Genomic DNA, 54803 nt, shown 5'->3' with positions numbered 1-54803 from the left:
CGACCCCCTCGGTGCGGGCGTCGCGGTAGTGCACCGGGTTGCCGAGCAGGGCCCCGTCGGCGTCCAGCAGGCCGTAGTCGACGGCCCAGCTGTCGATGCCCACGGAGGCGAGCCGTCCACCGCAGTGGGCGCCGGCCGCCCGGAGCCCGTCGAGGACACCGCCGTAGAGCGCCAGGATGTCCCAGCGCAGCCCCTCCGGTACGCGCACCGGCCGGTTGGGGAACCGGTGCACCTCGCTCAGCTCCACCGAGTCCGGACTCACCCGCCCCACCATCACCCGCCCGCTGGAAGCGCCGAGATCGACGGCGGCGTACGACTTCACGCCCGCGCTCATCGCAGGAACGCGGCCGCCACACCCGCGTCGACCGGGATGTGCAGCCCGGTGGTGTGGGTGAGCTCCCCGCCCGTGAGCGCGAACACGGCGTTCGCCACGTGCTCGGGCAGCACCTCCCGCTTCAGGATCGTCCGCTGCGCGTAGAATTCACCCAGCTTCTCCTGCGGCACCCCGTACACCGCGGCCCGCTGCGCCCCCCATCCCCCGGCGAAGATCCCGGACCCGCGCACCACACCGTCCGGGTTGACCCCGTTCACCCGGATCCCGTGCTCACCCAGCTCGGCGGCCAGCAAGCGCACCTGGTGGGCCTGGTCGGCCTTGGTGGCGGAATATGCGATGTTGTTGGGCCCGGCGAACACGGCGTTCTTGGAGGCGATGTAGACGATGTCGCCGCCCAGCCCCTGCACGGTCATCACCCGTGCCGCCTCCCGCGACACGAGGAAGGAGCCGCGGGCCATGATGTCGTGCTGGAGGTCCCAGTCCCTGACCGACGTCTCCAGCAGCGGCTTGGAGATGGAGATCCCGGCGTTGTTGACGACGAGGTCCACCCCGCCGAAGGCGAGGGAGGCCGCCTTGAACGCGGCGGCGATCTGCTCCTCGTCGGTGACGTCCACGGTGACGGCGACGGCCTTGTCCGGCCCGCCCAGTTCCTCGGCGACGGCCACGGCGTTCTCGCCGTTCAGATCGGCGACGACGACACACGCCCCCTCCGCCGCCAGCCGGTGCGCGATGGCCTTCCCGATCCCGCTGCCGGCCCCCGTCACGAGCGCGACGCGCGTGGCGAGCGGCTTGGGCTTCGGCATCCGCTGGAGCTTGGCCTCCTCCAGCGCCCAGTACTCGATCCGGAACTTCTCGGCTTCCTCGATCGGCGCGTACGACGACACGGCCTCGGCCCCGCGCATGACGTTGACGGCGTTGACGTAGAACTCGCCCGCCACCCGGGCGGTCTGCTTGTCCTTGCCGAAGCTGAACATGCCGACACCCGGGACGAGCACGATGGCCGGGTCGGCGCCGCGCATGGCGGGGGAGTCGGGCAGGGCGTGCCGCCGGTAGTAGGCGGCGTACTCCTCGCGGTAGGCGGCGTGCAGCTCCCGCAGCCGGGCGACGGCGTCCTCCAGCGGCGCGGCCGGCGGCAGGTCCAGCACCAGCGGCCGGACCTTGGTGCGCAGGAAGTGGTCGGGGCAGGAGGTGCCGAGGGCGGCCAGCCGGGGGTGCTCGGCGCGGGCGAGGAAGTCGAGGACGGCCTCGGAGTCGGTGAAGTGCCCGACCTGCGGCCGGTCCTGGGACGCCAGGCCCCGGACGTACGGCGCGAGCGCGGCGGCCCGCTCCCTGCGCTCGGCCTCGGGCAGGGCCTCGTACCCCTCGACGACCGGCCCGAAGGGCTCCGCCTTCCCCTTCTCGGCGAGGAACGCCTCGGCGGTCCGGATGATGTGCAGCGAGTTGCGCTCGCACTCCTCGGACGTCGATCCCCACGCGGTGATCCCGTGCCCGCCGAGAACGCACCCGATGGCCTGCGGGTTGGCCTCCTTGATCGCGGCGATGTCCAGTCCGAGCTGGAACCCGGGCCGCCGCCACGGCACCCACACCACGCTGTCCCCGAAGCACTCGGCGGTCAGCTTCTCCCCGTCGGCCGCGCACGCGAGCGCGATCCCCGAGTCGGGATGCAGGTGGTCCACGTGCGGGGCGTCCACCAGGCCGTGCATGGCGGTGTCGATGGAGGGCGCGGCCCCGCCCTTGCCGTGCAGACAGTAGTCGAACGCGCCGACCATCTCGTCCTCGCGCTCGACACCGCGGTACACGTCCACGAGGGCCCGCAGCCGGTCCAGGCGCAGCACGGCCAGCCCGGACGCGGTGAGCGTGCCGAGGTCGCCCCCGGAGCCCTTCACCCACATCAGCTCCACATCACCCCCGGTGACGGGATCGGTGGCGCTGCCCTTGGCCGACGCGTTCCCGCCGGCGTAGTTGGTGTTACGGGGATCGGAGCCGAGCCGGTGGGAGCGGTCGAGGAGGGCGTCGACTTCGGGACGGGTGGTCATGACTACCGGTTCCTTCCAGGAGGGGGGACGTGGTGAAGGGGCGCGGGGCCGTGTCGGTACGCGGCTCCGCCGGGTGGGCGCGACGAGCCACGACGGACCCGCGCCCCGCAACGGCGCTTCGGAGGCGGACGCGTCACGCCCCCCAGCCGGCCTGCTCGCCCCCGACCCGCTCGGCGACGATCCGCTCGGCCCACCCGGACCGGGCGTACGCGCCCATCGGATCGGGGTCCAGCCCCAGTTCCTCCCGGACCTCCCCGAGGAGCCCCCGCACATCCGTGTTGTACGCGTCCATCAGCACGGCGTTGGCCCCCAGCACGTCCCCGGAAGCCTGCGCCCCGGCCAGCGCCGCCCGATCGACCAGCAGCGCCTTCGCGGTGGCCTCCTGCACGTTCATGACCGACCGGATGATCGCCGGGATCTTCGCCTCGATGTTGTGGCACTGGTCGAGCATGAACGCGACGTCGGAGGTGAACCCCCCGCCCCGGATCACCTCGTACATGATCCGGAAGAGCTGGAAGGGGTCGGCCGCCCCCACCATCAGGTCGTCGTCGGCGTAGAAGCGCGAGTTGAAGTCGAACCCGCCGAGCTTCCCCTCCCGCAGCAGCAGCGCCACGATGAACTCGATGTTGGTCCCCGGTGCGTGGTGCCCGGTGTCGACGACCACCTGGGCCTTGTCGCCGAGCTTCAGGCAGTGCGCGTAGGCGGTTCCCCAGTCCGGCACGTCGGTCGTGTAGAACGCCGGCTCGAAGAACTTGTACTCCAGCAGCATCCGCTGGCCGTCCCCCAGCCGCGCGTACACCTCGGCCAGCCCCTCGGCCAGCCGGTCCTGCCGGGCGCGGATGTCGTCCTGCCCGGGGTAGTTCGTCCCGTCGGCGAACCACAGCTTCAGGTCCCGTGACCCGGTGGCGTCCATGATGTCGACGCACCGCAGCAGGTGGTCGACGGCCTTGCGCCGCACCGCCGCGTCCGGATGGCAGACGCTGCCCAGCTTGTAGTCGTCGTCCTGGAAGGTGTTGGAGTTGATCGCGCCCAGCCGCACCCCGCGCTCCTCGGCGTACTTCGCGAGCGCCGCGTAGTCCTCCACCGTGTCCCACGGGATGTGCAGGGCGACCGTGGGCGCGACCCCGGTGAAGGCGTGCACCTGGGCCGCGTCCTCCAGCTTCTCCCAGGGCGAGCGCGGCACACCGGCCTGGGCGAACACCTTGAACCGGGTGCCCGAGTTCCCGTACGCCCACGACGGCGTCTCGACGGCCTGGGTCTTGAGCGCGGCCTTCACCGCGGCGAGGTCGGTCACTTGGGGGCTCCTGTGGTGTCGGGGGAGGCGACTGAGCGGATGTCGGACGGAACGACCGAGCATGCGAAACGCGGAATGTGAAACGATTCAGAACGGCAAGCTAGGTGCCGACCGCAGGGGTGTCAAGGACTCCGGCGGACCCCGTCTTCCGTGATCCGGCCGTGACCTTTGGCTATCGAAAGTTTTTCGACACGGACCCATTGACGTGACATGACTGTGGTGCCTACGGTCCCCGCAATCCACTTGAAACCTTTCACGACACCGTGGCGGCCTCGCGGCCCCTTCGCCGGTGTCGTCGAGGAGCCCCCATGACCCACCCGCCTGACACGGGACCGGCCCCGGTGCTGGCACTCAAGGGCGTCTCGAAGTCCTTCGGCGCCGTACGCGCCCTGAGGGACGTCTCCCTGGAGCTGCTGCCCGGCGAGGTGCACGCCCTCGCCGGAGAGAACGGCGCGGGCAAGTCGACGCTGATCAAGACCCTCGCCGGAGTGCACCGGCCGGACACCGGTCAGGTGCTGCTCGACGGCGAGCCCGTCGTCTTCCACGGCCCCGGCGACGCCCGCGACGCCGGCATCGCCGTGATCTACCAGGAACCCACGCTCTTCCCTGACCTGTCGATCGCCGAGAACATCTTCATGGGCCGCCGGCCCCGGCGCGCCCTCGGCCGGATCGACCACAAGGCCACCCACGCGGCCACGGCCGCCCTGATGCGGCGGCTCGGCGTCGATCTCGACCCCGACCGGCCCGCCCGTGGCCTGTCCATCGCCGACCAGCAGATCGTGGAGATCGCCAAGGCGCTGTCCTTCGACGCCCGGGTCCTGATCATGGACGAGCCGACCGCCGCGCTCACCGGCAGCGAGGTGGCCCGCCTCTTCGGCGTGGTCCGCACCCTGCGCGAGCAGGGCGCGGCCGTGCTGTTCATCTCCCACCGGCTGGAGGAGATCTTCGCGATCTGCCAGAAGGTCACCACGCTGCGGGACGGCGCCTGGATCGCCAGCGAGCCGCTCGCCGGGATGACCGAGGACGACCTGGTCCGCCGCATGGTCGGCCGCGACCTGGCCGAGCTGTACCCGAAGCAGCAGGTCCAGGCCGGCGACGTCGCGCTCAGCGTGCGGCGGCTGACCCGCGAGGGCGTCTTCACCGACGTCTCCTTCGAGGTCCGGCGCGGAGAGATCGTCGGCCTCGCCGGGCTGGTCGGGGCCGGGCGCACCGAGGTCGCCCGGGCCGTGTTCGGCGTCGACCGCTGGGACGCGGGCGAGGTCGAGGTCGGCGGGCGCCGGCTCACCAACGGCGCCCCGTCCGCCGCGATGGCGGCCGGACTCGCCCTCGTACCGGAGGACCGGCGGGCCCAGGGACTGGTGATGGACATGTCCATCGAACGGAACATCGGCCTGACCGGACTCCGTACGACCGCCCGGGCCGGGCTGGTGCACCGGACCGCCGAACGCAGCCGGTCCCTGGACTGGGCCGTGAAGCTCCAGGTGAAGTACGCCCGGATCGCGGACGCCGTCTCCACCCTGTCCGGCGGCAACCAGCAGAAGGTCGTCCTCGCCAAGTGGCTCGCCACCGGCCCCCAGGTGCTCATCGTGGACGAACCCACCCGGGGCATCGACGTCGGCACCAAGGCCGAGGTGCACCGGCTGCTCGGCGAGCTGGCCGCCGACGGGGTCGCCGTCCTGATGATCTCCTCCGACCTGCCCGAGATCCTCGGCATGGCCGACCGCGTCCTGGTGATGCACGAGGGCCGGATCACCGCCGAGATACCCCGCGCCGACGCCACCGAGGAGACCGTGATGGCCGCAGCCACCGGGAGGGCCGCCGCATGACGGTCACCACCGACGAGACCCCCGTCACCGGGGCACCCCGCTCCGGCGGCACCCGGCTGGTCGACCGGGTCTTCAAGATGCGCGAACTCGCCATCCTGGCCGTCTTCCTGGTGATGATCGCCGTCACCCAGGCGGGCAACAGCGAGTTCCTGTCCGAGCAGGGCGTCAAGGACCTGCTCCTCAACGCGACGATCCTGGTGCTGGTCGCCACCGGCCAGTCACTGGTCGTCCTCAGCCGCAACGTCGACCTGTCCGTCGGCTCCACGCTCGGCATCAGCGCCTTCGCCGCCGGAACCTACCTCCAGGGCGGCGGGAACGCGGTCGTCGCGATCCTCCTCGCCGTCCTGCTGGGCATCGGCCTCGGGCTGCTCAACGGCCTCCTCGTGAGCCTCGGCCAGGTCCCCGCCCTCGTCGTCACCCTCGGCACCCTGTACGTCATCCGGGGCGTCGACTCCATCTGGGTCGGCTCCCGCCAGATCACCGCGGCCGATCTGCCCGGCGGCTTCGTCGACTTCGGCTCCGGCGGCATCTCCGCCATCCCCTGGCTCGCCGTGATCGCGCTGGTGGTGCTCGTGGCGACGGGCTACTACCTCAAGCACTACGGCAGCGGGCGGGAGCTGTACGCCCTCGGCTCCAACCCGGAGGCGGCCCGGCTGGCCGGCATCCCGGTCCGCAAGCGCATCCTGGCCGCGTACACCTTCTGCGGAGCGCTCGCCGGACTCGCCGGCGCGATGTACCTGGCCCGGTTCGGCAACGTCGACTCCGGCACCGGCAACGGCTACGAACTCACCGTCGTCAGCGCCGTCGTGGTCGGCGGCATCGCCTTCACCGGAGGCTCCGGCAGCGTCTACGGCGCCGCCCTCGGCGCCCTGCTGCTCACCTCGATCAACAGCGTGCTGCCCGCGCTCGGCGTCAGCTCCGTGTGGGTGCTCGCCATCAACGGCGTCCTGTTGCTGCTCGCCATCGCCGTCGACCGGATCGTGGCGCTGCGCGTGGCCGCCGCCCTGAAGAAGAAGTCGGCCCCCAGGAGGTCCGCCATGGCGAAGGAGAAGGCCGGTGCCTGAGTCGCTCACCCGCGCGGTCCGCTGGGACACGGTCGTCGGCGCGCTGCTCATCGTCCTGTTGCTGCTGTCGTTCGGCTTCGTCGACGGCTTCGGCAACGCGCTCAACCTGTCGTTCCTCATCGGCAACACGCTCCCGATCGCGCTGATCGCCCTGCCGATGACCCTGCTGGTCGTCGCCGGCGAGATCGACCTGTCCGTCGCGTCCACGGCCGGGCTGTCCGGCGCGGTGATGGGCAAGCTGTGGAACGAGGGCATGGCCATCGAGCAGATCATCCCGCTGTGCCTGCTGCTCGGGGTGGCGTGCGGGCTGCTCAACGGCCTGCTGGTGACCCGGCTCGGGCTGCCGTCGCTGGCGGTCACCATCGGCACGCTGGCCGCCTACCGGGGTGTCGCGCAGATCGTGCTCGGCTCCGACGCGGTGACCGATTTCCCCTCGCAGTACCTGGACTTCGCCGCCGGCCGCCTCGGTGACTCCTTCCTGCCGCAGGCCTTCCTGCCCTTCCTGGTGCTGCTCGCCGTCGCCGTGGTGCTGTTGCACGCCACTCCGTTCGGCCGGTCGCTGTTCGCGATCGGAGCGGGGGAGGAGGCGGCGCGCTTCGCGGGCATCCGGGTGAAGCGGACCAAGCTCCTGCTGTTCGTCGCCACGGGCGCCATGTCGGCGCTGACCGGTGTCTTCTGGGCGCTGCACTACGCCAGTGCCCGGTACGACAACGCCACCGGACTCGAACTGTCCGTCGTCGCCGCCGTGTTGCTGGGCGGGATCGACTTCGACGGGGGCAGGGGCACGATCGGCGGGGCCGTCGCCGGTGTCTTCCTGCTCGGCGCGTTGCAGAACGTGATGAGTCTGCTGAACGTCTCGGCCCAGTCGCAGATCGTCGTCACCGGTGTGCTGCTCGTGGTGTCCGTGCTGGGCCCCCGGGTCGCGCGGCAGATCTCTCTCGCGCGGGCGGCCGGTTCCACCGGATAGCCCGTCCGCGGCCGGCCGCGCCCACGCGGCCAAGCCGCCACACGCATACAACCCCGCGCCCCCGAGGCGCGCACCACCCACTCCTTACGACAAGGGGCCCTTCCATGCTCAAGCCGACCCTCCGCCGCACCTGCGCCGCCCTCGCCGCCGGCACCTCCCTCGCCCTCGCGCTCACCGCCTGCGGCGGCACCACCAAGAAGGACGTCAAGGACGACAACGCCGCCGCCGCCTCCGCCGGCAAGGCCGACCCGAACGCGGCCACCAAGAAGGGGCTGACCGTCGGCTTCCTGCCCAAGCAGGTCAACAACCCCTACTTCACCACCGCCGACAAGGGCGGCGAGAAGGCGGTCGCCGAGCTCGGGTCGACGTACAAGGAGGTGGGGCCCAGCAGCGCCACCGACACCGCCGGGCAGGTGAGCTACGTCAACACGCTCACCCAGCAGCGGGTGAACGCCATCGCGGTGTCCGCGCAGGACCCGGGGGCGCTGTGCACGGCGCTGAAGCAGGCCATGAGCAACGGCATCAAGGTCGTCACCTACGACTCCGACACCAGCCCGGGCTGCCGCAACGCCTTCGTCTCGCAGGCCGGCGCCGAGGACCTGGGCCGTACCGAGGTGCAGCTCCTCGCCCGGCAGATCGGGTACAAGGGCGAGATCGCGGTCCTGTCCGCCGCGCAGACCGCGACCAACCAGAACACCTGGATCGGCTACATGAAGGACGAGCTGAAGGACCCCAAGTACAAGGACATCAAGCTCGTCAAGATCGCCTACGGCAACGACGACGCCCAGCAGTCCTTCCAGCAGACCCAGGGCCTGCTCCAGGAGCACCCGAACCTGAAGGGGATCATCTCCCCGACCACCGTCGGCATCAAGGCGGCGGCCCAGTACCTGTCGGGCTCCAAGTACAAGGGCAAGGTCAAGCTGACCGGCCTCGGCACCCCCAATGACATGCGCAAGTACGTGAAGAACGGCACCGTCGACGCCTTCGAGCTGTGGGACCCGGCCAAGCTCGGCGACCTGGCCGCCCGGACCGCGGTCGCGCTGGCCTCGGGGCAGATCACCGGCAAGGAGGGCGAGACCTTCAAGGCCGGCGCCACGACGTACACCATCGGCAAGGACGGCGTGATCAACCTGGGCAAGCCGACCGTGTTCGACGCCAAGAACATCGACCAGTTCAACTTCTGACGGACGGGGGCTGCCGATGCAGCGCGTGTGCTTCCTGCTGAAGGTCAGGGCGGACCGGCTCGACGAGTACCGTGAGCGGCACGCGGCCGTCTGGCCGGAGATGCTCGACGCCCTGAAGGCGACCGGCTGGCACGACTACTCGCTGTTCCTGCGCGAGGACGGCCTGCTCGTCGGCTACCTGGAGACCGAGGACTTCGCCGCCGCCCAGGCCGGTATGGCGGCCACCGACGTCAACGCGCGCTGGCAGAAGGAGATGGCACCGTTCTTCGAGTCCCTGGACGGTGCCCGGCCCGACGAGGCCATGCGACCGCTCACCGAAGTGTTCCACCTCGACTGACGCGGGAGCCGCACCGATGAGACCCTCCGTCACCCGGCAGGGCGTCACACGACGGGACGCCCGCGCCGTCTCCCACGACGGCCTGGTCAACACCGACTCGTTCCAGAAGAACGGCCTGTTGACCCACCGGGTCCACCAGCACGCCGCCCGGTACCCGGCGGGCAGCGACGGGTCGTGGCCCGCCGGGCCCTTGATGCCGGCGACCGGCCGGCGCTCACGCTGCCGCACCGGCTCAAGGCCGACGACGGCCGCAACGCCCTGGCGGACTACGAAACCCGTGGCCCCGGCGGCCTCACCGACCACGGCACCGGCCATGTGCCGTGGACCCGCTGGACCCGGACCGCTCGCCGATGACCCAGGAGAGCCGGTTCACCGCCTCGGCGGTCCGCCCCCACGCCGTCATCGACTGTGTCCCGGCACCGAACCCCGGACCGCGCCGCCGACCGGATCGCCCACGGACGCGCCTTCCACCTGTGCGAGACTGCCTCCCTCCCGTTCGGCCGGACCGCCGCGGCCTCGCGGGCCTCCGGGGACACCGACCGGAGGCTCCCGTTCGACGACGGCGGGCTGCACGCGTTCGGCGAGGTGGTGGCCGACGAGACCCGGATCAGGGCGGACACCGTCCTGTCGTTCCCGTACCAGGAGAAGTCCGCCGGCCCGGCGCCCTCGGCGCCGCACGCGGCCGGCTTCGCCCTGCCGGCGTGACGGTAACGTGAAGGCCGTCCCGCCGCATCCCGTTCCCTGGAGGTCCGAAGCCCGATGGCCCAGTCGGTGGGTATCAAGGATGTCGCCCGCGCCGCCGGAGTGTCGGTGGGCACGGTGTCCAACGTCATCAACCGCCCGGACACCGTCGCCGGCGAGACCCGTGCGCGCGTGCTGTCCGCGATCGACCGGCTCGGCTACGTCCGCAGCGAGTCGGCGCGCCAGCTGCGGGCGGGCCGCAGCCGGATCATGGGGCTGCTCGTGCTCGACATGGGCAACCCCTTCTTCGTGGACGTGGCGCGCGGCGCCGAGCGCGCGGCCCGGGAGGCCGGGCTCGGCGTGATGGTGTGCAACAGCGCGCAGGACGCCGCCGAGGAGGCCGAGTACCTGTCGCTCTTCGCCGAACAGCGGGTGCGGGGCGTGCTGCTCACCCCGGCCGACGCCACCGGCCGCAACATCGCGGCCTTCCGCCGGCACGGCATCCCGTTCGTGCTGGTCGACCGGGTCGCCGAGGGCACCACCGAGTGCTCGGTCTCCGTGGACGACATCGCGGGCGGCGCGCTGGCGGTGCGGCACCTGGTGGACGCCGGGCACCGCTCGATCGCCTACGTCAGCGGGCCGCCCGGGCTCACCCAGGTCCGCGACCGGCGCACCGGCGCGCTGAACGCCCTCGCCGAGGCCGGGCTCGGCCCCGAGGCGCTGCGCGAACTGCCCACCGAGCGGCTCGACGTGGCCGCCGGCCGGGACGCGGGTGCCCGGCTGCTCGGCCTCGCCGACCGGCCCACCGCCGTGTTCTGCGCCAACGACCTGCTCGCCCTCGGCGTGCTCCAGGCGATGTACGCGGCGGGCGTGACCGTCCCGGACGACCTGGCGATCGTCGGCTACGACGACATCGAGTTCGCCGCCGCCGCTGCCGTACCCCTCACCTCGGTGCGCCAGCCCGCCGTCACGATGGGCGCCCTCGCCGCCGAACTGCTGCTGGAGGAGACCGAGCGGGGCGAGGGGGACGGCAAGGGGAAGCGGACGCACGAGCACCGGCGGGTGGTGCTCCAGCCGGAGCTGGTGGTGCGCCGGTCCAGCCTCGCCGCACGCTGAACCTCGCGGTGCGCCCGCCGCGCCGAGCCCCGCACCGGGCGGACGTGCTGACCGGAAGTTCAGTAACAATCCATGATCCCGGTGCTCGGCCCGCGCCGGCCCATGTGCTCAACTGGGAGACGTCCAGCCCGTCCGTCCCAGGAGACCCGTTGAGCCTCAGCTACCGCCAGCCCGGCGTCGTGCTCACCGACCGCCACTTCACCGTGCCCCTCGACCACGCCGACCCGGGCGGCGAGACCATCGAGCTGTACGCCCGCGAGGCGGTGGCGAGCGACAAGGCCGGGCAGGACCTGCCCTGGCTGGTGTACCTGCAAGGCGGCCCCGGCTTCGGGGCGAATCGTTTCGTCGGACGGCAGGCCTGGCTCGACCGGGCCTTGAAGGAGTACCGCGTCCTGCTCCTCGACCAGCGCGGCACCGGACGCTCCACGCCCGCCACCCGGCAGACGCTGCCGCTGCGCGGCGGTCCCGCCGCCCAGGCCGACTACCTCACCCACTTCCGCGCCGACTCCATCGTCCGCGACTGCGAGGCCATCCGCCCCCAGGTCACCGGCGGTGCCCCGTGGACCGTGCTCGGCCAGAGCTTCGGCGGCTTCTGCACGGTGTCGTACCTCTCCCTCGCCCCCGAGGGCCTCGCCACCGCGATCATCACCGGCGGCCTGCCGTCCCTGCACGCCCACGCCGACGACGTCTACCGGGCCGCCTACCCGCGCGTCGAGCGCAAGGTCGCCGCGCACTACGCCCGTTACCCGCAGGACGTGGAGCGGGCCCGCCGGATCGCCGACCACCTCCTCACCCACGACGTGGTGCTGCCGAACGGCTACCGCTTCACCGTGGAGGCCTTCCAGTCCCTGGGCATCATGCTGGGCACGAGCGACGGCAGCCACCGGCTGCACCACCTCCTGGAGGACGCCTTCGTGGTGACCCCGGCCGGCCTGGAGCTGTCCGACGCCTTCCAGGAGCAGGCCCAGTCCCTCCTGTCGTACGCCTCCCACCCCCTCTACGCCCTCGTCCACGAGTCGATCTACGGCCAGGACGCGCGCCCCACCGCCTGGTCGGCCGAGCGCGTCCGCGCCGAGTTCCCGCAGTTCGACGCGGCCAAGACACTCACCGGCGACGGCCCGGTCCTGTTCACCGGCGAGACCGTCCACCCCTGGATGTTCGACGCCGACCCGGCCCTGCGCCCCCTGCGCGAGACGGCCGAACTGCTCGCCGCCCGCACCGACTGGAGCCCCCTGTACGACCCCGCGCGGCTCGCCGCCAACGAGGTCCCGGTCGCCGCGGCCGTCTACCACGACGACATGTACGTCGACACCGGCCACTCCCTTCAGACGGCCGGCGCGATCCGTGGGCTGCGCCCCTGGGTCACCAACGAGTACGAGCACGACGGCCTGCGCACGGGCGCGCCCCGCGTCCTGGATCGGCTGCTGGCGCTGGTACGCGACGAGGTCTGACGTACGCGACAGGACGGCCGGGCGCGCCGTACACGACGTCGCGCACGGGTCGGGGCGGCCCAGTGCGCCGCCCATGACCGGGCCGAAGGTCACCCAGCTCAGCCCCTGCCCGACGACTGGCAGCGCGCCCTCGCCGTGGTGGCCTCGAAGCACGGGTGTTCTGCGGCGATCGCCGCCTGGACCGACGCCGGCCGCGAGGTCGCCTGTGCCGGCGTCGGCCGCGCCGCCCCGGACGCCGCCGACGCGGGCAACCGCTGGATCTTCCCCGATCTCGCCGAGTGGCGCCTCCAGCGCCCTGGAACGGCGTCCGCCGGGTGGCCGTCGCCGGTTGCGGGGCGTCGAGCCGTTCGCCCGCGGTCGGGGGTGCGCGCGGGTGCGGGGGCAGGCTCGCCGGTCAGTAGGCTGGACCCCATGCCGGATCAGATAGCCGACCCCTCCGACCTGCGCGCCGACTGCGCCCGGTGCTTCGGGCTGTGCTGTGTCGCCCTGCCCTTCGCCCGCTCCGCCGACTTCGCGCTGGACAAGCCCGCGGGCAAGCCGTGCCCGAACCTCCAGGGCGACCACCGCTGCGGCATCCACGCCGACCTGCGCCCGAAGGGCTTCACCGGCTGCACGGTCTACGACTGCTTCGGCGCCGGCCAGAAGGTCTCGCAGGTCACCTTCGACGGGCAGGACTGGCGTACCGGGTCCACGGAGCACGCGCGCCGGATGTTCGACGTCTTCCCGGTCGTACGGCAGTTGCACGAGCTGCTGTGGTACCTGACCGAGGCGCTGGCCCTGCCCGCCGCCCGGCCCGTCCACCCCGAGCTGCGCCGGGCCCTGGAGGAGACCGAGCGGCTGACCCGGCGGACTCCCGAGGAGCTGGCCGCGCTGGACGTGGCCGCGCACCGCCAGGAGGTCAACGTGCTCCTGCTGCGCACCAGCGAGCTGGCCCGGGCCGGCGTCGGCGGCAAGGGCCGAGGGAAGGGGAAGGGCCGGGGCAGGGACCGCAGGGGCGCGGACCTCATGGGCGCCCGCCTCAGGGGCGCCGATCTGCGCGGGGTGAGCCTGCGCGGTGCGTACCTCATCGCCGCCGACCTCACCGGTGCCGACCTGCGCGGCGCGGATCTGATCGGGGCCGACCTGCGCGATGCCGATCTGACCGACGCGGACCTCACCGGTGCCTTCTTCCTCACCCAGCCGCAGGTGAACGCCGCGCGGGGCAGCGCGGGCACGCGGCTGCCGGCCTCAGTCAGCCGCCCCGTGCACTGGACAGCGGCTCGCTGACGGGGGCTGGGCCGGTCCGGCCGGGTCGTGCCGCCGGTCGTCCGCGGCCGCGTCTCGGGCTGGTCGCGCCCACGCGGCGTCAACCGCACCGCGCACACTGCCCCGCGCCCCTGCGGGGCGTCCCTCCTCCGCCTTCGTGAGAGCCGGCCGGCGCTCCAGGCGGAGCCGCAGCCCTTCCGGCATCAGGGTCAGGCGTTCGGCCACGCTCAGCCGGTAGCCCGGGTCGGCGTGCAGGTCGTAACGGCGCAGCAGCAGGCCGAGGACCAGGGTCGCCTCGTGGAGGGCGAACTGGCGGCCGATGCAGGCCCGTGCGCCGGTGCCGAAGGGCTTGAAGGTGTGCGGTGGCCGGGCGCGGACGGCCGCCGGGGTGAAGCGGTCGGGGTCGAACCGCTCGGCGTCCTCGCCCCAGACCTCCGGCTCCCGGTGCAGCATCGGGGTCAGCACCAGGGTCCACGCGCCCCGGCGCATCGGATGGTCCCCGGCGAGGACGGTGTCCCGCCGGGCCTCGCGGGCGAAGGCGGGCGCGGTCGGCCACAGCCGCAGCGACTCGTCCAGCACCCGGCGCACGTAGCGCAGCCTGGCGACCTGGTCGTAGCCGGGCCGCGGGGTGTCGCCCCAGACCTGTGCGACCTCGGCGCGGGCCCGGGCGGCGATCTCCGGGTGCCGGGCGAGGTGGTGGAGGGCGAAGGAGAGCGCGCCGGAGGTGGTCTCGTGGCCCGCCACCAGGAACGTGATCACCTGCTTGCGGACGTTCTCCGGCGACAGCTTCTCCCCGGTCCGCGGGTGCGCCGTCGCCAGCATGCGGTCCAGCAGGTCCCCCTCGCCGCCACCGGACCGGCGCCGGGCGGCGACCAGCCCGTCGACCGTGCGGTTGAGGTGGGCGATGTCGGCCGCGTTGCGCCGGGCGGCGGTGCGCAGCAGCAGCGGGGCCAGCGGTCCCGGCACGCTGTTCAGCCGTTGCGCGTAGGCCAGCGTGCCGACCATCGCCGTGACGAAGGGGTGCGGCCGGTCCCGCTCGAAGGAGCCGAAGTCGTGCCCGAAACCGGTCCGGGCGATCGTCTCCAGGGTCAGCCGGGTCATGTCGCCCGGCACGTCCACCGTGCGCCCGGCCGCCAGGTGGCGGTCCCAGTGGTCGGTGAGCCGGTCGGCGACCGACAGCATCATCCCGTGGTAGCCCTCCATGGCCTCCCGGCTGAACCCGGGCGCCAGCACGTCGTGCGCCAACTGCCAGTTGGGCTCGTGGTTGTAGGCGGTGAACAGGCCGTCTCCGGCCACGGGCCGCAGGTTGGCGACGCCGAGCCCGACGTGCTTGGCGAACCGGGACTCGTCGGCGAGATCGGCGACCAGCCGCGCCCCCCACACGAACACGAACTCCTTGCCGAACGCCCGGCGGCGGAAGATCGGGCCGAGCTCGCGCGCGAAGCGCATCGAGTCCTGCAACGGCCGGTGCCGGTCGACGCCGAGCACATCGCCGAGCAGCGGCACCCGGTGCGGCGGACGGGGGATGCGGCGCAGCTCGGGCCAGCCCTGCTCGGCGCTGCGGAAACCCTTCGGCAGCCCGGTCTCCATGGTCTCCGTCGTCGCCGCCATGACGCGATCTCCCTTGGCCCAGCGGGTGGTTGACGCAGTGACGCACGCGTGTTGTACGTGGGTTCAATAACGGGTTCCAGTGTGGTGCCCTTGTTGAACCGACGTCAAGTAAAGTGACGCCATGCCCGCGAACCAGGGGGAGCGCGCCCGGCGCAGACTCAGCACCGGGGAACGCCGTGAGCAACTGCTGTCGGTCGGCGCGAAGCTGTTCTCGGAGAGCCCCTACGACGACGTGTGGATCGAGCAGGTCGCCGAGATCGCCGGGGTCTCGCGGGGGCTGCTGTACCACTACTTCCCGACCAAGCGGGACTTCTTCGCCGCCGTCGTGGAGCGGGAGAGCGCGCGCATGCTGCGCATGACGGCGGCCGAGCCCGGGGTACCGGTGCGCGAGCAGCTCGCCGCCGGCCTCGACACCTACCTCGGCTACGTCCAGGCGCACGCCCACGGCTTCCGCGCCTTCCACCGCGCCGACGCGGCCGGCGACCAGGCCGTGCGCCGGGTCTACCAGCGGGCGCTGGCAGCCCAGGAGGAGCAGATCCTGGCCGCGCTCGCCGCCGACCCCGAGTTCGGGCCCGCCGTCGAGGCCGCCCCGCGGGTGCGCCTGGCGGTGCGCGGCTGGCTCGCCTTCACCACCGCCGTCTGTCTCGAATGGCTGCGCGGCGAAGGTGAGTTGAGCCGGGAAGAGGTGCGCGATCTGTGCGCCCGCGCTCTGCTGGGCGTCCTCGCCTGAGGGCTGTGGCGCCGGCGGCGGGGCCGAACTCGGGGTCGGCGACGGCGCGGGCGTCGGTGCGGGCGCGCTTGCCGACGGGTTCGACGGCCATGCTCCGGACGTGCGGGCCGGGGTCGGAGGCCAGGTGCCGCAGTGCGGGGCGGAGGACCCGGTCCGCGCCCGGTGCGCGGGTGCCGCCCCGCCCTTCCTGCTCGTTCGGGTGCGTACCTCGTGCGCGTTCCGGCCCGGGTGTCCAGGCTTGACCTCGGGATGAGGCTTCTCGTGAGGGTGGAGGAACATGCCGACGTACGTCGCCCTGCTGAGCTGGACCGATCAAGGGGTCCGGAACTACAAGGACACCGCGAAGCGCGCCGAGGCCTTCGGCGCAGCGGTGCAGAAGCTCGGGGCGAAGCTCCTGAGCATCTACTGGACCGTCGGTCCGTACGACCTCGTGGCCGTCATCGAGGGGGCTGACGAGGAAACCGCCACCGCGGCACTCCTGCAACTCGGTGGTGTGGGCAACGTCCGTTCCACGACTCTGCGGGCCTTCGGCCGGGAGGAGATGGAACGCATCATCGCCAAGGCGGCCGGCTGACGAACACCCCGTGGTGCGGGCGGTGGCGTCCGGCGAGTCGGCCCCGCAGCCCGCCGGTGCCGGACTCGTGCGGTCCGGTTCCAGCGGGCACCGGGCTCGGCCGGGCGCTTCCCCGCAGGGGCGGTGTGGTTGGCGCGCGCCCCGATCTCCGATAGGTTAGGCAAGGCTTACCTAAGGAGGTCTCGGATGGGTGACACGCAGGACTGGACGGCCGCCCCCGGCGCGGCGGAACAGGCACGCTCGGTGCTGGCCGCCGCGTGGTCGTGCGCGGTGACCGCGGACGGCGTCCGCGAGGAGTACGTCGGCACGCACACCGTGACCGAGGACGGCGCGGTACGGCTGGCGGTGCCCGACGACAGCGCCCTGTTCGGGGCGGTGCTGTGCGCCCCGCGCCAAGAACCCTCCGCCCTGCTGGAGTTCGCCGACGTGGCGCCCGTACCGGTGCGCCACCGCATCCGCGCCCGGCTCTTCCTGTCCGGCTGGTTCGCCCCGTCCGGGGGAGCCCTCCTGTTCCGGCCCACCCGCGTGGTGCTGCGCCGGCCCGCCGGGGCCGTGGTGGTCGACCTGGGCGAGTTCACCGCCGCCCGGCCCGACCCCCTGGCCGGCGCCGAGGCCCGGTTGCTCACCCACCTCGCCGACGCCCACCCGGACGCCGTCGAGCGGCTCACCCGCCTGGTGCGGCCCGAGAGCCTGCACGCCGCGACCCGGGTGGCACCGCTCGCCGTCGACCGCCACGGACTCACCCTGCGCATCGAACGCACCCGCGCCCACGGCGACGTACGACTGCCCTTCCACACACCCGCCGACGACGTCGCCCAGCTCACCGAGCGCGTGCACGCCCTGCTCGCCCAGGCCAGTGCCGCCGCCTGCCCCCGGGCGCTACAGCGGCAGCGCGCAGACGGCGACGGGTGACGCGAACGGCTCGCCGGCCGGGCGCAGTTCACCGCTGTCCGCGTCGACGCGGAAGACGGTGACCGTCCCCGAGCGCTGGTTCGCCGCGAACAGCAGCCGGCCGTCGGGCGAGAACGCGATCTGCCGGGGGAAGTCCCCGCCCACCGGCACCGTGCCGAGCAGCCGCAGCCGGGCCCCGCCGTCCTCGACGGCGTACCGCGCGAGGCTGTTGTGGCCCCGGTTGGCGAGGAACGCGTACCGGCCGTTCGCCGTCACCAGGATCTGCGCCGGATAGTTCGTGCCGCCGCCGGACCCCGTCGGCTGCGGCTCGCCGATCGTCAGGCGCCCGGTTCCCGGCTCGTACGCGCACACGGCCACGGTGTCGTCCACCTCGTTGGCCAGGTAGGCGTACCGGCCGCCCGGATGGAAGGTCAGATGGCGCGGTCCCGCGCCGGGCCGGGTCCGCGCCCGCGCCGCCTCCGCGAGCGTGCCCTTCGCCCGGTCGAGGCGGTAGGTGTAGACCGTGTCGGTGCCGAGGTCCACGGCGAGGACGTGCCCGCCGTCCGGACTCGTGAGGAACTGGTGGGCGTGCGGCCCCTGTTGGCCGGGGCCGGGCGGCGGAGAGCCGTGCGTGACCAGGGCGGTGCGCTCGCCCAGCGCGCCCGAGGCGTCGATCGGGTGCACGGCGACACTGCCCGAACCGTAGTTGGCGCTGAGCAGCCAGCGCCCGGAGGGATGCACCGACAGATGGCACGGGTCCGCGCCGCCGGTGCTCCGGGTGCCGAGGACCCGCCGGTCCGCGAGGCGTACGGCCGTTACCCCGCCGTCCTCCCGCTCGTCCACCGCGTACAGCGTGCGGCCGTCGGGGTGTACGGCGAGGTACGACGGGTCGGGGACCCCGGTGAGCGTCCCGGACCCGGTGATCCGGCCCGACTCGGGGTCGTACGACGCCAGGCCGATGCCGGTGCCGCCGCCCTCGACGGAGGTGTAGGTGCCCACGTACAGCGGGCGCGGTCCGGAGGGCCTCCGGGGCGGCGGGGCCGCCTGCGGCTTGCGCTGCCCGGCCGGCGTCTCCGTCGGCGGGGCCGCCGGGGACGGCACCACGACGACCGCCGCCGTACCGGCCACGGCGCCGACGAACCGGCGTCTGGTCCAGCCGCCGCGTTCCCGGTCCGGGTCCCGGTCCCGCCGGGGGAGGGGAGACCCTTCTCCCGCCGTCCCTGCCTCCGTGTCCATACCGCTACCCCAGGTCGTCGGTGCCCCGCTCGTGACAGCCACCTTGGCCCGCGCGGGTCGCCGGGGGCAAGCCGGGCAACGGCAGCCGCGCGGAACGCACCGCCGGCGGACCCTGCCAGCCCCCGTCCGCCACCGGCTTGCCCGGCGCGACCTTCAGGGGTGTCACCCGGTCGGCGGACGGCGCCCGCCACGGCTCCAGGCCGTCCCCGAGCCACTCGCCGACCGGCTCGGCCCCCTCCAGGGCGGGCGTGGGGGCGAGGTCCTCGGCGTCCGCGTCGTGGTAGTCGCACCAGGGCAGGGCCGCCCGGGTGTCCGCCCGGTCCACCGGTGGCGGCGGTGCCTCGCCGGTGATCCGGCGCCACCGCGAGGGCGTGACGAGGTGCACGAACACCCGCCCGGCGGGCTGCTCGGACCGGTCGCCCAGCGGCCGGTCGTCCCGGTACACCTCCTGCCGCATCGAGCCGCCGACGCCGAGCCCGAGGGCCGTGGCGCGTCGCGGGGGAGCGGCGGCCGGGGCTGGCGGACCGCCGAAGGCCGCGGCGGGCGCGGACGGCGGTGATCCGGGGCCCACTGGGGGCCGGGGCGGAGAGGGGCAGGGCCGCTCCGCACCTCCTCGCCGGTGACCTGCCCCTCAACGGTCGCGCCGAGCCCCAGCGGTACGGCCACGAACTGGCGGACCGTGCCCCTGCCGGAGTTGATATCGTCCGACCAGGGCCGGCGGTGCGGCGCGGGCGAGAGGGCGTACCGATGACCGGTGACGGAGTCCGGATCGACGGGAACACGCCGACCGGGTGCCCGCGTGGATGCGGGCGCGCGGTCGGCGTGCTGCTGACGGTGCATCTGCGCGAGGCGATGTGGCCGAGCTCCGCCGCGTCGGAGCCGGCGTCGGCGCCGGACCGCCCCGGCGGCTTCCTCACCGAGGACGCTCGCCGAACCCCGCGTGGTTCCGCCACAGCTCCTCCTGGACCCCGAGGCGGTCGCGCAGCAAGGCGAGCCGGGGCCGCTTGGCCCGCTGCCCGCGCGAGACCCGGTCCAGCTCCTCCAGCAGGCGGCGGGTGCGGTGCTCGGTGTTCAGCTCGTCGATGATCCTGGTCGTCTCGGTCAGCACCGCCCCGAGCAACTGCCAGTGCGCCCAGTCCTTGCGGATCTCCTCCTGGAGCAGCTCGGCCAGCCGGTCCCGGGTGCCGGCCGCCGTGTGCAGCTCGGCCGACAGCCGTGCCTCCGCCGATTCCGCGTTCTCGCTCAGATGGGTCGTCACCAGCACCGCGAAGCTGACCACCGCGTCGGCGATCTCCGACAGCAGTTGCTCCACGGTCGCCCCCACCCGGGCCGGGAAGAGCTCCTCCGGCCCACGGGCCTTCGCCAGGTCCGTGAACGAGCGGGCCAGCACCCGCAGCACCACCGTGCAGATCTCCAGCGTGTCCAGACCCGTGCGCAGCACCACCCGGTGCAGCAGTCCCTCCTTCACCCGGGGATTGAGCCGCAGACTGTCCTCCGCCTGCCGCAGTGCCGCGTCCACCTGCACGATGTCGTGGTCCAGCCGGCGCGCCTCGTGCAGCCGCTCGGCCGCTCGCTCCCAGGGGATCCGGCCGCCGGCCTCCTCGCCCATCCGCAGCATCAGCTGGCGCACCCGCCGGGCCAGGTCCTCGATGGACCGCCCGGCCTCGTCCACCCACACTGGGGGTGGCAGCAGCAGGTTGCAGGCGGTGCCGACGACCGCGCCGATCAGCGTCTCGACGATCCGCGCCCAGGCGGTGAACCCGACCGTGGTGACTCCGAGCACCAGCATGGCGCTGATCGCCACCTCGGCGACGTACTCGTCGACGCGGACCAGGTGTCCCACGGCCAGCGCGGCGACGATCAGCAGGGCGAGGCTCCACCAGGTCAGGCCGACCAGCACGCTGAAGGCGATGGCGACCAGGACGCCCGCGACCACCGAGTTCACCCGGCGGATGCCGTTGGTGAGCGTGGCGTAGAAGGTCACCTGGACGACCAGCAGCGCGGTCAGCGGCGCGGTGAGCGGGGCCGGCTCGGGGCTCAGCCGGAGGGCGATGACGTAGGCGATCGTCGCGGCCGTGGCCGACCGCAGTGTCTGGACGACCACCGGCTCCCGGCGGCGCTTCGCCAGTCGCAGTAGTCCCGTGGTCAACTTTCGTTCGCGCATCCCTTGGCCTGTTCCCGCTCATCGGGTGCGTCGAACGTAGCCGTTCGCGGACCGGTTCCGCCTGATTTATGCCAGATACTTACGCGTACAGCTTGTCGACGAAGGCGGTCAGATTGCCCGTCATGCGCGCGATCTGCTCCTCCAGCGTCAAGCTCTCCTCGAACCGGACGCCGGACTCGGGGACCTTCCTGCCGCGCACGTACAGCGAACAGGCCAGGTCGGTGCACATGTACAGCCCGACCGAGTTGCCCTCCCGGCCGGCCGCTCCCGCCTTCCGCGCGGTCATCAGCGAGACCCCGCCGCCGGGATGCGTGGTCAGACACAGCGAACACATGCTCCGGTGCAGGAAGCCGCGCTGCGCGGCCGGGAAGCGCAGGGCCACGCCGACGAGCCGGCCGTCCCGCTCCATGACCAGGTAGCTGCGGTCGGGAGCCCCCGGATCACGCCAGCCGAGGAAGTCCAGATCGTCCCAGGGGCGGTCACCGAGATCGCGCGGGACGGCCAGGCGCTTGGCCTCGCCCTTGGAGCAGTTGATAAACGAGTTGCGGATGTCCTGCTCGGTGAGCGATCTCATGGGGGGCCTTCCGGATTTCCAGTCGCACGAACGAACCTAGAGGCTCTAGGCTCACGACTATCCTATTTAGCCACATGGGGGTGAGCCAATGGATTTCCGGCGGGGGCTGCCCGGGTTGCCACGGCGTGCCCGGCGAGCGCTGGACCATGTCGCCGGCACCGCGTCCGGCCCACCGCTCGACCCCGGTCTGCGCATCACGCTCAACTTCCACCCCGACCGGATCTCCGGCGGACTGCCGATCCTGGAGTCGCTGGCCCGGGACGGCGCGTACCACTCGCAGTTCGTCACCGGCACCAGCAACGGCGGCCTCACCGCCCACCCGGGCGGCGACCGGACGCGCTGGGAGAGCCGGATCTTCGGCGGCGCCTACGACGACGCCGACCCGGCCGAGCGTCCGGTGTACGGCGCGCTGGACTTCCGGCGCCAGTCGGTCGGCGCGGCCCCCCGCTTCGGCTCCTCGCACCTCAGGCTCTCCGGAGCGGCCCTGGCCCGGGCCACCTTCTGCTACCCGGACAGCTCGACCGAGCCCGGCGACTTCGGCGTGGCCGGCGCCATGCCGCTGATCGCCCTCGCCGAGGCCGACGAGCAGGACGCCCTCAACGACTACATCGAGGCCCATGTGCACGGGGGTGTGCTGCTCGACCGGGACGTGGAGGCGCTGGTACTGGACGCGAGCTACCGGGGCACACCGGTGGAGACAGCCGCCCGGCGCCTGCCCTTCCCGCATGTATGGCACCCCGGCTACCGCCTCACCGTCACCGCACTGCGCCGGCACGCCGACTACCGCGGCCCGCGGTACGCCGACCTCGGCGCCCGCATCGCCGAGCGCGGCCTCATCACCCCCCGCGTCATCGGCGACGCGGCCCGCAGCGCCCGGTACGACCTCCAGGACCTCAAGATGGTCTGGCACACCCTGGCCCGCTTCGGATCCCCCGAGGGCGCGGGAACGGCGAGGCTCCGCCCGCCGCCGGCCGTCCCGCCTCGCCAGGACACCGCGGCCGGCCCCGGGGGCCCCGCGGCCCCGGCTTCCCCGGGCGCCGCCACCGTGCGGACCCCGCCGGAGCGCAACGGCTGAGGTTCCCGGAAGGCCGGGCCATGGCCGCCGCGGATGCCGCCACCACCGCTTCGGCGGGCGCCGCCTCCCTGAGCTGCCGCCGCTTGGACAGCCCCCCACCGCAACGCCACCGCCGACTTGGGCCCGCCCCGGCTACGGCAGACGTGCGCCCCGACGTGCCTCGCCCGGCTACGGCAGGCGTGCTCCCCGACGTGCCCCCCCCACGACCTGCCCCACCCGAGCACCCCCGCTCCGGTCACGGCCGGCGTCCCGCCGAGGGTCCGACCGCCCTGCCGGGTAGGGCCTCGGTCACGGTCGGCATCCCCCGACGACCCGACCGCTCCCCGGGTAGGCCCCCTGGCCGCGCCGGCGTGCCCCGGCCCCCCCCGTCCCCGGCCGCGTACCCCCGGCCTACCCACCCGCTACTCACTCCCCGTCTCCGCCCCCCGCCCCGGCTCCGGTGGCCACACCTCCGTGGCCAGTACCCCCATCGCGTACGCCCGGGCGACCAGTTCCGTGCGGTTCGTCGCGCCCCAGCGTGCCGACAGGCGACGCAGGTGATAGGTGACGCCGTCCCTGGTGAGGCCCAGTTCGCGGGCGGCGCGGGCCGTCGTGGCGCCGCCGGCCAGCAGGGCCAGGACCTGTCGCTCCGTGTCCGTGACCCGTACCGGCTCCGGTTCCGGTGCGGGGCGCTCGCCCAGGACGCGCAGCATCACCAGCAGCGCCGGTGTCTCCTCCACGCTGTCGCTCACCGGGTCCGCCGTCAGCTCCCCGTGCCGCTCGGCCCCGCCGGGCGCCCGCCAGCACACCGACACCTGGTAGCGGGAGCGGTGCCGCAGGCGCAGCGCCTCGGCGATCCGCTCCACCTGGCCGGCCTCCTGCGGCCGGAACAGCTCCAGCACATGCCGGCCGCGCAGCCGCCCAGGGGTCGTACCGCACTCCGCCGCCATGGCGGGGTTCGCCAGGACGACCTGGCCGTACACATCGCATACGGCCACCGGTACCGCCACCCGGTCGAACAGCACCAGCGCACGGTTGCGCCACACCACCGCGTCGGCCTGTTCCGCATCCATGGCACCTCATCCAAGGGGAACGACCAGGTCAGCGGCAACTTGGCGGAGGGGACCCGGCCCCTGGCCGCGGCGGCCGGGCGCGCGCAAGTCCCGGCGGGCACTTTCCACTGCACGATCGTGTAGTGGCATGGCCCCGGCGCCCGCCGCCCGTCGACCACCCTGGACGCAGTACATCCGTTACCGCGAAAGGCAGTTGCCGCGCCATGCCCCCCACCGCACTGCGCTCCGAACCGGCCGGAACCCTGACCGGCGTCCCCGTCGTCGACATCACCGCCTCCGGCCCCGGCCGCACGCCCATCCAGCAGACCATGGAGCTGATGCGGGAGCACGGCCCGGTGCTGGTGCGGCGGCTGCACGGGCGGGACGTGATGTTCGTCGCCGACGCGGACCTGGTCGCCGACCTGGCCGACGAGGAGCGGTTCGCCAAGCACGTCGGGCCCGCCCTGAGGAACGTGCGGGAGTTCGCCGCCGACGGCCTGTTCACGGCGTACAACGACGAGCCCAACTGGGCGAAGGCGCACGACATCCTGATGCCCGCCTTCGCGCTGGGCTCGATGCGCACCTACCACCCGGTGATGCTGAAGGTGGCCCGGCGGCTCATCGACGCCTGGGACCGTGCGGCGCGGGCCGGCCGGCCCGTCGACGTGCCCGACGACATGACCCGGATGACCCTCGACACCATCGGGCTCGCCGGGTTCGACTACGACTTCGGGTCGTTCGAGCGCGCCGAGCCGCACCCCTTCGTGGAGTCGATGGTCCGCTGCCTGGAGTGGAGCATGACCCGGCTGGCCCGCACCCCCGGCACCGACCACTCGGCGGCCGACGCGGCCTTCCGGAAGGACGCCGACCACCTCGCCCGGGTCGTGGACGACGTCATCGCCGCCCGCACCGGCACCGACCAGAGCGGCGCCGAGGACCTGCTCGGCCTGATGCTCAGCGCCCCGCACCCCGCCGACGGCACCACCCTGGACGCGGCCAACATCCGCAACCAGGTCATCACCTTCCTGATCGCCGGCCACGAGACCACCTCCGGCGCGATGTCCTTCGCGCTCTACTACCTGGCCAAGCACCCGGCCGTCCTGCGGCTCGTGCAGCGCGAGGCCGACGCGCTGTGGGGCGACACGGCCGACCCCGAGCCGTCGTACGAGGACATCGGCCGGCTCACCTACACCCGCCAGGTCCTGAACGAGGCGCTGCGGCTGTGGCCGACGGCCGCCGCGTTCAGCCGGCACGCCCGCGAGGACACCCTGCTCGGCGGCCGGATCCCGCTGCGCGCCGGCCAGGCCGTCACCGTGCTCGCGCCGATGCTGCACCGCCAGCCCGTGTGGGGCGACAACCCCGAGCTGTTCGACCCCGAGCGGTTCACCCCCGAGGCCGAGGCGGCCCGTCCGGTGCATGCCTTCAAGCCGTTCGGCACCGGTGAACGCGCCTGCATCGGACGGCAGTTCGCACTGCACGAGGCGACCATGCTGCTCGCCCTGCTGGTCCACCGCTACCGGCTGCACGACCACGCCGGCTACCGGCTCACCGTGAAGGAGACCCTCACCCTCAAGCCCGAGGGCTTCACCCTCACGCTCACCCCGCGCACCCCCGCCGACCGCGTCCACGCGCCCCTGCCCGGCACCGCCGCCGCGCCCGCCGCCGGCACCCCCGCCCCCGACGCCCTCCCGGCCCGGGTCCGCCCCGGCACCCGCGCCCTCTTCCTGCACGGCAGCAACTACGGCACCTGCCGGGACTTCGCCGCCCGGCTCGCGGACGAGGCCGCCGCCGTCGGCTGCGCCACCGAGGTCGCCGCCCTGGACGCCTACGCGGACGGTCTGCCCACCGACCGGCCCGTCGTCATCGCCGCCGCCTCCTACAACGGCCGCCCCACCGACGACGCCGTCGCCTTCACTGCCTGGCTCGACGGCACCCCCGACCTGACCGGAGTGACCTACGCCGTCCTCGGCGTCGGCGACCGCAACTGGGCCGCCACCTACCAGCAGGTCCCCACCCGGATCGACGCCCGCCTCGCCGAACTTGGCGCCACCCGGCTCACCGAGCGCGCCGCCGCCGACGCCTCCGGGGACCTCACCGGCGCCGTAGGGGAGTTCACCGCCCGCGTGCGCTCCGCGCTGCTGAGCGCGTACGGCGACCCGGGCGCCGGCCAGGACACCGCGGACGAGCCCGCCCACGCCTACGCGGTCCGCACCCTGTCCGGCGGGCCGCTGGACGCCCTCGCCGAGCGGCACGGGCTGGTCCCGATGACGGTCACCGAGGCCCGTGACCTCACCGCGCCCGGTCATCCGCGCACCAAGCGGTTCCTGCGCGTCGCCCTGCCCGAGGGCGTCACCTACCGCACCGCCGACCACCTGACCGTGCTGCCCGCCAACGCCCCCGAGCTGGTGGACCGTGCCGTCGCCGCCTTCGGCCTCGACGCCGACGCCGTCCTGGACGTCCGGCCGACCCGTTCCCGCCCATGGGGGTCCGCCCGCACGGGCGAAGTCGAGCGCGGGGGAGCCCTCGCCGTGGACCGGCCGGTGACGGTACGCCAACTGCTCACCCATCACGTCGAGTTGCAGGAGCGTCCGACCAGCCGCCAGGCGGCCCTCCTCGCCGAGGCCAACCCCTGCCCGCCCGAGCGCGCCGCCCTCGCCGCCCTGCCCGGCGACGACCCGCGCACCCTGGTGGAACTGGCCGAGGACCACCCCGCCCTGCGCGGTGCCCTGGACTGGCCGCTCCTGCTCGACCTGCTGACCCCGCTGCGCCCGCGCCACTACTCCATCTCCTCCGCACCGGCGGCCGACCCCCGCCACGCCGACCTCATGGTGTCCGTGCTCGACGCCCCCGCGCGCTCCGGCAAGGGCCGCCACCGGGGCACCGGCTCCGGTCACCTCGCCTCCCTGCGGCCCGGTGACACCGTGTACGCCCGGGTCCAGCCCTGCCGCGAGGCGTTCCGGATCGACCACACGGCACCGGTCGTGATGGTCGCCGCCGGCACCGGGCTCGCCCCGTTCCGGGGTGCCGTCGCCGACCGCCTGGCCGCCCGCCGCACCGGCGCCCGGCTCCCCGCGGGACTGCTCTACTTCGGCTGCGACGCCCCGGACGCCGACTACCTGCACGCCGAGGAGTTGCGGGCCGCCGAGCGGGCCGGCGCGGTCTCGCTGCGGCCGGCCTTCAGCGCCGCGCCCGTGAACGGTGCCGCCTTCGTCCAGCACCGCATCGCCGCCGAGGCCGGCGAGGTCTGGGAGCTGCTGGGCGCCGGGGCCCGGGTGTACGTCTGCGGCGACGGCGCACGGATGGCTCCCGGCGTCCGCGCCGCCTTCCGTACCCTGTACCGCGAACGGACCCCCGGCGCCGACGAGGCCGCGGCCGAACGGTGGCTCGACACGCTGGTGGCGGACGGGCGTTACGTGGAGGACGTGTACGCGGCGGGCTGAGCCGCCGGGGGAGGGGTGCGGGGGTGCGGGACACGGAGGAACGGGCCCGGCGGGTCCTGGCCGCGGCGGGCCTGCCGCCCGCCCGGCCGGGCGGGGTGCGCCCGCTCGGCGGCGGCACCTACAACACCGTCGAGGAGCTACGGCTCACCGACGGCCGCCGCTATGTGCTGAAGATCGCGCCGGACGCGCCGGGCCTGCGCTACGAGTCCCGGCTGCTGCGCTCGGAGGAGGAGTTCTGCCGCGCCGCCGCCGAGGCCGGCGTCCCCGCGCCCCGCACCGTGCGCACCGACGGCGGCCCCGCCGCACGGCACACCCTCCAGACCCACTGCCCGGGCATCCCCGGGGACGACTCCCTCACCGTCGTCGAACAGGCCGCCCTGCGCCGGGAGCTGGGCGGCCACGTGGCCCGGCTGCACCGGGTGACCGGCCCCGGCTTCGGCTACCCGTCCGGCGCGCTCGGCCCGCTCGCCCCGGACTGGCGGACGGCGTTCACCGCGATGACCGACGCCGTGCCGGCCGACGCCCGCGACTACGCGGCCGACCTGCCGTGCCCCGTGGACGAGGTGGCCCGTACCCTCCGCACCGGCCACGACGTGCTGGAGGACGTCACCGTCCCGCGCGCCGTCCACTTCGATCTGTGGCCGGGCAACATCCTGGTCCACCGCACCCCCGCCGGACCCCGCGTCGGCGGACTCGTCGACGGCGAGCGCATGTTCTGGGGCGACCCGCTGGCCGACTTCGTCTCCCTCGCCCTGCTGGACGACATCGAGAAGGACCAGGACTTCCTCGCCGGCTACCGGGACGCCGGGGGCCGCGTCCGCTTCGACCGCTTGGAGCGGCTGCGGCTCGCGCTCTACCGCGCCTACCTCTACCTGATCATGCTGGTCGAGACGGTTCCCCGGGCGGCCGGCGCTAAGCGGCGCCGGTGGATCCGGCGGACCGTCGCGCCGGCACTGGTCGCCGCGCTGGACGAGATCACTTGTCTCCGCCTTAGCTCATAGCGTGAACTAAGGGTTGGGAGAATGTCGCGCCCCGGCTGTCCGAAGGGGTATGTTGCAGGTCGGGCAGGGTTCGTGAAGGGAGCCACATGGCGGCGCGCAACGGGCGCACGGTACGCGACCTGAGACGAGGCAACCGGACGGCGGTGCTCCAGCGGCTGTACTTCGACGGCCCGCTCAGCCGGTTCGAGCTGGGCCCGGCCACCGGACTCAGCTCCGGCTCGGTCAGCAACGTGGTCGCGGACCTGATCGCCGACGGACTGGTCGAGGAGGCCGGCAGCGTCGACTCCGACGGCGGTCGGCCGCGCACGCTGCTGCGCGTCGCCCCGCACAGCGGCCAGATGATCGGCGTGGACGTCGGCGAGACCCGCGTCCGGGTCGAGCTGTTCGACCTGGCCCTCACGGAACTGGCCCGCGCCGAACGCCCGCTGACCCCGCAGGGCTATGACGTCGACGTCATCGCCGGCCACATCCGCGACGGCGTCGCCGAGGTCCTCACCGCCGAACAGGCCGCCCCCGACCGGCTGCTCGGCGTCGGCGTCGGCGTCCCCGGCATCGTGGAACGCACCGCGGACCGGGGCGCCGTCGTGCACGGGCAGACCATCGGCTGGGACGCGGTCCCGCTGGAGCAACTGCTCCGCTCGGCCTCCCAGCTCCCCGACACAGTGCCGTACCTCATCGACAACGGCGCCAAGACGCTCGGCCAGGCCGAGATGTGGTTCGGTGCCGGGCGCGGCGCCCGCAACGCCGTCGTCGTGCTCTTCGGCTCCGGCGTCGGCGCCTGCCTGGTCACCCCCGAGGTGGAGCACGGGCGGGCCGTGGAGTGGGGCCATCTGACGGTACGGGTGCGCGGGCGCCGCTGCCGCTGCGGCGCGCCCGGCTGCCTGGAGGCGTACGCGGGCGCCGAGTCGCTGCTCGCCCGCTGGCGCGAGGAGGGCGGCCGGCCGCCCGAGGACACCGACGAGGAGACCGCGCTCACCGCGATGCTCGCCGCCGCGTACCCGTCCGAGGGGGGTACGGCCGACCCGGTCGCGCTGGCCGTCCTGGAGGAGACCGCCGAGTACCTGGGTGCCGGCCTGTCCGATCTGATCAACCTCTTCCAGCCCGAGCGGATCCTCATCGGCGGCTGGGCCGGGCTCCAGCTCGGCACGCGGTTCCTGCCCGCCGTGCGCCGGCACGCGGCGACGTACGCCCTGCGGCACCCGGCCGACAAGGTGACGATCGACCTCGGCCGGCTGGGCCCGGACGCGGTCACCGTCGGCGCCGCGATCCTGCCGCTCGCCGACTTCTTCGCCAGCGGCGGGCGCCGCCCGGAACCGGCCGCCGAGGACCGCCTGCCCGCCTGGCGGGCAGCGCTCCAGGAACGCGCCCCGCACTGAGGGCTGGGGCGGGCGGGCCGGGGGAGCAGGGCGCACGGCCCCGCGCTCCGGCCCACGGCCGGGGCGTCAGGCCGACGGTTCGTCCGGGGTCGGGTGTTCCGTGACCGGCCGCGGGGCGCCCCGGGGGGCGGTGCCGGCCTCGTCCGTGTCGGGCGCGACGTCCTCCTCCGCCTCCTTGCCGGCGGCGTGCCTCGGGGACACGTCCCACGGATCCTCGGCGGGCCGGGCCTGCTGGTCGGGCATGTCCCGGGGTACCGGCCGTTGCTCGGCTCCGGACCCGGAGCCAGGTTTGCGCACCGTCATGGTCTTCTCCGCTCCTCGTCGGCTCGTTCGGTGCTCCGGACGCGCTCAGCCGACCTTCCGTCCGCGCATCGGCTCGGTCTCCAGTCCACCGCCCTTGCGCAGGCCGTCCAGGAACTCCTGGATCACCTCGGTCGCCGTGTGCCGGGGCTCCCAGCCCAGCTCGGCGCGGGCCCGCGCGCAGTCCATCAGCGGCAGCCGCAGCACGGCGTCGAACAGGTGCGGCGAGGCGGGCAGCAGGTGCAGCCCCCAGGCGGTGGCGATGGCCGAGCGGGCCGCCGTACGCGGCAGCCGGACCGGCCGGGAGCCCAGCAGCTCGGCGAGCACCCCGGCGTCCAGCGTGGGATCGGCGGCCAGGTTGAAGGCGCCCCGGGCGCTGTCCGAGCGCACCGCGAGCCGGTAGGCCTCGGCGGCGTCGTCCGTGTGCAGCGCCTGTACCCGCAGGCCGGGGATGTCCGGCAGGAACGGCAGCAGGTCCGGCCGGGCCAGCGGACCGGGCAGGAACCGCCCGCCGAAGATCCGCCGCTGCTCGCTGGCGGACTCCCACTTGAACAGGAACGCCGGCCGCATCCGGACCACCCGCACCTCGGGGTGGTCGCGCTCGAACACGTCCAGCGTGCGCTCCAGGTAGGCCTTCTCCCGGCAGTACGCGGCGTCCGGCCAGCCGTGCGTGGGCCAGGACTCGTCCACCGGGCGGTCCTTCGGCCCCGGCGAGTACGCCCCGACGGAGGAGGCGTGCACCAGCACCGGCACCCGGGCCGCGGCGACCGCCTCGAACACCCGGATGCCTCCGAGCACATTGGTCCGCCAGGTGGTGGCCGGATCATGCGTCGGCTGGAAGGCCCAGGCCAGATGGATCACGGCGTCGGCACCCTCGAACCGCTCGGCGAGGTTCGCCCGGTCCCCGGCGATGTCGACGGCGGACCACTCGGTCTTCGGCGGCGACCACTCGGGCGTCCGCCGGGCCAGCCCGCGCACGGACTTGATGTCCGGGTCCTCGGAGAGCAGGCGCACCACACTCGTCCCGACGTTGCCGGTGGCGCCTGTCACGACGATCCTGCTGCCCGCTGAGCTGCTCACCTTCGGCTCCTTACGTCGGCACGACGGAGGCTGCGACGAGCGGCCGGGTACCCGGGCGCCGCGTCCGCACACGCGGCACGGCGGCGGCATGGGGGCGGCATGGGGAAGCCCCGGCCGTGACGGGGGAATCACGACCGGGGCGGTCAAGTGGTGGGCGCGGATGGCGGTCGCCTCTCGGCGAGACGCTCCACAGGGCTTCAGCCGAACGATCGTCCCTGTGGGCAAAAGGTGAGGCCCGGGGACACTGTCCCATCCGCACCCACGGCTTGTTCAACGGGCAACCACACCCAGGTGTTCCAGCCCCCCGCGTGACGTGCGTCACCACCGGAACCGCTCAGCCCAGCGGGCTCCCGGCCAGCCGTGCCAGCAGGTCCGCAGGGTCCGCGTACACCGCCTCCGCCCCCGCCTCCTCCAGGTCGGCCCGGGGGATCCCGCCGCACAGCACGCCCAGACAGCGCACGCCGGCCTTGCTGCCCGCCCGCATGTCCCACACGGTGTCCCCGACGAACACCGCCCGCGAGGCCGGCACCCCGGCCAGCTCCAGCGCGTGCTGCACGGGCTCCGGGGCCGGCTTGCCCTCCCGCACGTCGTCCGCGCTCGCCGTGGCCGCGATGGCGTCGTCCGCGTCGATCGCCCGGCGCAGCGCACCGAGCTCGGCACCGCTCGCCGAGGTGGCGAGGACCACCGTCCAGCCGTCCCCGTGCAGCCGCCGCAGCAGCTCGCCGGCCCCCGGCAGGGCGGGGAGCCGGTCGAAGTACTGGCCGTACAGCGCCGTGTGCGCGGCGCTCAGCGCGGCGTCCTGGTCCCGGTCGCGGTCGTCGCCGAGCAGATGGGCGACGAGGTCCGCGGAGCCGAGGCCGACGGCCCGGTGCACGGCGTGCATGGGCACCTCGTGGCCCGCCTGCCGGAACGCCTCCCACCAGGTCACGACGTGCAGGTGATTGGTGTCGACGAGGGTCCCGTCGACGTCGAACACGGCGGCACGGTCCATTCCGGGTCCTCTCCGTCAGCCCCGGGTCCGTCCCGCCGGCCCCAGGGTCCTCGCGATCAGCTCCCGGAACGGGTACCACGCCCGGAACCCGCCACGCGTGCCGGCAGCCGCCCCTCCCGCGTCCAGTCCAGCAGCTCGTCGGCCGACCAGGTGGTCACCACGCGCTCGGGCGGGACCCCGCACTCCTCGGCCCGCGCGCAGCCGAGGATCTGCCAGTCCAGCTGGCCGGGCGCGTGGGCGTCGGTGTCGACCGAGAACAGCACCCCGGCCTCGACCGCCCGGCGCAGCAGCCGCCGGGGCGGGTCCAGCCGTTCCGGGCGGCTGTTGATCTCCACGGCGGTCCCCGACTCGGCGCACGCGGCGAACACCTCGTCCGCGTCGAACTGCGACTCGGGCCGCCCCCGGCCCGTGACCAGCCGCCCGGTGCAGTGCCCGAGGACGTCGGCGTGCGGATCGCGTACGGCGGCGACCATCCGCCGGGTCATGGACCGGGCGTCCATCCGCAGCTTGGAGTGGACCGACACCACGACCACGTCCAGCCGCTCCAGCAGCTCCGGTTCCTGGTCCAGCGAGCCGTCGTCCAGGATGTCGCACTCGATGCCGGTGAGCAGCCGGAACGGCGCCCAGCGCGCGTTCAGCTCCGCGACCACCGCCAACTGCTCCCGCAGCCGCGCGGGCGACAGCCCACGGGCCACGGTCAGCCGCGGCGAGTGGTCGGTGAGCACGGTCCACTCGTGTCCCAGCCCGGCCGCCGCCCGCCCCATCTCCTCGATCGGGCTGCCGCCGTCGGACCAGTCCGAGTGCGTGTGGCAGTCCCCGCGGATCAGCGCCCGCAGCCCGGCGCCGGCCGCCTCGGCGCCGGCCGGCGCCCCGGCCTCCTCCTCCAGCCTGCGCAGGTACCCGGGCACTTCACCGCCCAGCGCCTCCCGCACCACCTGCGCGGTCTTCGGTCCGACCCCCTTCAGCGACTCCAGCGTCCCGGCGGCGGCCCGCTCGGCCACCTCGCCCTCGGGCAGCGCGGCCAGCGTCCGGGAGGCGGTGCGGAAGGCCCGTACCCGGTAGGTGGGCGCGAGCGCCCGCTCCAGGAGGAACGCGATCCGGTCGAGGGCGGCGACGGGGTCCATGGGAACCAAGGGTGCACCAGGCGCCCCGGAGGGGCGCGGGGAACCGCGCGGCCGGCCGTGGATCACCCCGCGGCCATCCGCGCCCGCCATGGCGAGTCCGTTTGTCCCCACCGCCCCCGGGTACTGCGTGACCCGTCCCTGTGACCCACCGTGAGGAGGCTCGTCATGTCCGTACCGGATGCGCAGCGAACGGCCGTGGTGACCGGCGCGGACAGCGGCATCGGCCGGGCCACCGCCGTACGGCTGGCCGAGGCGGGCCTGGACGTCGGCATCACCTGGCACACGGACGAGAAGGGCGCCGAGGAGACGGCGGAGGAGGTCCGCGCGCACGGCCGCCGCGCCGCCGTGAGCCGGCTGGACCTGACCCGGCTGCCCGAGGCCGCCGACGCCGTGGACGACCTGTGCGAGGAGCTCGGCCGGATCGACGTCCTCGTCAACAACGCCGGTACCGGCACGATGACCCCCTACCTCGACCTGACGCTCACGGACGTGCGCCGCGTCCTGGACGTCGACCTCGTGGGCCCGTTCCTGCTCGGGCAGCGGGCCGCGCGGCGCATGATCCGGCAGGGCGGCGGCGGCCGGATCGTGAACGTCACCTCCGTGCACGAGCACCAGCCCCGGGTCGGCGCGGCCCCGTACTGCGCGGCCAAGGGCGGGCTCGGCCTGCTCACCCAGGTGATGGCCCTGGAACTGGCCGAGTACGGCATCACCGTGAACGCCGTCGCGCCGGGTGAGATCGCCACCCCGATGACCGGCCAGGAGGACACCGACGTGCGCGGCGAGCGCCGTCCCGGCGTGCCGCTCGGCCGGCCCGGCGACGCCCGCGAGGTCGCCGCCGTGATCGCGTTCCTCGCGAGCCCGGACGCCTCCTACGTCACCGGCGCCTCGTGGAGCGTCGACGGCGGCATGCTGCGCATGGGCCCGCAGGCCGGCTCCCATCTGACCAGCGACGACTGGCGCCGGCCCTGAGGCGGCGGGGACGGTGCGACGAGTCAAGGGGGGAGAGGCGTGGTGAGGCTGCGCACCAGTTCGCCCGACGGTCCCGGCTACACGCGCGTCCGCCGCGGCCGGGGCTTCCGCTACGTCGACGCCGCCGGCGAGCCCCTGACCGACCCCGGGCAGCTCGCCCGCGTCCGCGCCCTGACCATCCCGCCCGCCTGGCGCGACGTGTGGATCTGCCCCTGGCCCAACGGCCACCTCCAGGCCGTCGGCACCGACGACGCCGGACGCCGGCAGTACCTGTACCACGAGCGGTTCCGGGCCGAGCAGGACAAGGCCAAGCACGAGCACGTACGGCAGGTGGCGCGGGCCCTGCCCGAGTTGCGCGCCAAGGTGGCGCTGGACCTCGCCGGGCGGGGGCTGAGCCGGGAGAGGGTCACCGCCTGCGCGGTCCGCCTGCTCGACCTCGGCTTCTTCCGCATCGGCAGCGACCGGCACACCCGCGCCAGCGAGACCTACGGCCTGACGACCATGCTCCGCGAGCACGTCGGCTGCGCACGCGGCGAGATCAGCTTCGGCTACCCGGCCAAGGGCGGCGTCGAGATGGTCCGCGCCCTCGTCGACGAGCAGGTGCACGCGGTCGCCCGGTCCCTGCTGCGCCGCCCGCGCGGCGGCGACCGCTTCCTCGCCTACTGGGACCGCGGTGCCTGGCACGACCTGCGCGGCGACGACCTCAACGAGGCCCTGCGCCGGCTGTCCGGCACCGACGTCACCGCCAAGGACTTCCGCACCTGGCACGCCACCGTGCTGGCCGCCGTGGCGGTCTCCGTGACCGCGCGGGGCGCCCGGGCGACCGAGGCCGCCCGGCGCCGGCAGATCGCCCGGGCCGTCCGCGAGGTCAGCCACTACCTGGGCAACACGCCCGCGGTGTGCCGGACGTCGTACATCGACCCGAAGGTCTTCGAGCTGTTCGAGCAAGGCGTCACCGTCGCCCCCGTGCTCACCCGGCTGGGCGAACACGGGGAGTTCGGGCGTCCGGCCACGCAGGGAGCCGTCGAGGCGGCCGTACTCGATCTCCTCGACGGCTCCGGCGGGTGACCCGTCGGCGCGGGTTGCGTTCTACCCTCGATTGCATGACCGAACAAGCAGCTCCCCACATCTCCCGCCCGCGGATCCTGGTCCTCGGGGTGTGCCCGGGCCGGCACGGCGAGCCGCCCTTCCGGATCATGGAGATCGACGGTCAGGTGGTCGGTGAGGCCAGGACCATCACGGACGTGCTGGAGACGGCCGCCTCCTACGGCATCCCCATCCACGACCTGGACGACCCGGACGCGGTCCGCTGGGTGGGCGGCGACAAGTACACCTGGACGCTGCACTGACCGGTCGGCGGGGCAGGCTCAGCCGACCGTCCACTTCTGGTTGGCGGCGCCCGTGCAGGTCCAGATCTGCAACCGCGTCCCGTTGGCCGAGTTGTTGCCGGTGACGTCGAGGCACTTGTTCGCCTGCGGGTTGACGATGTCGCGGGCCGCCGGGAGGGCCCACTTCTGGGCGGCACTGCCGTTGCAGTCGTAGAGCTGGACGGGCGTGCCGTCGGCGGTGCCGCCGCCGCTGACGTCCAGGCACTTGCCGAGCGCGCGGAGCGTGCCGTCCGAGCCCACCGTCCACGCCTGGGCGGCGCTGCCGTTGCAGTCGTAGAGCTGGACCGGGGTGCCGTTCGCGGGGTTGGCGCCGGCCACGTCCACGCACTTGCCCGCCAGGCCCCGGATCGGCACACCGGCGGCGCTGTCGCTCGTCGTCACCGACACCGAGTCCACCAGCAGCGTCTGCGGGAACTGCGTGGAGCCGTCGGGGTCGCCCGGCCAGTAGCCGCCGACCGCGAGGTTCAGGATCAGGAAGAACGGCTTGTTGAACACCCAGGTCTTCCCGCCCAGGTCGGCCGGGGTGCGCCGCTGGTAGACGTTGCCGTCCACCGACCAGGTGATCGAGTCAGGTGCCCAGTCGACGGCGAAGGTGTGGAAGGCGTCCGCGAAGGCCTGCCCGTTCGGCAGCGAGTAGCCCGCGCCTATGCCGCCCGAGCCGGAGTAGCCGGGGCCGTGGATGGTGCCGTGCACGGTCGAGGGTTCGAAGCCGACGTTCTCCATGACGTCGATCTCACCCGAGTCCGGCCAGTTCACCGGCGTGCCGAGCATCCAGAAGGCGGGCCACATGCCCTGGCCGCGCGGGATCTTCATCCGCGCCTCCACATGGCCGTACTGGGCGTTGAACTTCCCGGCCGTGTTCAGCCGGGCCGAGGTGTACTGGCAGCTGCCGTACCAGCACTGGTAGCCGGCCGGGTTCTCCTTGCGGGCCGTGATCACCAGGTGGCCCTGGCCGTCGAGGGCCGCGTTCTTCGTGCCCGAGGTGTAGTACTGCCGCTCGTGGTTGTTGACGTTGTCGCCGGTCTCCAGGGTCCACTTCGAGGAGTCGACCGCGGCGCCCGCGGGCCCGTCGAAGGTGTCGGAGAAGGTGGTGACGGCCGCCGCCGTGGGGGCGGCGTCGGCCCGCGCCGGGCCTACGGCGGCCGAGCCGATCAGTGCCGCGGACAGGGCGGCCAGGAGACATCTGCGGAGCAGGCGTGGGGAGGCCATGGCTCTCCGTTCATGTGGGGGTGTGAGCGGTGCGCCTCTTGATTTAAGGAGTGAGATAAGGGGCCGTCAATACTCTGGTACGGACCTGTCGCTGACGATCAGTCGGCGGCCGGCTCACGCACGCGCCGGTGCACCCCCCGCCCGAGCCGCCGCCCCAGCAGCAGCCAACCCAGCAGTGCCCCGGCCGTGTTGAGGATGACGTCGTCGATGTCGAAGGCCCGCCCGGTGACCAGCGCCCCCTGGACCAGCTCCACCATCAGCATCACGAGGGCCGTCAGTGCGAGCACCTGGAGCACACCCCGGGCACGCGGCGCGAGGACCGGCACCAGCACCCCGAACGGCACGCCGAGCAGCACGTTGCCGCCGAGCTGCCGGAGCGCGTCCCGCAGCGACGCCTGCTCCAGATAGGCCTGGAGCGAGCGGCCCGGGTGCAGGTTGCTGTGCGTCAGCGGCACCGACGCGGGCGACGGCTGGAGGGTGATGCGGGCCAGGGCGACGGCGAACGCGACCATGCACGCGAAGGCGACGAGGATCGCCAGCAGCCGGACGGGCAGCGGCCACACGTGCCGGGGGCGGCCTTCCTCGGCGGGACGACCGCGGGTGTCCGCGGCCGGGCGCCGCCGGGCGGCGGACCGGGGGCGCAGCTTCTCGACCGGCCACCACGTCCGGGCGGACCGGGGGCGCGCCTCCTCGGCCGGCTGCCGCTCCCGGGCGGGGCGGACCTCCTCGGCCGGCTGCCGTTTCCGGGCGGGTCGCAGGATCTCCGGCAGGCGCGGCACGGTACGGGCCATGTGCTCCTCCACTCGTCAACTTCCGCGGTCCGAACGTCGGTTACCCGCACCGCGGCCCAGGATGCCCGCCGTCCGGCCCGCACCCGTGGTTTCCGTTCACGCCTGGGGGGCACTCCGGATGCGGACCCGCGTGCCGCCGCTCCCGCCCGGGTCCGGCGGTGCTTGGATGCCCCCAGCGGCATTGCGGACACATCGCCGCGTATCCGAGCACAGCGGACCCAGGAGGTGCTGCGTGACCCGTCGTACGGCACCCCGGGCGGCCCTCCTCGCCGCCGGTGAACTCCTCGCCTGGTGGGCGGTGCTGGCACTGCTGTGGCTGGTGCTGATCAGCACCGTCGACACCCTGGAACGCGTCGTCGGCGCGGGCTGTGCCGCCGTGGGCGCGGTCCTCGCCCGGACCGGCCGGCGGGCGGTGAGCTGGCGGTGAACGGCTGGATCCTCGCGGCGACCGTCGAGCTGGGCGGGGGAGGAGCGGCGGCCCTGTGGGGCGTGTCCACCGGCCCGCCGGCCCGCCGGGTCATCGCCCAGAACCTCACCACCTCCGCCGTCTGCCCGGCCCTGCTGCTCCTCGCCCAGGGCTACGGCCGCCCCTCCTACGTCGACCTCGCCCTGCTGCTGGCCCTGCTCGGCCCGGTCGGCACGCTCGTCTTCGCCCGGCTGCTCTCCGACGACCTGGCCGGGGAACGCCCGGGCGCGTGGACCCTGACCTGGACGGCGGCGGCCCTGGGCGCGGCGGTCGTGCTCGCCCTGTGCGTGGCCGGCGACCCGGGCCGGGCGACGGTGAAGCTCCTGGTGATCGGCGCCCTGCTGATCAGCGGCAACGTGATCGCCTCCCGCGCCCTGGCGGGCGGGTACCGGGGGGTGCGGGGTGGCTGACGGGACGCCGGGTGCGGCCGGTCGCCGGTACGCCCCGTGGGGCGGGCGCGTGCCCGCCGGAACGTGGAAGGCGGGTGCCGTGTGTCCGACGCCCTGATCGTCGTCGTGCTGCTGCTCGTGGCCGGAGCCGCCACCGCGGCCGTGGCCCAGCGCGACCCCGCCCGCCAGGCGCTCGTGCTGTCCTTCCTGGGCGTCATGCTGGCCGCGCTGTTCACCGTGCTCCAGGCCCCGGACGTCGGCCTGTCCCAGCTCGCCGTCGGCTCCGCGCTCACCCCCCTGCTGATCATGCTGTCGGTGCGCAAGGTCAGACGCCGGGGCCGCTCCGAGGAGGAGGACGGGTGAACCGGCTGCGGCTGTGGCTGCTGGCCGCCGGCGGCGCGGGCCTGGCCGCCCTGCTCGTCGCGGCCTGCCTCGACCTGCCCGGCTTCGGCGGGTCCCGTCACCCGTACGGCGACCGCGCCGTGCACGCCGCCCTCTCCCGGCACACCGCCAACACCATCGCCTCCGTCAACTTCGACCAGCGCGCCTACGACACCCTCGGCGAGATGAGCATCCTGTTCGCCGCCGTCCTCGGCTGCGTGGTGCTGCTGCGCGAGGCCCGCGACGAGCACCGGGCCCGGCCCGTACCCGCCGACGTGGCCCGTCCGGTCCGCCGCTACGCCCTGCTCGCGCTGCCCGTCGCCCTGGTCACCGGCCTGTACGTCATCGCCCACGGCCAGCTCAGCCCCGGCGGCGGCTTCCAGGGCGGGGTCGTCGCCGCGACCGCCCTGCACCTGCTCTACCTGGGCGCCGACTACCACGCGCTGGAACGCGTCCGCCCGCTCGGCGTCTACGAGACCACCGACGCGCTCGCCGTCTCCTCCTACCTCGTGCTCGGCGCCGCCGGAATCCTCGCCGGCACCGCGTTCCTGGCCAACACCCTGCTGCCGTACGGCACGTTCAACACGCTGTCCTCCGGCGGCACCGTCCCCCTGCTGAACGCGGCCATCGGCATGGAGGTGGCGAGCGCGGTCGTCGTCCTGCTCGCCCACTTCCTCGACCAGGCCGTCGAGATCGAGGAAGAGCACGGGAGGGGAACACCGTGATGCACGTCCTGCCGTACCTGGTCGCCGCCTACATCTTCCTGACCGGCTGCTACGGCCTCGCCACCAGCCGGAACCTCATCCACGCCGTCGGCTGCCTCGCGGTCTGCCAGTCCGCCACCTACGTCCTGCTACTGGCGGTCGGCTACCGCGACGGCGGCACCGCACCCGTCTTCTCCGACATGAGGCCCGGCTCCCGGCCGGTGGTCGACCCGGTCGTGCAGGCCCTCACCCTCACCGACATCGTCGTCGGCGCCACCGTCACCGCGCTGCTGCTCGCCCTCGTCCTCCAGATCGCCAAACGGCACGGCACGGTCGACCCCGACGAACTGCGGGAGCTGCGCGGCTGATGCACCACCTGATCCCGCTGCTCGTCGCGATCCCGCTGTTCGGCGCCGCCCTGCTGGTGGCCACGGGCCGCCATCTGCCCCGGGCCGCCGCCGAACTGACCGGATTCGCCGTCTCCGGAAGCACGGCCGCCCTCGCGCTCGTCCTGCTGCTGAACTCCGCCCCGCCGATGGTCGAGTGGGTCGGCGGCTGGCTGCCCGTCGACGGCGAGAGCGTCGGCATCCTCGTGCTCGGGGACGGCCCGGCGCTCGGCATGGCCGCCCTGGCCTCCCTGCTCACCCTGGCCGCGCTCGCCTACTCCTGGCGCTACTTCGACGAGCCCCCGCGCGACCGCACCGGCTCCTTCACCGCGCTGATGCTGGTCTTCCAGGGAGCCATGTGCGGCTTCGCCGTCGCGGGCGACCTGTTCAACGCGTTCGTGTTCTTCGAGCTGATGAGCGTGGTCGCCTACGCCCTGACCGGCTACCGCATCGACGAGGCCAAGGCCGTACAGGGCGCCCTGACCTTCGGGATCGTCAACTCCCTGGGGGCGTACGCGATGCTGATGGGCATCGCCCTGCTGTACGCCCGTACCGGCGAACTGGCCATGGCGAAGATCGGGCGCGGGCTCGACGCCGCCGCCGGGCCGGGCGGGCCGGACGCGCTGGTCCTCGCCTCCTTCGTGCTGGTGCTGACCGGGCTGCTGGTGAAGGCGGCGGCCGTGCCGTTCCACTTCTGGCTCCCGGACGCGCACGCCGTCGCCCCCACCCCGGTCTGCATGCTCCTGTCCGGCGTCATGGTGGAACTCGGCGCCTACGGCGTGTGGCGGGTGTACGGCACCGTCTTCGCCGGGCCCGGCGGCATCCCCGCCGCCGACCTGACCCGCGCCCTGGTGACGCTCGGCGCCCTCACGGCCGTGACCGGCGCCGTCATGTGCTGGTACCAGCGGCACATCAAACGGCTCCTCGCCTACTCCACCGTCGCCCACACCGGCCTGTTCCTCGTCGGCCTGGGCGTCCTCACCCCCGAGGGCGACGACGGGGTCGCCCTGTACCTCCTCGGCCACGCCGGCGTGAAGGCCGCGCTGTTCGCCTGCGCGGGCGTCCTGCTGGACCGGTTCGGCAGCGTCGACGAACACGCGCTGCACGGCCGGGCCCGGGGGCAGCTGCGCGCCACCGCCGTGATGTTCGCCGTCGGCGGCCTCGGCCTGGCCGGCCTGCCGCCGTTCGGTACGGCGCTGGGCAAGGCGATCGCCGAGGAGGCGGTCGGCGCCCCGTTCACCGTGGTGTACGTGGCGGCCTCCGCGATCACCGCCGGCGCGGTCCTGCGGGTCACCGCCCGCGTCTTCCTGGGCCTCGGACCGCGCCCCGAGGACGCGGAATACGAGACCAGCGGCTCCGACGAGGAACCCGAGACGTCCGGACCGCTGCGCCGGATCCCGGACACCATGACGATCGTGCCCGCCGTGCTTCTCGCCGCCGCCTTCGCCGTCGGGGTGGCCCCCGGCTTCGGCGCCCTGGTCGCCCGCTCCGTGAACGAGGCCGGCTCGGGCGGCGCCCACGCCCCCGCGCACTGGACCCCGCCCGGCGTCCTGCTGGGCGTGGCCTCCGCCCTGCTGGCCCTGGCGCTGGCCGGGCTCGCGGTCAGCCGCCCGAGCTGGGTGGCCGCGCCCGGCTGGGCCGCACCCCTCAGGCGCCTCCAGTCGGGGCACGTGGGCGACTACGTGGCCTGGCTGCTGGTGGGCGCGACCGTGCTGGGGGCGCTGGCCCTGCCGGGGATCCTCGGTTCCTGATCAGGTGCCGTACGCGATGCGCACCTCCGTGAAGCCGAGGGAGCGCAGCAGGCCCTGGAGCATGCCGGTGGTGTTGCGCTCGGCCCGGGCGGTCAGCCCGCTGGTGCGCGCCGCGTCCCCGATGTGCCGGACGGCGAGCTGCTGCACGGCCTGCTCGCTGTTGGGGTTGTCGGAGAACAGGTCACCGAGCCGGTCCAGCAGCCCGCGCTGCTTGGACACGGCGTAGGAGTGGTCGGGGTCGAGGGCCGGCCTGCCGAGCCGCGCGTGCGGCAGCCGGATGGTGGCGGACGTACGGTCGTCGTCGACCGTCACGTCCTTCTCGCCGACCCGGCCCAGGTCGACGTAGGCGTCCACGGTGCCCGCGCCGACGTACAGGGTGCGGGTGCCGCGGATGGCGTCGGGCAGGAACTTCGCGTCCTTGTCCAGGTCCACGACGACCTGGAAGTTGCCCGACGCCGCGTCGTAACGGCTCATGTCCTGGATGGACTTGAGGAGAGCCGGGCCGGAGCGGTCATGGGTCTCGGTGCCGAACAGGTCCTTGATGCCGGGCAGTACGGCCAGCCGGATGCCGGCGAACAGTACGGCGAGCACCAGCACGAGCGCCGCCACGGCCTTGGCCCACCCCGGCAGGCGCCTCACGGAAGTCGTCATCGCGACGGTCCTCCTTCCTGTTGACCGCATGCCCGTCAACAGCCGGAGCAGACCGGTGCGTCGGCCGAAATGCACACATGACGCAGGCGCGAAGGCCGGCGGCGACGCGGCCGGCCGGTGTCACAGTGGGCCGGACGCGGCCCCGGAGCGGGCCAGGGCCGCGTCCAGGCTCGGCTGCGGCGGCAGCAGCCGGGCCAGACCGGTGACCCGGAAGACGCGCAGCGTCAGCGGGTGCGTGCACACGAGGTGCAACTGCCCGCCGCGCTCCAGCACCCGCAGGCGCGCCCGGTACAGCAGCCGCAGCCCCGAGCCGTCGAAGAACTCCGCGGGCCGCAGGTCGATCACGACCCGCGCCCCGGGCCGGTCGGTGGCCCGGTCGACGAACGGGCCGATCTCCGTCGCCGAGACGATGTCGATCTCACCCCGGAACTCCAGCACCGTGTGCCCGCGGTACGCGTACATGCCCAGTTGCCGGGGGAGAGGTACGGGTTCGTCTCGCACCTCGCCACCACCTCCCACCCGCGCCCGGACGTCGTTTCCCGATCGTCAAGTTACCCTCGATGGAAGGAATTTGAGCATGTTCGATTGACATATGTCTTCGAGTTTGCGGCGTGTCGACGTGCCGCGCTCAGTCCGCCAGCAGCACCAGCTTGCCCGTCGTCCGCCCGGTGTCGCCCAGCTCGTGCGCCTTCGCCGCGTCGGCCAGCGGGAACGTCCCGGCGATCGTCGCCTTCAGCCGGCCGGACTCCGCGAGCTCCGCGACCGCCCGCATCCCGGCCCGGTCGGCGTCGACCAGCATCCGCACCGCCCGCACCCCGAGCCGCTCGGCCTCCTCGTGGAACTCCGCGGAGCCCACCGGCAGGATCGACACCACGACACCGCCCGGCCGCAGCACCCGCAGCGAGCGCACGGAGGTCTCACCGCCCAGGGTGTCCAGGACGACGTCGACGTCCCGCACCGTCTCCGTGACGTCCGTCGTGTGGTAGTCGACCGGCTCGTCCACGCCGATCTCCCGCAGGAAGCCGTGCTTGCCCGCGCTGGCCGTCCCGATCACGTACGCCCCGCGCGCCTTGGCGATCTGCACGGCCACATGGCCGACCCCGCCGGCCGCCGCGTGGATCAGCACCCGCTGCCCCGGGCGGACGTCCGCGTGCTCGGTCAGCGCCTGCCAGGCGGTCAGGGACACCAGCGGCAGCGCGCCCGCCTGCACGTGGTCGAGGGAGGCCGGCTTGTGCACCAGGGCCCGGACCGGGGCGATGACGTACTCGGCGTGCGAGCCGTGGCCGAAGGGGTAGGGCAGCATGCCGAAGACCTCGTCGCCGGGCCGGAACGCGGCCACGCCGATCCCGGTCTCCGCGACCTCGCCGGAGACGTCCCAGCCGAGCACGAACGGGGGCCGGCCCAGGAACCCGCCGGTGGCCCGGTGCTTCCAGTCGGTGGGGTTCACCCCGGCGGCCCGCACCCGGACCAGCACCTCGTTCGGACGCGGCTTCGGCCGCTCGACCCGCACTTCCCTCAGGACCTCGGGACCGCCGAGAACGTCCTGGCTGATGGCTCGCATCGTGTTCACATCGCTCATGGTCACCCAGCCTGCCGAAGCGCGCCCGGCCGGGAAATGGCATGAATGCCAACCTTCGATAGGATCGTGCCATGCGTGGCACACCGAGTCCCGAACGCGTGGTCGTCCTGGCCCTCGACGGCGTCTACCCCTTCGAGCTGGGCATCCCCAGCCGCATCTTCGGCGCGGCCGACGGTCACTACGAGGTGTTCACCTGTACGGTCGACGGCCGCCCGGTGCGCACCAACGCCGACTTCACCGTCGGTGTCGCCCACGGCCCCGAGATCCTGGAGACGGCCGACACGGTGGTCGTCGCCTCCATGGCGCCCGCCCACATCCCCAGGGGGCTGCCGGCGGAGGTCGCCGCCGCGCTCGACCGGATCCGCCCGGACGCCCGGATCGTCTCCATCTGCACGGCCGCCTTCGTCCTCGCCGAGGCCGGACTGCTCGACGGCCGCCGGGCGACCACCCACTGGCAGGTGGCCGACCTGTTCCGCCGCCGCTACCCCCGGGTCGACCTCGACCCGGACGTCCTCTTCGTCGACGACGGCCGCATCCTCACCTCCGCCGGCGCGGCCTCCGGCGTCGACATCTGCCTGCACATCGTCCGCACCGACCACGGCAGCGAACTGGCGAACGCCGTCGCCCGCCGCTGTGTCGTGCCCCCGTTCCGGGACGGCGGCCAGGCCCAGTACATCGAGCAGCCGGTCCCCGAGAGCGGCGCCGCCGGCACGGCCGCGACCCGCGCCTGGGCGCTGGAGCGGCTGGACCAACCGCTCACCCTGGCGGACCTCGCCGGGCACGCCCGGATGAGCCTGCGCACCTTCGCCCGCCGCTTCAGCGACGAGGTCGGCCTCAGCCCCGGCCGCTGGCTGATCCAGCAGCGGGTGGCCCGCGCCCGGCACCTGCTGGAGGTCAGCGACCTGCCGGTGGACCGGATCGCCACCGAGGTGGGCTTCGCCACCGGTGCCTCGCTGCGCCAGCACCTGCACGCGGCGATCGGGGTGTCCCCGCAGGCCTACCGCAGGACCTTCCAGCGGGCCCGCTGAACGTTCCGTCCGGCTCCGGCGTCGAAGGACCGCACGGAGCACGGGAGAACAGGGGCGGGAATGCGCACAGGGCTGGTGGCGACGGCGGTACTGACGGCTGTGACGGCCGTGACGGTGGGGGCGGTGGCCGGGTGCGACGACGGGCCCGGGCCCGGCCTGGTGGTGGAGGGCACCCCGCCGGCCACCCCGTACAGCGGTCCGCTCGACGTACCGACCGAGGAACTCGACGAGAGCACACCCCGGGCGCTGCGCCTGGCCTCCGGGGCGGCCGGCCGGGCGCTGGAGTGCGACGGGGAGATCTTCCAGGGCTCCGGACCCGACGGCTGGAGCAGGTCCGACGGCGGGGACACCCCGGAGGAGGGGCTGGCCCTCTACTTCGACATGGTCCAGCCGGAGGAGCCCGACCACGGGTACCGCGTGGAACGCGAGGAGGCGGACCGGGTCCTGTACTCCTACGACGTGGACGGCCGCACCAAGGTGGCGGTCGTCGTGGCCAAGGACCAGAAGGACCGGCCCGGCTGGGGCCCGGAGACGAGCGCCTCCTGCGACCCGGCCGAACTGCCGGAGAGCTTCACGTCCACCACGGACTGGCAGATCTGGACCGACCGCGCGGGCCGGAGGGTGCCGGTGGCCCGGCTGCACGGCTCGTCGGGACCGGAGCACTGCGGCTGGCAGTCCGCCGACTTCCTCGCCCTGGACGGCCGGACCTACGCCCGCGACCCCGAGGGCGTGCTGGGCCGGGACGAACTGCTCCGGGCGCCCTACCGCGCGGAGGTCCGCATGCCGGCGGACGCGCGGGACACCGGGTACCGCTTCCGTGACCGGCGGCTGTGGCTGACGGCGGACAGGGCGACGGCGTACGTCCGCACGGACCACGGGGTGGAGGCGTGGCCGCTGGTGAAGGAGGGCGTCGGGTGCGACTGACCGGCGCGGACGGGGCTTCCGGGGCCGGGTGACGGGATCGTCTGGGCTGGTCGTCGCCCGGCGCGTGGACGTGACACCGGGCGCCGAGCACGTCCGGCTCGTTGATCCGCTCGGGGCACCCGGACACGCCTTGGGCGACTCCGTGCGCGGACCGGGGGCCACGGCCACACTGATCGGGACGATCCCGCAGAGGAGGCCGTACGCCATGACCCCGCCCCCCGCCCGCACCGCCGAACAGCGCAAGAAGGACACCCTGCACCGACTCGATCACGACGTCGACGCGTGGGTCGCCACCGCCGGACCCGACGGCGCAGCGCCGTACCTCGTACCGCTGTCGTTCGTGTGGGACGGCAGCTGCCTGCTGATCGCCACCCCGGCGGACAGCCCCACCGGCCGCAATCTCGTGGCCACCGGCCGCGCCCGCCTCGGCATCGGCCCCACCCGGGACGTCGTCCTGGTCGACGGCGGCGTCCGCGCGGTGACGCCCGAGGACCTGCCCGAGGAGGACGCCGAGGTGTTCGCCGGGAAGACCGGCTTCGACCCGCGCCGACTGGCCGCCCGTTACCTGTACTTCAGGGTCTTCCCGGAGCGGATCCAGGCCTGGCGCGAGGAGAACGAGCTGCGCGGGCGGGAGCTGATGCGCGACGGACAGTGGCTGACCGCCGACTGAATCCGGGGGCCCGGGATATCCGCTGGGGAGAGGACACTTCCCGGGAGGACCCATGGCACTGGTGAAAGCGGGCGTGGTCGTGCTGGACTGCGCCGAGCCCGAGAAACTCGCCGAGTTCTACCGCGAGTTGCTGGACGGGGAGCGGCTGAGCGCGTCCGCCAACCTCGTGGAGGTCAGGGGCGCCGACGGCGTCCGGCTGGCCTTCCGCCGCGATGTCAACGCGACCCCGCCGAGCTGGCCGCGACCGGAGAACTCCCTCCAGGCGCATCTCGACTTCCTCGTCGAGGACTTGGACGAGGCCGAGCGGCGCGTGGTGGGACTCGGCGGCCGGCCGATCGAGACGAGGGACGCGGCGGGCCCGTACGAGGAACGGGGCTACGCCGACCCCGCCGGCCACTCCTTCACCCTGCGCCTGCTGCCGCCGACAGCACCGAAGCAGGGGTGACCGACGGCGCGGGGGCCCGGTCGACGGCGGTGCGGGAACGGCGTCGGCCGGGCGGCTCCTGCCCGGGGCGCCCGGCGAGGCCGGCGGACAGCGGGGCGCTGGGGCAGGGATGAACCCCGGCGCCGCGACGGTGGTCGGCCGGGGCGCCGGGGCAGGGGGCGGTCGGTCCGGTCAGTCCCGGCCGCCCTTGTCGGTCGCCGGCCACACACCCGTCGACCGGGCGATGGCCTTCGCGCCGGTGCGGTCCACGGCGCTGCGCACCACCGCGAAGATCGCGCCCTGGACCGCGGCGGCCAGCAGGATCTCGCCCCAGCCGCGGTCCGGGTCCAGGGCGTCGGGGGCGTCCTCCTCGTGCCGGATCGCCATCCACGCCTTGCGGAAGGCCATACCGGCCAGCGCGCCGCCCGCCCAGCTGAGCACGAATCCGACCGGCTGGTAGACGAGAGGGAGCTTCTTCTTCTTGTTCTTGGCCATGTGTGTCTACTTCCTCGTCAATCGGCCCTCATGCGGGCCGTCCCTGCGCGGCCACCCGTTCGCCCGGGGCCACCGGACCCGGCGCCGTACCGTCACCGAACGGCCGGCCGCCCAGCTCCGCGCGGTCGTGCGGGCTCAGCCAGCCGCCGAGGTCCGGACCGAGCGGCACGATGCCGGTCGGGTTGATACCGGTGTGCACCTGGTAGTAGTGCCGCTTGATGTGGTCGAAGTCGACCGTGTCACCGAACCCCGGCGTCTGGAACAGGTCCCGGGCGTACGCCCACAGCACCGGGTGCTCCGCCAGCTTCCAGCGGTTGCACTTGAAGTGGCCGTGGTAGACCGCGTCGAACCGGACCAGCGTGGTGAACAGCCGGATGTCCGCTTCCGTGAGGGTGTCACCGACCAGATACCGCTGCCCGGACAGCCGCTCACCGAGCAGTTCCAGCCGCCGGAACACGGCCGTGCACGCCTCCTCGTACTCCTTCTGGTGCGTGGCGAACCCGGCCCGGTACACCCCGTTGTTCACGTCCTCGTAGACCTCGGCCATCACCTCGTCGATCTCGTCGCGCCGGTCGGCCGGGTAGAGGTCCGGCGCGCCGGCGCGGTGCAGGGCCGTCCACTCGGTGGCCAGGTCCAGGGTGATCCGCTGGTAGTCGTTGGTGACCAGCCGGCCGCTGGGGACGTCCACGAGAGCGGGCACGCTCACCCCGCCCGGGTAGCCGGTCTCGCGCTTGTCGTAGGCCTCGCTGAGGAACCGGATGCCGAGCACCGGGTCCCGCCCGTCCGGGTCCAGGGTGAACCGCCAGCTGCGGTCGTCCTGGATCGGGTCGGCGATCGCCATCGAGAGCGCGTCCTCCAGCCCCAGCAGCCGGCGCGAGATCACCGCGCGGCTCGCCCACGGGCAGGCGCGGGAGACCACCAGCCGGTAGCGGCCCGCCTCGACCGGCCAGCCGTCCCGGCCGTCGGCGGTGATCCGGTCCTGGAAGTGGCTCCTGGACCTGCTGAAGGTCCGGTGTCCGTAGGCGCGGTTGCCGTCGCCGCTCATGTCTCCTCCTTGCCGCACGGATGGTCCTGACCACCGCGTTCCCCGTTTCACCCGGCCGGCACGGTGTGAGCGGCCCGGTCGGGGGCAACCGCCGAGAGATGAGCGGGACACCCTCGGAACGGGAGCCGGCCGCACGCACGGCCGAGGACAACGGAACACGCCCGGCACACGCCCCGGACGGCGCACCGGCACGGGCACGGACTCCGGACGGAGTACCGGCACGGGCAGACGCCCAGGACGGCGCACCGGCACGGGCGCACGCCCCGGACGGCGCACCGGAACCGGTATACGCCGCGGACCGGACAGCGTCGTCCCCTCACGCGTCGCGCCCGGAAGCGCCGTCAGCGGGCGTCCAGGAGGGCGAACCGGGCGCCGAACCGGACGGCGCACGCACCCACGCCGACGGCGACCCCGAGGGGCGTGCCGGTGCCGACGGCGACCAGCACACCAAGATCACCGTCCTCGTGGCGCTCGCCGCCAATCTGGTGATCGCCGTCGCCAAGGCGGTCGGCGGCGTCCTCGCGGGCTCGCCCGCGCTGCTGTCGGAGGCCGCGCACTCGGTCGCCGACAGCCTCAACGAGGTCTTCCTGCTGGCCGCCCTGCGCCGCAGCCGCCGCCCCGCCGACGCCCGGCACCCCTTCGGCTACGGCAAGGAGCGCTTCTTCTGGTCCCTGCTCGCCGCCGTGGGCATCTTCGTCATGGGCGGCTGCTTCTCCTTCTTCCAGGGCGTCGAGGCCCTCGGCAGCCACACCGAGGAGAAGTTCAGCGGCTATGTGGCGGGCCTGATCGTGCTGGGCGTGGCCCTCGTCGCCGAGGGCGTCTCGCTGCTGCGGGCCCTGCACCAGGTGCGCCGGCAGGGCGGCGGCCTCGGCGCGCTGCGCGACCCGGCGCTGCGCACGGTGGTCGCCGAGGACGGCACGGCGGTGCTCGGCGTGACCCTCGCCCTGGTCGGAATGGCCCTGCACATGGTGACCGGACAGGTCGTCTGGGAGGCGTCCGCCTCGCTGGCGATCGGCGTGCTCCTCGTCTACGTCGCCTTCCGGCTCGGCCGCGACGCCCGCACCCAGCTGATCGGGGAGGCCGCCGACCCGGAGCTGACCGGCAGGATCCGCGCGCTGCTGCGGGCGCAGCCGGAGATCGACAGTGTGGAGGCGCTGTTCACGATGAAGATGGGGCTGGACTCCACGCTGGTCGCCGCCCGTGTGGACCTGGTGCCGGGCCTGGACAGCGAACGCGTCGAGGAGGTCGCCGTACGCATCAAGCGGTCCCTCGCCCGGACGTTCCCCGACGCCGACCAGATCTTCCTCGATGTGACCGACCGGCCGGCGGGCGAGGCACGGAAAAGCCCCGCCGCGACGGGGGAACGCGGCGGGGCCTGACCCACGAGTGCCCGTCCGGAGGCCGGCTCACACCTCCCCGGAACAGATTTTTCTGGAACGGGGCGGCCCCCGGCCTGAATCAGCGCTCGTCGAGCGGCTCCAGCACGAAGACCGGGATCTCCCGGGACGTCTTCGTCTGGTACTCGGCGTACGCCGGGTACGCGGCCACTGCCCGCTCCCACCACTCGGCCTTCTCCGCCCCGGTGACCTCGCGGGCCCGCATGTCCCGCTTCACCGGGCCGTCCTGGAGCTCGACGTGCGGGTCGGACTTCACGTTGAAGTACCAGACCGGATGCTTGGGCGCACCGCCGAGGGAGGCGACCGCCGCGTACCGGCCCTCGTGCTCCACCCGCATCAACGGCGTCTTGCGGATCTTCCCGCTCTTCGCACCCCGGGTGGTCAGCACGATCACCGGCAGCCCGGTGTCGAGCAGCGTCGTGCCCTTCGTCCCGCCCGAGCTCTCGTACAACTCGACCTGCTCGCGCACCCACTGCGTCGGACTGGGTTCGTACTCGCCCTCAAGAGGCATGGGATGGGGTTCCCTTCGTCGGTCCAAACGGCTGACTGCCACCGTGACAACACCGGTGACGCCGCGAATCATCCGTACCGCGCGCCGATGGCGCCGAACGGGTGACCGCCGTCCGTCCACGGTGATTACCCCCGGGGTCATCGCACCGCCGCGCCGCGCGCGGCACAGTGGTCCGCGTCCCGATCACTGCCCACCCGGGGAGGGAACCACCCATGTCCGCCGATCCCACCGCCGCGACCCGCGCCGCCGTCCGGGAACTCCTCCGCAGGATCGGCGAGGGCGATCCCGAGCGGATCGCCGAGCTGTACGCGGAGGACTGCGACTGGCGGCTGGACTGGCCCGAGGAGGAACACGGCCGCGCCGACACGCCGTGGATCCGGCACCGCGCCACCCGCGCCGACGCCGCCGCCCACTACCGGGAGCTGGCCGCCCACCACGTCCCGGAGAAGGCCGACACCACCGTCGAGCACGTCCTGGCCGACGGCGAGGACGCGGTCGTGCTCGGTGTCATCCGGCAGACTGCCGTCCCGACGGGCCGCGCCTACGCCGCCCGGTTCGCCCTGCACCTCACCGTCCGGGACGGCCTGGTCGTACGGCACCACGTGTACGAGGACAGCCTCGCCGTCGCCCGCGCCTTCGCCCCCGGCGAGCAGGGCGCCCGGATGACGTGACCGGACGCGAGGGGGGCGACCCCGGGCCGCGGCCCCGCGCGCGGCCGTGGCCGGTTTCCGTCCGTCGGACCCCGGGTACTTCGGCCAGATGACGACGGTCACCTAAGTGGCCGAACTTGGCGTCGACCTATAGGTGCCTGGGGCATCTAATGATGATCGGCACGACGCACTTCTTCGTCTGCGAGGTCTTTCCATGACGGAACTGACGGACATCTCCGCCCCGGCTGCCCCGCCCGGCCCCGTCACTTTCCCCCAGAACCGCACCTGCCCCTACCACCCGCCCACCGGTTACGGCCCGCTGCGCGACGGGCGCCCCCTGTCCCGGGTCACCCTCTACGACGGCCGCGAGGTCTGGCTGGTCACCGGGTACTCCGCCGCCCGCGCCCTGCTCGCCGACCCCCGTCTGTCCACCGAACGCCGCCGCCCCGGCTTCCCGATGCCCACGCCCCGCTTCGCGGCGGGCCGCGACCGCAGGGTGGCCCTGCTCGGGGTGGACGACCCGGAGCACCACCGGCAGCGGCGGATGCTGATCCCGTCGTTCACCGTCAAACGCGCGGCGGCACTGCGCCCCTGGATCCAGCGGATCGTGGACGAACTGCTGGACGCGATGATCGCCCAGGGTCCGCCCGCCGAGCTGGTCTCCGCCTTCGCCCTGCCCGTGCCGTCGATGGTGATCTGCGGCCTGCTCGGCGTGCCGTACGCCGACCACGAGTTCTTCGAGGAGCAGTCCCGCCGGCTGCTGCGCGGCCCGACCGCCGCCGACACGGTTCAGGCCCGCGGCCGGCTGGAGGACTACCTCGGCGGACTGATCGACGCCAAGGCGGCGGAGGCCGAGCCCGGCGACGGGATCCTCGACGAGCTGGTCCACGACCGGCTGCGCACGGGGGAGCTGGACCGCGACGACGCCGTGTCGCTGGCCATCATCCTGCTGGTCGCCGGCCATGAGACCACCGCGAACATGATCTCCCTCGGCACCTACACCCTGCTCCGGCACCCCGACCGGCTGGCCGAGCTGCGCGCCGACCCCGCGCTGCTGCCCGCCGCCGTGGAGGAGCTGATGCGGATGCTGTCCATCGCGGAGGGGCTCCAGCGGGTGGCGCTGGAGGACATCGAGGTCGACGGCACCACCATCCGGGCCGGCGACGGCGTGCTCTTCGGAACCTCCGTGATCAACCGTGACACGTCCGTGTACGACGACCCCGACGCCCTGGACTTCCACCGCCCCGACCGCCACCACGTCGCCTTCGGTTTCGGCATCCACCAGTGCCTGGGCCAGAACCTGGCCCGCGCGGAACTGGAGATCGCCCTCGGCAGCCTGTTCACCCGGCTGCCGGAGCTGCGGCTGGCCGTGTCGGCCGAGGAGATCCCCTTCAAACCCGGCGACACGGTCCAGGGGATGCTGGAACTCCCCGTGACCTGGTAAGAGGCTCTACTCATGCACATCGACATCGACAAGGACGTCTGTATCGGCGCCGGACAGTGCGCGCTGGCCGCGCCGGGCGTCTTCACCCAGGACGACGACGGCTACAGCACGCTCGTGCCCGGACACGAGGACGGCGGGGGCGACCCCATGGTCCGTGCGGCGGCCCGCGCCTGCCCGGTCAGCGCGATCACCGTCCGGGACAGCACCGGCTGACGACCGTCCGGCGGTACGGCGCCCGGACCGCCGTACCGCCGGACAGCACACCTAGCGCACCTTGCGGACGTACCCGGCGCTGCCCGGCGTGGACACGTCCCGGTCCCGGCGGACGATGCTCAGCCGGTCCCCCCAGCGGGCGCGGGCCGCGCGCAGGCCGGCGTCGGTGTACTCGATGTCCACCACCCGGTCGTCGAACGCCTTCGCGTACACCTCGCACTCGTCGTACTGCCCGCACTCCTCCGTCACCGCGAAGTCCAGCCCGGCCTCCTCGCGCCGCCCGGCCAGCTCCGCGGTGTTCTTCTGTCCGACGGCCAGCCGCCGGGCGTGCGCGTGCCGGGACAGCAGCCGCATGAACGCCGTCGCGTCGGACGCGGTGAGCAGCCGGTGGGAGCGGGTGTAGCTGTCGTAGTTGTCGGGCTCGACGGCGTCGAAGCCCTTGTCCGCGCAGCCGTCGATCCAGCGGTTCACCCGGCGCGCCACCCGTTCCCGCTTGGCCGGGGTGCCGATGTCGAGCAGCGGTTCGTTCCAGTCCTCGTCGACGACGACCCGGCCCCGCGCGTCGCGCAGCAGCAGGTCGGCCGGCCAGGAGGAGCGCTCGTCGGGCTGGGCCTGGAAGGCGTTGACGTAGCAGATGGTGTACAGGCCCGGTGCGGGGGAGTCCGAGCGGTCGCGGCTGACGATCCGCACGCCCGCGGGCGGGGGATAGGCACCGCCGATCTGGTAGTCGAACCCGGCGTGCCGCGGGGGCAGCCGCAGCGTGGCGCGCCGGGGCGCGTTCTCCTCCTCCCGCTCGCCGGAGGCGCAGCCGGACAGCGCCGTCACCGCGACGACCAAGGCCGCTGCCAGGGCGCCCAGGGCCGTGCGCGCCCCCGTGGCGCGGTGAACACGTGTCAGGGGCACGTCCGCTCCGTCCTGCCCACGCCGGGCGGCGCGGTACGTGTCAGGATCAGATCGTCCGTACGCTCCGGACGTCAAGTCGGCCCCGCCTCAGGTCGTAGGCTCGGCCGTGACCATCGTCCCGAAGGCAGGAGCAGCAACGATGCAGTACGTGAAGCTCGGTTCCACGGGCCTGGACGTCTCGCGGATCTGTCTGGGCTGCATGACCTACGGACTGCCGGACCGCGGCACGCACGAGTGGACCCTGGACGAGGAGGCGTCCCGCCCGCTGATCCGGCAGGCGCTGGAGGCGGGCATCAACTTCTTCGACACCGCGAACGTCTACTCCGACGGCACCAGCGAGGAGATCGTCGGGAAGGCCCTGCGGGACTTCGCCCACCGCGACGAGATCGTGCTCGCCACCAAGGTGCACGGCCGGATGCGGCCGGGTCCCAACGGGGCCGGGCTGTCCCGCAAGGCCATCATGAGCGAGATCGACCACAGCCTGCGCCGCCTCGGCACCGACTACGTCGACCTCTACCAGATCCACCGCTACGACCACGAGACCCCCATCGAGGAGACGATGGAGGCGCTGCACGACCTGGTGAAGGCGGGCAAGGTCCGCTACATCGGGGCGAGTTCGATGTACGCGTGGGAGTTCTCCAAGGCGCAGTACACCGCCGAGCGGCACGGCTGGACCAAGTTCGTGTCCATGCAGAACCACTACAACCTGCTCTACCGCGAGGAGGAGCGGGAGATGCTGCCCCTGTGCGCGGACCAGGGCGTCGGCGTGCTGCCGTGGAGCCCGCTCGCCCGTGGCCGGCTCACCCGTGACTGGGGCGCGGTGACCGAGCGCAGCGCGAACGACGCCTTCGGCAGCCGGCTCTACCTGGAGGGCGACCACGCGATCGTCGAGGCCGTCACCCGGATCGCCGGCGAGCGGGGCGTGCCGCGCGCCCAGGTGGCCCTCGCCTGGCTGCTGCACCAGGACACCGTGGCCGCACCGATCGTCGGCGCCGCCAAGCCGCAGCACATCGAGGACGCGGTGGCCGCCGTCGAACTGGAGCTCAGCGAGAAGGAGATCGAGGAACTGGAGCGGCCGTACTCGCCGCACGAGATCAGCGGCCACTGACCGGTCGGTGCGGTCCGTGCGGTGCGGACTCCGTGCCGCACGGACCCCCGCCGCCTCCGGGTTCCCGACCCCCCTTTCACTTCCGTGGGGTGTTCCGCGCGCGGTACGGGACGCGGCCCGGCGCCTATCGGGCGGGCGAACAGCGGAAAGGGGGGAAATGGCGGCCCTTGACGAAATGTCAATAGAGAGAATCCGGGGCGGGAAATCCTGAGAATCGGGAGATCGCTTGTTCCGGTGTCTCCGGCTGTGTAAAAGTGCCGCCTCAGGCGGACGTTCGAGCTGCCACGACATCGCCGTACCGCTTGGTATGGACTTATTTCGGCAATGCCCCTGGAGGAATTCGGCCGTGACCGACGCAGGCCTGTCGGACGAGCAGCTGAGCGCCGAACTGAAGAAGTGGACGGGAGCGTCGCCCGCCCTGCGTCCCGTCGGCGAACTCCTCGACCGGCACTGGGCGGCGGCCTTCGCCTACGCCCGGCTGTGCACCGACGGACCGCGCGCCGCCGGCATGCTCACCACCGCCGCCTTCACCCGGCTCTTCGGCGCGTCCCTCCGGCAATCCGGCCCGACCGCGGCCTGGCGGCCCCATGTCCT

The 54803-nt window shown here is 73.6% G+C and carries 57 protein-coding genes and 1 pseudogene (2 of these 58 running past the window's edge); 36 read left to right on the top strand and 22 right to left on the bottom strand.

The genetic code is table 11. The features are described 5' to 3' along the window. The 3 genes from AQJ11_RS09625 to rhaI all read right to left on the bottom strand — a co-directional run. Window positions 1-334, bottom strand: partial view of a rhamnulokinase gene (locus AQJ11_RS09625; protein ID WP_208616468.1) — the 5' end (the start) only. 1130 nt of this gene lie to the left of the window's left edge; only the first 334 of its 1464 coding nucleotides appear in the window; its start codon is at window positions 332-334; the stop codon falls past the left edge of the window. Beyond that, window positions 331-2370: a bifunctional rhamnulose-1-phosphate aldolase/short-chain dehydrogenase gene (locus tag AQJ11_RS09620; protein WP_059262601.1), complete on the bottom strand. Its 2040-nt coding sequence runs from the start codon at window positions 2368-2370 to the stop codon at window positions 331-333. The genes AQJ11_RS09625 and AQJ11_RS09620 overlap by 4 nt, the downstream gene beginning before the upstream one ends. Window positions 2371-2503: 133 nt before the next feature. After that, on the bottom strand, window positions 2504-3664 hold the full coding sequence (gene rhaI, locus AQJ11_RS09615) for an L-rhamnose isomerase (protein ID WP_014676582.1): 1161 nt from the start codon (window positions 3662-3664) through the stop codon (window positions 2504-2506). Window positions 3665-3972: 308 nt separating this feature from the next. On the opposite strand from rhaI, the gene AQJ11_RS09610 reads away from it, so the two are divergent. The 10 genes from AQJ11_RS09610 (at window position 3973) to AQJ11_RS09565 (ending at window position 13556) form a co-directional block, all read left to right on the top strand. After that, entirely contained in the window at window positions 3973-5490 is a 1518-nt protein-coding gene (locus AQJ11_RS09610; protein WP_058083140.1) for a sugar ABC transporter ATP-binding protein, read from the top strand. Next, entirely contained in the window at window positions 5487-6554 is a 1068-nt protein-coding gene (locus tag AQJ11_RS09605) for an ABC transporter permease (protein ID WP_014676584.1), read from the top strand. The genes AQJ11_RS09610 and AQJ11_RS09605 overlap by 4 nt, the downstream gene beginning before the upstream one ends. After that, window positions 6547-7521, top strand: a complete 975-nt coding sequence (locus tag AQJ11_RS09600; RefSeq protein ID WP_058083142.1) for an ABC transporter permease — start codon at window positions 6547-6549, stop codon at window positions 7519-7521. The genes AQJ11_RS09605 and AQJ11_RS09600 overlap by 8 nt, the downstream gene beginning before the upstream one ends. 104 nt (window positions 7522-7625) lie before the next feature. Further along, window positions 7626-8705 (top strand): rhamnose ABC transporter substrate-binding protein, encoded by a 1080-nt coding sequence (gene rhaS / locus AQJ11_RS09595; protein ID WP_014676586.1) that lies wholly within the window; start codon window positions 7626-7628, stop codon window positions 8703-8705. Window positions 8706-8721: 16 nt separating this feature from the next. Next, the gene (locus AQJ11_RS09590; protein WP_014676587.1) at window positions 8722-9042 is read left to right on the top strand and encodes an L-rhamnose mutarotase; all 321 of its coding nucleotides are present in this window, start codon (window positions 8722-8724) and stop codon (window positions 9040-9042) included. A 174-nt stretch (window positions 9043-9216) separates the two neighbouring features. Further along, window positions 9217-9396, top strand: a complete 180-nt coding sequence (locus AQJ11_RS50860; RefSeq protein WP_059262599.1) for a hypothetical protein — start codon at window positions 9217-9219, stop codon at window positions 9394-9396. A 54-nt stretch (window positions 9397-9450) separates the two neighbouring features. Continuing rightward, window positions 9451-9747, top strand: a complete 297-nt coding sequence (locus AQJ11_RS50855; protein ID WP_059262597.1) for a hypothetical protein — start codon at window positions 9451-9453, stop codon at window positions 9745-9747. Window positions 9748-9801: 54 nt separating this feature from the next. Then, window positions 9802-10839, top strand: a complete 1038-nt coding sequence (locus AQJ11_RS09575) for a LacI family DNA-binding transcriptional regulator (RefSeq protein ID WP_014676590.1) — start codon at window positions 9802-9804, stop codon at window positions 10837-10839. 149 nt (window positions 10840-10988) lie between these two features. After that, window positions 10989-12290 carry an alpha/beta fold hydrolase gene (locus tag AQJ11_RS09570; protein WP_059262595.1) on the top strand — a complete coding sequence of 434 codons (1302 nt, stop codon included), beginning with the start codon at window positions 10989-10991 and terminating at the stop codon, window positions 12288-12290. A gap of 411 nt (window positions 12291-12701) precedes the next feature. After that, window positions 12702-13556, top strand: coding sequence for a pentapeptide repeat-containing protein (locus tag AQJ11_RS09565; protein WP_014676592.1), 855 nt, complete (start codon window positions 12702-12704; stop codon window positions 13554-13556). On the opposite strand, the gene AQJ11_RS09560 is transcribed toward AQJ11_RS09565, so the two are convergent. After that, window positions 13518-15146, bottom strand: coding sequence for a cytochrome P450 (locus AQJ11_RS09560; protein WP_059262593.1), 1629 nt, complete (start codon window positions 15144-15146; stop codon window positions 13518-13520). The genes AQJ11_RS09565 and AQJ11_RS09560 overlap by 39 nt on opposite strands. A gap of 121 nt (window positions 15147-15267) precedes the next feature. On the opposite strand from AQJ11_RS09560, the gene AQJ11_RS09555 reads away from it, so the two are divergent. The 3 genes from AQJ11_RS09555 to AQJ11_RS09545 all read left to right on the top strand — a co-directional run bounded on the left by AQJ11_RS09555 (window position 15268) and on the right by AQJ11_RS09545 (window position 17362). Continuing rightward, window positions 15268-15876, top strand: a complete 609-nt coding sequence (locus AQJ11_RS09555) for a TetR/AcrR family transcriptional regulator (protein WP_059262591.1) — start codon at window positions 15268-15270, stop codon at window positions 15874-15876. Window positions 15877-16153: 277 nt separating this feature from the next. Then, the gene (locus tag AQJ11_RS09550; RefSeq protein ID WP_014676595.1) at window positions 16154-16450 is read left to right on the top strand and encodes a GYD domain-containing protein; all 297 of its coding nucleotides are present in this window, start codon (window positions 16154-16156) and stop codon (window positions 16448-16450) included. 186 nt (window positions 16451-16636) lie between these two features. Continuing rightward, window positions 16637-17362 carry a DUF2470 domain-containing protein gene (locus AQJ11_RS09545; protein WP_059262589.1) on the top strand — a complete coding sequence of 242 codons (726 nt, stop codon included), beginning with the start codon at window positions 16637-16639 and terminating at the stop codon, window positions 17360-17362. Here AQJ11_RS09545 and AQJ11_RS09540 read toward each other — a convergent pair. The 4 genes and pseudogenes from AQJ11_RS09540 to AQJ11_RS09525 form a co-directional block, all read right to left on the bottom strand. Beyond that, window positions 17330-18469, bottom strand: a complete 1140-nt coding sequence (locus tag AQJ11_RS09540; protein ID WP_059262754.1) for a lactonase family protein — start codon at window positions 18467-18469, stop codon at window positions 17330-17332. The genes AQJ11_RS09545 and AQJ11_RS09540 overlap by 33 nt on opposite strands. A gap of 112 nt (window positions 18470-18581) precedes the next feature. After that, window positions 18582-19297, bottom strand: a pseudogene (locus AQJ11_RS09535) (hypothetical protein); the annotation flags it as partial. A 193-nt stretch (window positions 19298-19490) separates the two neighbouring features. Continuing rightward, entirely contained in the window at window positions 19491-20741 is a 1251-nt protein-coding gene (locus AQJ11_RS09530) for an FUSC family protein (RefSeq protein WP_208616467.1), read from the bottom strand. A 79-nt stretch (window positions 20742-20820) separates the two neighbouring features. Further along, on the bottom strand, window positions 20821-21315 hold the full coding sequence (locus AQJ11_RS09525; protein ID WP_059262582.1) for an FBP domain-containing protein: 495 nt from the start codon (window positions 21313-21315) through the stop codon (window positions 20821-20823). Window positions 21316-21403: 88 nt separating this feature from the next. Between AQJ11_RS09525 and AQJ11_RS09520 the strand changes: the two genes are divergently transcribed. Then, window positions 21404-22390, top strand: coding sequence for a DUF3626 domain-containing protein (locus AQJ11_RS09520; protein ID WP_059262580.1), 987 nt, complete (start codon window positions 21404-21406; stop codon window positions 22388-22390). A 401-nt stretch (window positions 22391-22791) separates the two neighbouring features. On the opposite strand, the gene AQJ11_RS09515 is transcribed toward AQJ11_RS09520, so the two are convergent. Beyond that, on the bottom strand, window positions 22792-23442 hold the full coding sequence (locus AQJ11_RS09515; RefSeq protein ID WP_059262578.1) for a PAS domain-containing protein: 651 nt from the start codon (window positions 23440-23442) through the stop codon (window positions 22792-22794). A 203-nt stretch (window positions 23443-23645) separates the two neighbouring features. On the opposite strand from AQJ11_RS09515, the gene AQJ11_RS09510 reads away from it, so the two are divergent. The 3 genes from AQJ11_RS09510 (at window position 23646) to AQJ11_RS09500 (ending at window position 29238) form a co-directional block, all read left to right on the top strand. Continuing rightward, on the top strand, window positions 23646-26861 hold the full coding sequence (locus AQJ11_RS09510) for a cytochrome P450 (RefSeq protein ID WP_059262577.1): 3216 nt from the start codon (window positions 23646-23648) through the stop codon (window positions 26859-26861). Between the two features lie 23 nt (window positions 26862-26884). Beyond that, window positions 26885-27862 carry a phosphotransferase family protein gene (locus tag AQJ11_RS09505; protein ID WP_059262575.1) on the top strand — a complete coding sequence of 326 codons (978 nt, stop codon included), beginning with the start codon at window positions 26885-26887 and terminating at the stop codon, window positions 27860-27862. A gap of 86 nt (window positions 27863-27948) precedes the next feature. After that, a complete protein-coding gene (locus tag AQJ11_RS09500) occupies window positions 27949-29238 on the top strand; it encodes an ROK family transcriptional regulator (protein WP_058083156.1) in 1290 nt (429 codons plus the stop codon). 66 nt (window positions 29239-29304) lie between these two features. Here the strand turns inward: AQJ11_RS09500 and AQJ11_RS49160 are convergent, their stop codons facing one another. The 4 genes from AQJ11_RS49160 to AQJ11_RS09485 all read right to left on the bottom strand — a co-directional run bounded on the left by AQJ11_RS49160 (window position 29305) and on the right by AQJ11_RS09485 (window position 32733). Beyond that, entirely contained in the window at window positions 29305-29541 is a 237-nt protein-coding gene (locus AQJ11_RS49160) for a hypothetical protein (RefSeq protein ID WP_041665605.1), read from the bottom strand. A 45-nt stretch (window positions 29542-29586) separates the two neighbouring features. Further along, entirely contained in the window at window positions 29587-30618 is a 1032-nt protein-coding gene (locus tag AQJ11_RS09495; RefSeq protein WP_059262573.1) for an SDR family oxidoreductase, read from the bottom strand. Between the two features lie 334 nt (window positions 30619-30952). Further along, window positions 30953-31609, bottom strand: coding sequence for an HAD family hydrolase (locus AQJ11_RS09490; RefSeq protein ID WP_014676608.1), 657 nt, complete (start codon window positions 31607-31609; stop codon window positions 30953-30955). A gap of 56 nt (window positions 31610-31665) precedes the next feature. After that, entirely contained in the window at window positions 31666-32733 is a 1068-nt protein-coding gene (locus tag AQJ11_RS09485; RefSeq protein WP_058083158.1) for a PHP domain-containing protein, read from the bottom strand. Window positions 32734-32898: 165 nt separating this feature from the next. On the opposite strand from AQJ11_RS09485, the gene AQJ11_RS09480 reads away from it, so the two are divergent. Genes AQJ11_RS09480 through AQJ11_RS09470 form a run of 3 tightly spaced genes read left to right on the top strand, consistent with a single transcriptional unit; the run spans window position 32899 to window position 35051 of the window. After that, window positions 32899-33702 carry an SDR family oxidoreductase gene (locus AQJ11_RS09480; RefSeq protein ID WP_014676610.1) on the top strand — a complete coding sequence of 268 codons (804 nt, stop codon included), beginning with the start codon at window positions 32899-32901 and terminating at the stop codon, window positions 33700-33702. Between the two features lie 42 nt (window positions 33703-33744). After that, complete coding sequence (locus tag AQJ11_RS09475) at window positions 33745-34770, top strand: DNA topoisomerase IB (protein WP_059262571.1); 1026 nt, start codon at window positions 33745-33747, stop codon at window positions 34768-34770. 35 nt (window positions 34771-34805) lie between these two features. Then, entirely contained in the window at window positions 34806-35051 is a 246-nt protein-coding gene (locus tag AQJ11_RS09470; protein WP_014676612.1) for a hypothetical protein, read from the top strand. An 18-nt stretch (window positions 35052-35069) separates the two neighbouring features. Here the strand turns inward: AQJ11_RS09470 and AQJ11_RS09465 are convergent, their stop codons facing one another. Both AQJ11_RS09465 and AQJ11_RS09460 read right to left on the bottom strand, forming a co-directional pair. Continuing rightward, the gene (locus AQJ11_RS09465) at window positions 35070-36299 is read right to left on the bottom strand and encodes a glycoside hydrolase family 16 protein (RefSeq protein WP_059262569.1); all 1230 of its coding nucleotides are present in this window, start codon (window positions 36297-36299) and stop codon (window positions 35070-35072) included. A 98-nt stretch (window positions 36300-36397) separates the two neighbouring features. Next, the gene (locus AQJ11_RS09460) at window positions 36398-37102 is read right to left on the bottom strand and encodes a VanZ family protein (protein ID WP_059262568.1); all 705 of its coding nucleotides are present in this window, start codon (window positions 37100-37102) and stop codon (window positions 36398-36400) included. Between the two features lie 220 nt (window positions 37103-37322). Here AQJ11_RS09460 and AQJ11_RS09455 point away from each other — a divergent pair, with 220 nt between their 5' ends. From AQJ11_RS09455 to AQJ11_RS09430, 6 genes are all read left to right on the top strand, one after another. Continuing rightward, window positions 37323-37517: a hypothetical protein gene (locus AQJ11_RS09455; RefSeq protein WP_059262566.1), complete on the top strand. Its 195-nt coding sequence runs from the start codon at window positions 37323-37325 to the stop codon at window positions 37515-37517. Next, the gene (locus AQJ11_RS09450; RefSeq protein ID WP_059262564.1) at window positions 37514-37966 is read left to right on the top strand and encodes an MrpF/PhaF family protein; all 453 of its coding nucleotides are present in this window, start codon (window positions 37514-37516) and stop codon (window positions 37964-37966) included. Before AQJ11_RS09455 ends, AQJ11_RS09450 begins: the two co-directional genes overlap by 4 nt. 81 nt (window positions 37967-38047) lie before the next feature. After that, the gene (locus AQJ11_RS09445) at window positions 38048-38308 is read left to right on the top strand and encodes a Na(+)/H(+) antiporter subunit B (RefSeq protein ID WP_014676617.1); all 261 of its coding nucleotides are present in this window, start codon (window positions 38048-38050) and stop codon (window positions 38306-38308) included. Continuing rightward, window positions 38305-39051, top strand: a complete 747-nt coding sequence (locus AQJ11_RS09440) for an MnhB domain-containing protein (RefSeq protein WP_059262562.1) — start codon at window positions 38305-38307, stop codon at window positions 39049-39051. Before AQJ11_RS09445 ends, AQJ11_RS09440 begins: the two co-directional genes overlap by 4 nt. Then, window positions 39051-39398 carry a sodium:proton antiporter gene (locus AQJ11_RS09435; protein WP_058083166.1) on the top strand — a complete coding sequence of 116 codons (348 nt, stop codon included), beginning with the start codon at window positions 39051-39053 and terminating at the stop codon, window positions 39396-39398. Before AQJ11_RS09440 ends, AQJ11_RS09435 begins: the two co-directional genes overlap by 1 nt. Further along, complete coding sequence (locus AQJ11_RS09430) at window positions 39398-41167, top strand: complex I subunit 5 family protein (RefSeq protein WP_059262559.1); 1770 nt, start codon at window positions 39398-39400, stop codon at window positions 41165-41167. The genes AQJ11_RS09435 and AQJ11_RS09430 overlap by 1 nt, the downstream gene beginning before the upstream one ends. Here AQJ11_RS09430 and AQJ11_RS09425 read toward each other — a convergent pair whose 3' ends face one another. The 3 genes from AQJ11_RS09425 to AQJ11_RS09415 all read right to left on the bottom strand — a co-directional run bounded on the left by AQJ11_RS09425 (window position 41168) and on the right by AQJ11_RS09415 (window position 43397). Further along, the gene (locus tag AQJ11_RS09425) at window positions 41168-41818 is read right to left on the bottom strand and encodes a DUF4230 domain-containing protein (RefSeq protein WP_175252333.1); all 651 of its coding nucleotides are present in this window, start codon (window positions 41816-41818) and stop codon (window positions 41168-41170) included. Between the two features lie 120 nt (window positions 41819-41938). After that, entirely contained in the window at window positions 41939-42319 is a 381-nt protein-coding gene (locus tag AQJ11_RS09420; RefSeq protein WP_014676622.1) for an anti-sigma factor antagonist, read from the bottom strand. A 127-nt stretch (window positions 42320-42446) separates the two neighbouring features. Beyond that, window positions 42447-43397: an NADP-dependent oxidoreductase gene (locus AQJ11_RS09415; RefSeq protein WP_175252334.1), complete on the bottom strand. Its 951-nt coding sequence runs from the start codon at window positions 43395-43397 to the stop codon at window positions 42447-42449. Between the two features lie 71 nt (window positions 43398-43468). On the opposite strand from AQJ11_RS09415, the gene AQJ11_RS09410 reads away from it, so the two are divergent. From AQJ11_RS09410 to AQJ11_RS09395, 4 genes are all read left to right on the top strand, one after another. Further along, window positions 43469-44425 (top strand): GlxA family transcriptional regulator, encoded by a 957-nt coding sequence (locus AQJ11_RS09410; protein WP_059262557.1) that lies wholly within the window; start codon window positions 43469-43471, stop codon window positions 44423-44425. A gap of 60 nt (window positions 44426-44485) precedes the next feature. Beyond that, window positions 44486-45349: a hypothetical protein gene (locus AQJ11_RS09405; RefSeq protein ID WP_059262554.1), complete on the top strand. Its 864-nt coding sequence runs from the start codon at window positions 44486-44488 to the stop codon at window positions 45347-45349. A 205-nt stretch (window positions 45350-45554) separates the two neighbouring features. After that, complete coding sequence (locus AQJ11_RS09400) at window positions 45555-46019, top strand: pyridoxamine 5'-phosphate oxidase family protein (RefSeq protein WP_014676626.1); 465 nt, start codon at window positions 45555-45557, stop codon at window positions 46017-46019. Window positions 46020-46071: 52 nt separating this feature from the next. Beyond that, complete coding sequence (locus tag AQJ11_RS09395; protein WP_014676627.1) at window positions 46072-46464, top strand: VOC family protein; 393 nt, start codon at window positions 46072-46074, stop codon at window positions 46462-46464. A 171-nt stretch (window positions 46465-46635) separates the two neighbouring features. On the opposite strand, the gene AQJ11_RS09390 is transcribed toward AQJ11_RS09395, so the two are convergent. Together AQJ11_RS09390 and AQJ11_RS09385 are read right to left on the bottom strand one after the other, a co-directional pair. Beyond that, a complete protein-coding gene (locus AQJ11_RS09390; protein WP_014676628.1) occupies window positions 46636-46938 on the bottom strand; it encodes a DUF4235 domain-containing protein in 303 nt (100 codons plus the stop codon). 28 nt (window positions 46939-46966) lie between these two features. Beyond that, window positions 46967-47983 carry a glutathione S-transferase family protein gene (locus AQJ11_RS09385; protein WP_059262552.1) on the bottom strand — a complete coding sequence of 339 codons (1017 nt, stop codon included), beginning with the start codon at window positions 47981-47983 and terminating at the stop codon, window positions 46967-46969. Window positions 47984-48435: 452 nt separating this feature from the next. Between AQJ11_RS09385 and AQJ11_RS09380 the strand changes: the two genes are divergently transcribed. Further along, on the top strand, window positions 48436-49362 hold the full coding sequence (locus AQJ11_RS09380; RefSeq protein ID WP_244218182.1) for a cation diffusion facilitator family transporter: 927 nt from the start codon (window positions 48436-48438) through the stop codon (window positions 49360-49362). 79 nt (window positions 49363-49441) lie between these two features. On the opposite strand, the gene AQJ11_RS09375 is transcribed toward AQJ11_RS09380, so the two are convergent. Then, window positions 49442-49891 (bottom strand): nitroreductase family deazaflavin-dependent oxidoreductase, encoded by a 450-nt coding sequence (locus AQJ11_RS09375; RefSeq protein ID WP_014676631.1) that lies wholly within the window; start codon window positions 49889-49891, stop codon window positions 49442-49444. Between the two features lie 212 nt (window positions 49892-50103). Between AQJ11_RS09375 and AQJ11_RS09370 the strand changes: the two genes are divergently transcribed. The 3 genes from AQJ11_RS09370 to AQJ11_RS09360 all read left to right on the top strand — a co-directional run bounded on the left by AQJ11_RS09370 (window position 50104) and on the right by AQJ11_RS09360 (window position 52198). Continuing rightward, window positions 50104-50562 carry a nuclear transport factor 2 family protein gene (locus tag AQJ11_RS09370; protein ID WP_059262550.1) on the top strand — a complete coding sequence of 153 codons (459 nt, stop codon included), beginning with the start codon at window positions 50104-50106 and terminating at the stop codon, window positions 50560-50562. A gap of 193 nt (window positions 50563-50755) precedes the next feature. Further along, window positions 50756-51985, top strand: a complete 1230-nt coding sequence (locus tag AQJ11_RS09365; protein ID WP_059262549.1) for a cytochrome P450 — start codon at window positions 50756-50758, stop codon at window positions 51983-51985. A 12-nt stretch (window positions 51986-51997) separates the two neighbouring features. Then, window positions 51998-52198: a ferredoxin gene (locus AQJ11_RS09360; RefSeq protein ID WP_014676634.1), complete on the top strand. Its 201-nt coding sequence runs from the start codon at window positions 51998-52000 to the stop codon at window positions 52196-52198. Between the two features lie 51 nt (window positions 52199-52249). On the opposite strand, the gene AQJ11_RS09355 is transcribed toward AQJ11_RS09360, so the two are convergent. After that, the gene (locus AQJ11_RS09355) at window positions 52250-53101 is read right to left on the bottom strand and encodes an endo alpha-1,4 polygalactosaminidase (RefSeq protein WP_059262548.1); all 852 of its coding nucleotides are present in this window, start codon (window positions 53099-53101) and stop codon (window positions 52250-52252) included. 139 nt (window positions 53102-53240) lie between these two features. Between AQJ11_RS09355 and AQJ11_RS09350 the strand changes: the two genes are divergently transcribed. Both AQJ11_RS09350 and AQJ11_RS09345 read left to right on the top strand, forming a co-directional pair. After that, window positions 53241-54209, top strand: a complete 969-nt coding sequence (locus AQJ11_RS09350) for an aldo/keto reductase (protein WP_059262547.1) — start codon at window positions 53241-53243, stop codon at window positions 54207-54209. Between the two features lie 346 nt (window positions 54210-54555). Next, on the top strand, window positions 54556-54803 hold the 5' end (the start) of the coding sequence (locus tag AQJ11_RS09345) for an RICIN domain-containing protein (protein WP_059262546.1). The gene runs 1765 nt beyond the window's last position; 248 of the gene's 2013 nt are visible here — the first part of the coding sequence; its start codon is at window positions 54556-54558; its stop codon lies off the right edge, out of view.

It is taken from the genome of Streptomyces corchorusii (genome assembly GCF_001514055.1).
In the GTDB taxonomy this organism is placed as follows: Bacteria; Actinomycetota; Actinomycetes; order Streptomycetales; family Streptomycetaceae; genus Streptomyces; species Streptomyces olivaceoviridis.
The sequence above is the reverse complement of the archived record's forward strand: the minus strand, read 5'-3'. Positions and strand labels throughout refer to the sequence as shown.

Excerpts from the sequence above, each read along its gene's own strand:
- AQJ11_RS09620 (WP_059262601.1), bottom strand. The coding sequence starts at position 2,370 with ATGACCACCCGTCCCGAAGTCGACGCCCTCCTCGACCGCTCCCACCGG.
- AQJ11_RS09610 (WP_058083140.1), top strand. The coding sequence starts at position 3,973 with ATGACCCACCCGCCTGACACGGGACCGGCCCCGGTGCTGGCACTCAAG.
- AQJ11_RS09605 (WP_014676584.1), top strand. The coding sequence starts at position 5,487 with ATGACGGTCACCACCGACGAGACCCCCGTCACCGGGGCACCCCGCTCC.
- rhaS (WP_014676586.1), top strand. The coding sequence starts at position 7,626 with ATGCTCAAGCCGACCCTCCGCCGCACCTGCGCCGCCCTCGCCGCCGGC.
- AQJ11_RS09590 (WP_014676587.1), top strand. The coding sequence starts at position 8,722 with ATGCAGCGCGTGTGCTTCCTGCTGAAGGTCAGGGCGGACCGGCTCGAC.
- AQJ11_RS09575 (WP_014676590.1), top strand. The coding sequence starts at position 9,802 with ATGGCCCAGTCGGTGGGTATCAAGGATGTCGCCCGCGCCGCCGGAGTG.
- AQJ11_RS09565 (WP_014676592.1), top strand. The coding sequence starts at position 12,702 with ATGCCGGATCAGATAGCCGACCCCTCCGACCTGCGCGCCGACTGCGCC.
- AQJ11_RS09560 (WP_059262593.1), bottom strand. The coding sequence starts at position 15,146 with ATGGCGGCGACGACGGAGACCATGGAGACCGGGCTGCCGAAGGGTTTC.
- AQJ11_RS09555 (WP_059262591.1), top strand. The coding sequence starts at position 15,268 with ATGCCCGCGAACCAGGGGGAGCGCGCCCGGCGCAGACTCAGCACCGGG.
- AQJ11_RS09550 (WP_014676595.1), top strand. The coding sequence starts at position 16,154 with ATGCCGACGTACGTCGCCCTGCTGAGCTGGACCGATCAAGGGGTCCGG.
- AQJ11_RS09545 (WP_059262589.1), top strand. The coding sequence starts at position 16,637 with ATGGGTGACACGCAGGACTGGACGGCCGCCCCCGGCGCGGCGGAACAG.
- AQJ11_RS09530 (WP_208616467.1), bottom strand. The coding sequence starts at position 20,741 with ATGCGCGAACGAAAGTTGACCACGGGACTACTGCGACTGGCGAAGCGC.
- AQJ11_RS09525 (WP_059262582.1), bottom strand. The coding sequence starts at position 21,315 with ATGAGATCGCTCACCGAGCAGGACATCCGCAACTCGTTTATCAACTGC.
- AQJ11_RS09520 (WP_059262580.1), top strand. The coding sequence starts at position 21,404 with ATGGATTTCCGGCGGGGGCTGCCCGGGTTGCCACGGCGTGCCCGGCGA.
- AQJ11_RS09515 (WP_059262578.1), bottom strand. The coding sequence starts at position 23,442 with ATGGATGCGGAACAGGCCGACGCGGTGGTGTGGCGCAACCGTGCGCTG.
- AQJ11_RS09510 (WP_059262577.1), top strand. The coding sequence starts at position 23,646 with ATGCCCCCCACCGCACTGCGCTCCGAACCGGCCGGAACCCTGACCGGC.
- AQJ11_RS09500 (WP_058083156.1), top strand. The coding sequence starts at position 27,949 with ATGGCGGCGCGCAACGGGCGCACGGTACGCGACCTGAGACGAGGCAAC.
- AQJ11_RS49160 (WP_041665605.1), bottom strand. The coding sequence starts at position 29,541 with ATGACGGTGCGCAAACCTGGCTCCGGGTCCGGAGCCGAGCAACGGCCG.
- AQJ11_RS09490 (WP_014676608.1), bottom strand. The coding sequence starts at position 31,609 with ATGGACCGTGCCGCCGTGTTCGACGTCGACGGGACCCTCGTCGACACC.
- AQJ11_RS09485 (WP_058083158.1), bottom strand. The coding sequence starts at position 32,733 with ATGGACCCCGTCGCCGCCCTCGACCGGATCGCGTTCCTCCTGGAGCGG.
- AQJ11_RS09480 (WP_014676610.1), top strand. The coding sequence starts at position 32,899 with ATGTCCGTACCGGATGCGCAGCGAACGGCCGTGGTGACCGGCGCGGAC.
- AQJ11_RS09470 (WP_014676612.1), top strand. The coding sequence starts at position 34,806 with ATGACCGAACAAGCAGCTCCCCACATCTCCCGCCCGCGGATCCTGGTC.
- AQJ11_RS09465 (WP_059262569.1), bottom strand. The coding sequence starts at position 36,299 with ATGGCCTCCCCACGCCTGCTCCGCAGATGTCTCCTGGCCGCCCTGTCC.
- AQJ11_RS09435 (WP_058083166.1), top strand. The coding sequence starts at position 39,051 with ATGCACGTCCTGCCGTACCTGGTCGCCGCCTACATCTTCCTGACCGGC.
- AQJ11_RS09430 (WP_059262559.1), top strand. The coding sequence starts at position 39,398 with ATGCACCACCTGATCCCGCTGCTCGTCGCGATCCCGCTGTTCGGCGCC.
- AQJ11_RS09425 (WP_175252333.1), bottom strand. The coding sequence starts at position 41,818 with ATGACGACTTCCGTGAGGCGCCTGCCGGGGTGGGCCAAGGCCGTGGCG.
- AQJ11_RS09415 (WP_175252334.1), bottom strand. The coding sequence starts at position 43,397 with ATGAGCGATGTGAACACGATGCGAGCCATCAGCCAGGACGTTCTCGGC.
- AQJ11_RS09410 (WP_059262557.1), top strand. The coding sequence starts at position 43,469 with ATGCGTGGCACACCGAGTCCCGAACGCGTGGTCGTCCTGGCCCTCGAC.
- AQJ11_RS09405 (WP_059262554.1), top strand. The coding sequence starts at position 44,486 with ATGCGCACAGGGCTGGTGGCGACGGCGGTACTGACGGCTGTGACGGCC.
- AQJ11_RS09400 (WP_014676626.1), top strand. The coding sequence starts at position 45,555 with ATGACCCCGCCCCCCGCCCGCACCGCCGAACAGCGCAAGAAGGACACC.
- AQJ11_RS09395 (WP_014676627.1), top strand. The coding sequence starts at position 46,072 with ATGGCACTGGTGAAAGCGGGCGTGGTCGTGCTGGACTGCGCCGAGCCC.
- AQJ11_RS09390 (WP_014676628.1), bottom strand. The coding sequence starts at position 46,938 with ATGGCCAAGAACAAGAAGAAGAAGCTCCCTCTCGTCTACCAGCCGGTC.
- AQJ11_RS09385 (WP_059262552.1), bottom strand. The coding sequence starts at position 47,983 with ATGAGCGGCGACGGCAACCGCGCCTACGGACACCGGACCTTCAGCAGG.
- AQJ11_RS09375 (WP_014676631.1), bottom strand. The coding sequence starts at position 49,891 with ATGCCTCTTGAGGGCGAGTACGAACCCAGTCCGACGCAGTGGGTGCGC.
- AQJ11_RS09370 (WP_059262550.1), top strand. The coding sequence starts at position 50,104 with ATGTCCGCCGATCCCACCGCCGCGACCCGCGCCGCCGTCCGGGAACTC.
- AQJ11_RS09365 (WP_059262549.1), top strand. The coding sequence starts at position 50,756 with ATGACGGAACTGACGGACATCTCCGCCCCGGCTGCCCCGCCCGGCCCC.
- AQJ11_RS09360 (WP_014676634.1), top strand. The coding sequence starts at position 51,998 with ATGCACATCGACATCGACAAGGACGTCTGTATCGGCGCCGGACAGTGC.
- AQJ11_RS09350 (WP_059262547.1), top strand. The coding sequence starts at position 53,241 with ATGCAGTACGTGAAGCTCGGTTCCACGGGCCTGGACGTCTCGCGGATC.